54 protein-coding genes and 4 pseudogenes (2 of these 58 only partly in view) are annotated in these 57671 nt (G+C 46.9%); 10 read left to right on the forward strand and 48 right to left on the reverse strand.

Going from position 1 to position 57671, the window contains the following annotated elements:
• From M4D81_RS19795 to M4D81_RS19835, 9 genes and pseudogenes are all read right to left on the reverse strand, one after another.
• Positions 1-780 carry the 5' portion of an enolase C-terminal domain-like protein gene (locus M4D81_RS19795; RefSeq protein ID WP_260067782.1) on the reverse strand. It extends 369 nt beyond the left edge of the window, so the window shows 780 of its 1149 coding nt (coding positions 1-780); the start codon lies at positions 778-780; its stop codon lies off the left edge, out of view.
• Positions 781-946: 166 nt separating this feature from the next.
• Positions 947-1297: a DUF1048 domain-containing protein gene (locus M4D81_RS19800; protein ID WP_071218998.1), complete on the reverse strand. Its 351-nt coding sequence runs from the start codon at positions 1295-1297 to the stop codon at positions 947-949.
• 10 nt (positions 1298-1307) lie between these two features.
• A complete protein-coding gene (locus M4D81_RS19805; protein WP_260067783.1) occupies positions 1308-1655 on the reverse strand; it encodes a DUF1048 domain-containing protein in 348 nt (115 codons plus the stop codon).
• Positions 1656-1981: 326 nt separating this feature from the next.
• Complete coding sequence (locus tag M4D81_RS19810) at positions 1982-3679, reverse strand: NPCBM/NEW2 domain-containing protein (protein ID WP_260067784.1); 1698 nt, start codon at positions 3677-3679, stop codon at positions 1982-1984.
• Between the two features lie 22 nt (positions 3680-3701).
• A complete protein-coding gene (locus M4D81_RS19815) occupies positions 3702-4757 on the reverse strand; it encodes a LacI family DNA-binding transcriptional regulator (RefSeq protein WP_260067785.1) in 1056 nt (351 codons plus the stop codon).
• Positions 4758-5047: 290 nt separating this feature from the next.
• Positions 5048-5140 (reverse strand): annotated as a pseudogene (locus tag M4D81_RS19820) (acetyltransferase); the annotation flags it as partial.
• A gap of 108 nt (positions 5141-5248) precedes the next feature.
• The gene (locus tag M4D81_RS19825) at positions 5249-5473 is read right to left on the reverse strand and encodes a hypothetical protein (RefSeq protein WP_260067786.1); all 225 of its coding nucleotides are present in this window, start codon (positions 5471-5473) and stop codon (positions 5249-5251) included.
• Positions 5474-5649: 176 nt separating this feature from the next.
• Positions 5650-6135, reverse strand: a complete 486-nt coding sequence (locus tag M4D81_RS19830) for a DinB family protein (RefSeq protein WP_071218993.1) — start codon at positions 6133-6135, stop codon at positions 5650-5652.
• 121 nt (positions 6136-6256) lie between these two features.
• Positions 6257-6735: pseudogene (locus M4D81_RS19835) on the reverse strand (methyltransferase domain-containing protein); the annotation flags it as partial.
• Positions 6736-7041: 306 nt separating this feature from the next.
• On the opposite strand from M4D81_RS19835, the gene M4D81_RS19840 reads away from it, so the two are divergent.
• Positions 7042-7998: an ABC transporter ATP-binding protein gene (locus M4D81_RS19840; RefSeq protein ID WP_201259357.1), complete on the forward strand. Its 957-nt coding sequence runs from the start codon at positions 7042-7044 to the stop codon at positions 7996-7998.
• 2 nt (positions 7999-8000) lie between these two features.
• Entirely contained in the window at positions 8001-8834 is an 834-nt protein-coding gene (locus M4D81_RS19845) for an ABC transporter permease (RefSeq protein ID WP_071218990.1), read from the forward strand.
• Positions 8835-9227: 393 nt separating this feature from the next.
• Here the strand turns inward: M4D81_RS19845 and M4D81_RS19850 are convergent, their stop codons facing one another.
• The 6 genes and pseudogenes from M4D81_RS19850 to codB all read right to left on the reverse strand — a co-directional run bounded on the left by M4D81_RS19850 (position 9228) and on the right by codB (position 13758).
• A complete protein-coding gene (locus tag M4D81_RS19850) occupies positions 9228-9482 on the reverse strand; it encodes a hypothetical protein (protein ID WP_260067787.1) in 255 nt (84 codons plus the stop codon).
• Positions 9483-9801: 319 nt separating this feature from the next.
• A complete protein-coding gene (locus M4D81_RS19855) occupies positions 9802-10224 on the reverse strand; it encodes a DoxX family protein (RefSeq protein WP_260067788.1) in 423 nt (140 codons plus the stop codon).
• Positions 10217-10705, reverse strand: a complete 489-nt coding sequence (locus tag M4D81_RS19860; RefSeq protein ID WP_260067789.1) for a phage tail protein — start codon at positions 10703-10705, stop codon at positions 10217-10219. The genes M4D81_RS19855 and M4D81_RS19860 overlap by 8 nt, the downstream gene beginning before the upstream one ends.
• An 86-nt stretch (positions 10706-10791) precedes the next feature.
• Positions 10792-11038, reverse strand: a pseudogene (locus tag M4D81_RS19865) (effector binding domain-containing protein); the annotation flags it as partial.
• A gap of 205 nt (positions 11039-11243) precedes the next feature.
• Positions 11244-12512, reverse strand: a complete 1269-nt coding sequence (locus M4D81_RS19870) for a cytosine deaminase (RefSeq protein ID WP_260067790.1) — start codon at positions 12510-12512, stop codon at positions 11244-11246.
• On the reverse strand, positions 12481-13758 hold the full coding sequence (codB, locus tag M4D81_RS19875; RefSeq protein WP_260067791.1) for a cytosine permease: 1278 nt from the start codon (positions 13756-13758) through the stop codon (positions 12481-12483). Before codB ends, M4D81_RS19870 begins: the two co-directional genes overlap by 32 nt.
• Before the next feature lie 517 nt (positions 13759-14275).
• Between codB and M4D81_RS19880 the strand changes: the two genes are divergently transcribed.
• Positions 14276-14791: a hypothetical protein gene (locus M4D81_RS19880; protein ID WP_162487530.1), complete on the forward strand. Its 516-nt coding sequence runs from the start codon at positions 14276-14278 to the stop codon at positions 14789-14791.
• Positions 14792-15024: 233 nt separating this feature from the next.
• Here the strand turns inward: M4D81_RS19880 and M4D81_RS19885 are convergent, their stop codons facing one another.
• Positions 15025-15594: a YdeI/OmpD-associated family protein gene (locus tag M4D81_RS19885; RefSeq protein WP_260067792.1), complete on the reverse strand. Its 570-nt coding sequence runs from the start codon at positions 15592-15594 to the stop codon at positions 15025-15027.
• Positions 15595-15672: 78 nt separating this feature from the next.
• The gene (locus M4D81_RS19890) at positions 15673-16137 is read right to left on the reverse strand and encodes a VOC family protein (RefSeq protein ID WP_260067793.1); all 465 of its coding nucleotides are present in this window, start codon (positions 16135-16137) and stop codon (positions 15673-15675) included.
• Positions 16138-16235: 98 nt separating this feature from the next.
• Here M4D81_RS19890 and M4D81_RS19895 point away from each other — a divergent pair, with 98 nt between their 5' ends.
• Positions 16236-17156, forward strand: a complete 921-nt coding sequence (locus M4D81_RS19895; RefSeq protein WP_260067794.1) for a helix-turn-helix transcriptional regulator — start codon at positions 16236-16238, stop codon at positions 17154-17156.
• A gap of 19 nt (positions 17157-17175) precedes the next feature.
• Here M4D81_RS19895 and M4D81_RS19900 read toward each other — a convergent pair whose 3' ends face one another.
• From M4D81_RS19900 to M4D81_RS19980, 17 genes are all read right to left on the reverse strand, one after another.
• Positions 17176-17670, reverse strand: coding sequence for a DUF4358 domain-containing protein (locus M4D81_RS19900; RefSeq protein WP_260067795.1), 495 nt, complete (start codon positions 17668-17670; stop codon positions 17176-17178).
• 4 nt (positions 17671-17674) lie between these two features.
• Complete coding sequence (locus M4D81_RS19905; RefSeq protein ID WP_260067796.1) at positions 17675-18814, reverse strand: DHHW family protein; 1140 nt, start codon at positions 18812-18814, stop codon at positions 17675-17677.
• Positions 18815-18826: 12 nt separating this feature from the next.
• A complete protein-coding gene (locus tag M4D81_RS19910) occupies positions 18827-20233 on the reverse strand; it encodes an MBOAT family O-acyltransferase (RefSeq protein ID WP_260067797.1) in 1407 nt (468 codons plus the stop codon).
• 35 nt (positions 20234-20268) lie between these two features.
• On the reverse strand, positions 20269-20946 hold the full coding sequence (locus M4D81_RS19915; protein ID WP_397376740.1) for a GDSL-type esterase/lipase family protein: 678 nt from the start codon (positions 20944-20946) through the stop codon (positions 20269-20271).
• A 16-nt stretch (positions 20947-20962) separates the two neighbouring features.
• Positions 20963-21664 carry an N-acetylmuramoyl-L-alanine amidase family protein gene (locus tag M4D81_RS19920; protein WP_260067799.1) on the reverse strand — a complete coding sequence of 234 codons (702 nt, stop codon included), beginning with the start codon at positions 21662-21664 and terminating at the stop codon, positions 20963-20965.
• 181 nt (positions 21665-21845) lie between these two features.
• Entirely contained in the window at positions 21846-23666 is a 1821-nt protein-coding gene (locus M4D81_RS19925) for a sensor histidine kinase (protein WP_260067800.1), read from the reverse strand.
• Positions 23663-24340, reverse strand: coding sequence for a response regulator transcription factor (locus M4D81_RS19930; protein WP_260067801.1), 678 nt, complete (start codon positions 24338-24340; stop codon positions 23663-23665). Before M4D81_RS19930 ends, M4D81_RS19925 begins: the two co-directional genes overlap by 4 nt.
• Before the next feature lie 408 nt (positions 24341-24748).
• Positions 24749-26200, reverse strand: coding sequence for an extracellular solute-binding protein (locus M4D81_RS19935; protein WP_260067802.1), 1452 nt, complete (start codon positions 26198-26200; stop codon positions 24749-24751).
• Positions 26201-26292: 92 nt separating this feature from the next.
• Positions 26293-27321 (reverse strand): alpha/beta hydrolase family protein, encoded by a 1029-nt coding sequence (locus tag M4D81_RS19940; protein WP_260067803.1) that lies wholly within the window; start codon positions 27319-27321, stop codon positions 26293-26295.
• Positions 27308-29215 (reverse strand): NHL repeat-containing protein, encoded by a 1908-nt coding sequence (locus M4D81_RS19945; protein WP_260067804.1) that lies wholly within the window; start codon positions 29213-29215, stop codon positions 27308-27310. Before M4D81_RS19945 ends, M4D81_RS19940 begins: the two co-directional genes overlap by 14 nt.
• Positions 29196-30434, reverse strand: coding sequence for a DegT/DnrJ/EryC1/StrS family aminotransferase (locus M4D81_RS19950; protein WP_260067805.1), 1239 nt, complete (start codon positions 30432-30434; stop codon positions 29196-29198). Before M4D81_RS19950 ends, M4D81_RS19945 begins: the two co-directional genes overlap by 20 nt.
• A 23-nt stretch (positions 30435-30457) precedes the next feature.
• Complete coding sequence (locus M4D81_RS19955; protein WP_260067806.1) at positions 30458-32161, reverse strand: polysaccharide deacetylase family protein; 1704 nt, start codon at positions 32159-32161, stop codon at positions 30458-30460.
• Between the two features lie 125 nt (positions 32162-32286).
• Entirely contained in the window at positions 32287-33882 is a 1596-nt protein-coding gene (locus M4D81_RS19960; protein ID WP_260067807.1) for an extracellular solute-binding protein, read from the reverse strand.
• 88 nt (positions 33883-33970) lie between these two features.
• A complete protein-coding gene (locus M4D81_RS19965) occupies positions 33971-34846 on the reverse strand; it encodes a carbohydrate ABC transporter permease (protein ID WP_071218964.1) in 876 nt (291 codons plus the stop codon).
• A 33-nt stretch (positions 34847-34879) separates the two neighbouring features.
• Positions 34880-35842, reverse strand: a complete 963-nt coding sequence (locus M4D81_RS19970) for an ABC transporter permease (RefSeq protein WP_260067808.1) — start codon at positions 35840-35842, stop codon at positions 34880-34882.
• Positions 35830-38334, reverse strand: a complete 2505-nt coding sequence (locus M4D81_RS19975) for a heparinase II/III domain-containing protein (protein WP_260067809.1) — start codon at positions 38332-38334, stop codon at positions 35830-35832. Before M4D81_RS19975 ends, M4D81_RS19970 begins: the two co-directional genes overlap by 13 nt.
• Before the next feature lie 360 nt (positions 38335-38694).
• The gene (locus tag M4D81_RS19980) at positions 38695-39600 is read right to left on the reverse strand and encodes a LysR family transcriptional regulator (RefSeq protein ID WP_260067871.1); all 906 of its coding nucleotides are present in this window, start codon (positions 39598-39600) and stop codon (positions 38695-38697) included.
• A gap of 152 nt (positions 39601-39752) precedes the next feature.
• Between M4D81_RS19980 and M4D81_RS19985 the strand changes: the two genes are divergently transcribed.
• Positions 39753-40772, forward strand: coding sequence for an alpha/beta fold hydrolase (locus tag M4D81_RS19985; protein WP_071218961.1), 1020 nt, complete (start codon positions 39753-39755; stop codon positions 40770-40772).
• A 169-nt stretch (positions 40773-40941) separates the two neighbouring features.
• Here the strand turns inward: M4D81_RS19985 and M4D81_RS19990 are convergent, their stop codons facing one another.
• From M4D81_RS19990 to M4D81_RS20005, 4 genes are all read right to left on the reverse strand, one after another.
• Complete coding sequence (locus M4D81_RS19990; RefSeq protein ID WP_260067810.1) at positions 40942-41301, reverse strand: DUF6463 family protein; 360 nt, start codon at positions 41299-41301, stop codon at positions 40942-40944.
• A 527-nt stretch (positions 41302-41828) separates the two neighbouring features.
• Positions 41829-42224, reverse strand: coding sequence for a VOC family protein (locus M4D81_RS19995; protein WP_260067811.1), 396 nt, complete (start codon positions 42222-42224; stop codon positions 41829-41831).
• Between the two features lie 24 nt (positions 42225-42248).
• On the reverse strand, positions 42249-42758 hold the full coding sequence (locus tag M4D81_RS20000) for a DinB family protein (RefSeq protein WP_311200683.1): 510 nt from the start codon (positions 42756-42758) through the stop codon (positions 42249-42251).
• 154 nt (positions 42759-42912) lie between these two features.
• Positions 42913-43803, reverse strand: coding sequence for an RCC1 domain-containing protein (locus tag M4D81_RS20005; protein ID WP_260067813.1), 891 nt, complete (start codon positions 43801-43803; stop codon positions 42913-42915).
• 250 nt (positions 43804-44053) lie between these two features.
• Between M4D81_RS20005 and M4D81_RS20010 the strand changes: the two genes are divergently transcribed.
• Both M4D81_RS20010 and M4D81_RS20015 read left to right on the forward strand, forming a co-directional pair.
• Positions 44054-44470 (forward strand): MerR family transcriptional regulator, encoded by a 417-nt coding sequence (locus M4D81_RS20010; RefSeq protein ID WP_260067872.1) that lies wholly within the window; start codon positions 44054-44056, stop codon positions 44468-44470.
• Between the two features lie 153 nt (positions 44471-44623).
• Positions 44624-45370, forward strand: coding sequence for an SDR family oxidoreductase (locus tag M4D81_RS20015; RefSeq protein ID WP_071218955.1), 747 nt, complete (start codon positions 44624-44626; stop codon positions 45368-45370).
• A gap of 198 nt (positions 45371-45568) precedes the next feature.
• Here the strand turns inward: M4D81_RS20015 and M4D81_RS34710 are convergent, their stop codons facing one another.
• From M4D81_RS34710 to M4D81_RS20025, 3 genes are all read right to left on the reverse strand, one after another.
• The gene (locus tag M4D81_RS34710; protein WP_311200684.1) at positions 45569-45949 is read right to left on the reverse strand and encodes a hypothetical protein; all 381 of its coding nucleotides are present in this window, start codon (positions 45947-45949) and stop codon (positions 45569-45571) included.
• A gap of 104 nt (positions 45950-46053) precedes the next feature.
• The gene (locus M4D81_RS20020; RefSeq protein WP_311200685.1) at positions 46054-47304 is read right to left on the reverse strand and encodes a Rieske (2Fe-2S) protein; all 1251 of its coding nucleotides are present in this window, start codon (positions 47302-47304) and stop codon (positions 46054-46056) included.
• Positions 47305-47411: 107 nt separating this feature from the next.
• Positions 47412-48578, reverse strand: a complete 1167-nt coding sequence (locus M4D81_RS20025) for an MFS transporter (protein WP_260067814.1) — start codon at positions 48576-48578, stop codon at positions 47412-47414.
• Positions 48579-48859: 281 nt separating this feature from the next.
• On the opposite strand from M4D81_RS20025, the gene M4D81_RS20030 reads away from it, so the two are divergent.
• On the forward strand, positions 48860-49768 hold the full coding sequence (locus M4D81_RS20030; RefSeq protein ID WP_260067815.1) for a LysR family transcriptional regulator: 909 nt from the start codon (positions 48860-48862) through the stop codon (positions 49766-49768).
• A gap of 67 nt (positions 49769-49835) precedes the next feature.
• Here the strand turns inward: M4D81_RS20030 and M4D81_RS20035 are convergent, their stop codons facing one another.
• From M4D81_RS20035 to M4D81_RS20045, 3 genes are all read right to left on the reverse strand, one after another.
• Positions 49836-50219 carry a VOC family protein gene (locus M4D81_RS20035; RefSeq protein WP_260067816.1) on the reverse strand — a complete coding sequence of 128 codons (384 nt, stop codon included), beginning with the start codon at positions 50217-50219 and terminating at the stop codon, positions 49836-49838.
• A gap of 158 nt (positions 50220-50377) precedes the next feature.
• Positions 50378-51013 carry a hypothetical protein gene (locus M4D81_RS20040; RefSeq protein WP_260067817.1) on the reverse strand — a complete coding sequence of 212 codons (636 nt, stop codon included), beginning with the start codon at positions 51011-51013 and terminating at the stop codon, positions 50378-50380.
• A gap of 327 nt (positions 51014-51340) precedes the next feature.
• Entirely contained in the window at positions 51341-52273 is a 933-nt protein-coding gene (locus tag M4D81_RS20045; protein WP_260067873.1) for an ArsR/SmtB family transcription factor, read from the reverse strand.
• A 170-nt stretch (positions 52274-52443) separates the two neighbouring features.
• Between M4D81_RS20045 and M4D81_RS20050 the strand changes: the two genes are divergently transcribed.
• The gene (locus M4D81_RS20050; protein WP_260067818.1) at positions 52444-53934 is read left to right on the forward strand and encodes a glycoside hydrolase family 43 protein; all 1491 of its coding nucleotides are present in this window, start codon (positions 52444-52446) and stop codon (positions 53932-53934) included.
• Positions 53935-53984: 50 nt separating this feature from the next.
• On the opposite strand, the gene M4D81_RS20055 is transcribed toward M4D81_RS20050, so the two are convergent.
• The 4 genes and pseudogenes from M4D81_RS20055 to M4D81_RS20065 form a co-directional block, all read right to left on the reverse strand.
• Complete coding sequence (locus M4D81_RS20055; protein ID WP_260067819.1) at positions 53985-55079, reverse strand: alpha/beta fold hydrolase; 1095 nt, start codon at positions 55077-55079, stop codon at positions 53985-53987.
• An 80-nt stretch (positions 55080-55159) separates the two neighbouring features.
• Positions 55160-55267, reverse strand: a pseudogene (locus tag M4D81_RS34855) (IS1595 family transposase); the annotation flags it as partial.
• A gap of 179 nt (positions 55268-55446) precedes the next feature.
• Complete coding sequence (gene vat(I), locus M4D81_RS20060; protein ID WP_260067820.1) at positions 55447-56079, reverse strand: streptogramin A O-acetyltransferase Vat(I); 633 nt, start codon at positions 56077-56079, stop codon at positions 55447-55449.
• A gap of 127 nt (positions 56080-56206) precedes the next feature.
• Positions 56207-57061 carry a copper amine oxidase N-terminal domain-containing protein gene (locus M4D81_RS20065; protein ID WP_260067821.1) on the reverse strand — a complete coding sequence of 285 codons (855 nt, stop codon included), beginning with the start codon at positions 57059-57061 and terminating at the stop codon, positions 56207-56209.
• A gap of 491 nt (positions 57062-57552) precedes the next feature.
• Here M4D81_RS20065 and M4D81_RS20070 point away from each other — a divergent pair, with 491 nt between their 5' ends.
• Positions 57553-57671 carry the start of an NAD-dependent epimerase/dehydratase family protein gene (locus tag M4D81_RS20070; RefSeq protein ID WP_235612998.1) on the forward strand. The gene runs 790 nt beyond the window's last position, so 119 of the gene's 909 nt are visible here — the first part of the coding sequence; its start codon is at positions 57553-57555; its stop codon lies beyond the right edge, outside the window.

A 57671-nucleotide genomic window follows, 5' to 3' on the forward strand; every position in this document is an offset into this window, starting at 1 on the left:
CCCATCCGCGATAAGCACATTCTGCCCGCGTTGCCGGAGCCATTCCTTCAGGTCCTCGTACAAGGCATCATCCTCATGGAACGCTTCTTCCAGCCAATACAAATTTACATCCGCTAAAGCCGCCAAGACCTCTTTGGTTAAGTTCAAATTATATGCATTATTCGCATCGATCATGATCTTACCTGTGGGACCTGCTACCTCAGAGATCCCCCGAACGATCGCGATATCTCGTTTCGTCCCTTCCCAGAGTGGCATATGGCGTCCGCCACGGCCAACCTTAATCTTAAAATGACGTTGGCCCTTCGCATAACCTTGCATCGCTTCTTCCTGCATCAACGCGACTGCGGACCTCTCATCGGGCAAATGCAAATCGTCGAAGTACAGTGAGGTATCATAGCAGGGAACAACCAATGGGACTCCTCTTTCCATGTGGACACCGGACACCAAGTCATACACGGGTTTGTCTTGTCTTTTGCCTAACCAATCGAGCACTGGGTATTCCAATTGCAAACGATACGCTTCGAGCAGTCTGCCCCGGTCATCGAATAAGTCGAACAATCGGCGGCCTATGATGTCTTGTGCCCATTCCGGCGTCATGTGAATCGAGCTACCGTACCCTGTTTGTCCATCGATTGTTATTCTGGCGATATCCACGGTGCAGCTTTTGCCATGAATGCCGATCCTGCCATTGGCCCCCGCGCTTCTGGCTCGTTCTCCCGTTAACTTGGCGAATTCGATCTTTTCCACTTTCCAATCAGATTGTATACCCGTAATATTCATAGAATCCTCCTTCACCGACTCGACGGTTTCATGTCCCGATGTGATTCGTAAGCAGAACACCATATTATAGAATTATACTGTTAGAAGATAAGAACATTCTTCTTCCATTGGAAATCTGTAAATGACCTTTCACTTCAATTGCTGTTTCCAGCCCAATATCCCACTTTTACTTTGTTTTATCCGTATCCTTCTTTATGGCTTTGTTACCCTCTTGATCCAGAGATTCTTGATAGATGTCAGCGTACGTTTTTGAATCTTTGATTAGATCGTCGCAGAAAGCCGCTACGTCACTGCCCGTCACTTCGAGCACGCCTTTCCTTAAGGCCGCACCCTCTTCAAAAAGATCAATTATCCCCGAAAGCAAACCCGTCCCGTCCGTTAGTTCAACAGGACCGACCTTAAAGAGATATTTTTGAATCTCTTTATAAACAATCTGATAATCTTTCGGGAGCGCTTTGACACGCGCCACGTGCGCTCGCCACTCTTTTTTGCCTTCAATGATATCTTGGATTCTCATTTTCATCCTCCTATTTGCCTAATTTTTTAGCGATATTGTTGTTGAGTTGCTTGCGCCACTTGTCGCGAAAAGAATTTGCCTCATCGATGCCGGCCAGCGCTGAACAGAAACCTTTGATATCGTCACCCAAAACCTCTTCGATACTCTGTCCGTCTGCCGCCGTTTCTTCGAGCAGGCCAAGCACACCGTCAAGAATGGGCATGAGGTTGCGACCGGTGAAATCTGAGTGCGGCCAAAGATGCGCATTAATTTTTTCCCATGCCGTTTGATAATCAGGCGGTAACTTTTTGGCTCTCAATTCAAAAGCTTTCATTTCCTTAGTCATATCGCTGCCGGTGATTTTCTCCCAAAAATTCATTATTTTTTCTCCTTTAACTCGTTAATTTTTTCCCGTTGCTATTCTGTATCACTGGTATAAAGTAATACATATTACAGCTATAAAGTAACACGTAGTAGATGGATTGTCAATAGCGTTTGTTCTGATGTCGATTGTACATTTTCAACTATTCTGCCGTAGTCCTTGGGGACAAGAACTTGCACCCTTAAAGGAAAAAAGCCGCTAAAATAGCGACTTTCAGCGGGAGCATGTTTTGTATCCGGCAATTATAGTCAAATCCTTGTTATCCGTTGTTCAAATTCAAATATGTTTGCACTAAGCCTTTGTAACAGCGGATATTAGCCTTCCTAACGGTTTACATCGGATCTGGCAATATGGGCATTTGCCCAATCCGCATGGTCATAGCCCGTGCCGTCTCCGCCATCAGTGACGACCAGTTTCAGTACGTTGGCGCCGGAGATATCCGCATGAACTTTTTTGACGGAATCAGATCCGGTAACAAGCCCGCTGTCATATACTTTCTCGCCGTCTGCCCAAATTTGAAAGACCACCGACCCTCTATTTCCCACTTCATCATCGATTCCGATATCTGCGGTAAATGTCGAGAAGTTACCGCCTATATAATAAGCAGTCTCAGCATTCGCATGCACACCTAAGCCTTTCGTATATTTTTCGCCGCCAATCGTTATGGTTTTTCCGTCGTCTTTTGCTTTTTCACCGTTGCTTTGATCCCGTTCTACGGGACCCCAATGATTAGCGGAATGAATCCATTCCACGTCACTTACATAAGAATCGGCAGCTGGGAGCCGTTCTGGTATCCAGACTATGGAGTCGGCACTCCATGCTGTTTGCTTATTATTTTCCCCATATTCAAATGATACGGTTGCATTTAATTTTGCGAATCCAGGCTCAGCAGTATCTGGGGGCGTCACACGCCAATCCGTTTGAATCGAACTTCCAGGCGAAAGATGGGTGACCATAGGATCAGTTACTGCCTCTACGCTCCAACCATCAGGGGCCGTTAAGTCCAAATGAATGGCCTCGACTGTGTTTTGTCCATAATTTGTAAAGGTTGAGGTTAATAGGGTAGTTTCACCCGGAATAACATAGTTATTACGATAAGAAAATGTTGTTGCCGATTGAACATCAATCGTGTAATGCACTTCAGGAATCCATTGCTTACGGTAAAAGTCGCGTCCCTGGACTACGACCCTGTCATCGTAAATTTGCACATATAATCCTTGGCTTTCGTCCCAGTTTACTGTCGGTGCGAAGGTTGTATAATAGACAGAAGCTGTATTGATACTCGTAAATTTATTCTGTGTTAGGTTAATATTTGGAAGTCGCATATCCCGGTGAGTATGGCCAGTGAATAAAATAACTTGCGGATACTTCGAGAAGAGATCGGTTAGACGCTTTTCTACTGTTTCATGTACGGCGGAAAGAGGTTGATGAAGAAAAACAAACATAGGCTTCTCGCTATTACTACGCTTCTCCAACGTATCTTCCAGCCAATTCAACTGCTCGTCGCTCAGATAGGCATGGTCTTTGGCGGGCGAATCGACTGGCCCCCAGCTTTCAGAGCCAAGGAATATAAAAGGATATCCTTTTACGATTTTCTCGTAGTACACATGCTCCTCTTCGATAAAGTCTGCGAACCGACTGGTGTTCACTTCATTTCCTTCTCCATTAAAAAACTCATGATTCCCAATGGTCATATGCAAATTCTTCGGTTTAGCAGATTGATCAAGAAGTTCGCGAACCTTTGCATATTCTTCGGGAAAACCGTTATTCGTTATATCTCCGTTGATGACCATAGCATCTGCCAGCGGATCAGTGGCATGAAGGTCTTGAAGCGCTTTCAATAGTTTGTTATGCGAGAACGATGTATCCCTAATATGCAGGTCACTGATCACTTGAAAGGTTGCTTTTGGTTTTTTTACATTTGCATTTGTGTCCCCTTGGGTTGATTGTGCGTGCGCTGGAGCAATCAGGGGGATAAGCATACAAGCGGCTAAACCGAGACAAGCAATTACTTTTTTCATTATTATACCCTCCTCAAAACCTTCATATATTTTTCATTTCGCTTTTCTCGGTACAGCTACTGCGGACAATAAGTTTTGTCGGCAAATAGCTGATCAATGGCAATGGTATCCCCCCTTCCATGCGCTGAAGCAGTAATTTGACTGCGATTCTCCCCATTTCTTCCTTGTGTACCTGTACCGTTGTTAACGGAGGGTTAATGAATTCTGACATTTCGACATTATCAAAAGAAACAACAGATATATCATTTGGAATCGATAGCCCATATTCACCAATTGCCTTATACGCCCCGAATGCCATTTTGTCGCTAGCTGTAAATACGGCCGAAGGCGGACTCTGCGTGTTTAAAATTTTTTTCATGGCTTCATAGCTCTTGGTCAGATCAAAGCTGCCGTCTTGAACCCACTCCGGAACAATTTTAAGATGGTTCAACTCCATCGCTTTTTTATAACCATAAAAACGTTCTTCTTGGTCAATCGGCATTCCAACTTGAGAGCTTCCGCCAATATAAGCAATATTTCGATGACCGAGATCTACCAAATATTGAACTGCTTGCATTGCCGCATGACGAAAATCCACCGTAACATAATCCATTTCCAGCTTAGGTATTCCGCCCACCGATATAACAAATGGAACCCGCTTATTCAGCTCATTTATAAAATCATGCTTAAGCGGTCCAATACAAATAACTCCTAAGTCACTCTCGTTCATATCCCCAAATAAATTGAAATTAAAAATATCCTGCACTTCAAATGTAAAGTCCAATATACATTCTTGATCAAGCAATTCACTTTCGATTCCGTATATAATTTCTGAAAAATATGGATCCTGGTATTTAGCTTTTACATCATATAAAACAAGTCCCACTCTCTTTGGAATCTTTTTATTTTCTGAATATTTTTCGTTTTTTTGCAGTGAATTGTTAAACTTATGGTAACCCAGATCCTTCGCAACTTGAATAATTCGCAGGCGGGTTTGGTCGTTTACAAGTGCTGGCGAGTTTGCGTTGTTTAAAGCCCTCGAAACCGAAGAAATAGATACATTTGCATGATCAGCAATGTCTTTTAAAGTTATTTTCATATCGGCATAACACCTGTCTGTTATAGTTTTGGAAAGCGCTTACCTCTCCCTTTGTTGCAATCTTATACTGCGTTGGCAAATTATTCAATGTTTTTTTTGCGCAATTTTTCACTTTTTTGCTGCAAATAAAAATTGCGATTGCCCACTTGATCACTTGAGTAAGCCCTCTACTTCTGCCAGTTAGCCTCTGAACAAGAACTTATACCCTCAATGCAAAAAAAGCCGCTAATTTAGCGACTTTCAATGGGACAATGTACTTGTCCCTCGACCTTACTACTATCTTTTATCCTTCAATCTTTAATCACTTTCGCTGAATTACCACCAACAACCATAATGTTGTCCGGTACATCCTTAGTCAGCACGGCTCCTGATGCGATAATGACACGGATGAACCTTTCATTTTGATGAAGAACTGCAGTTCAGATCATACTCGGAAGATGTCTATTTGAAGAAGGAACCGCGGCGGCCCCTTGTTTATCATTGTTAAGCTCTTAATCCTGGGATGAATCCTCATCCATGCCAACGGCAGAATCAAAAACACTATCTTGCGGAACGCTCGTGAGATCCAGCTTTTGCTTCACCTGATCGTTGATATCCCCATACCAGGCCTCAAAGGAGTCATCCAACTGCTCTTCTCGATTACGATCCTCGTTCACATCCGAATCAACTTCGATTTTATTGCCTAATTCCCCATAGTCGTCTTTGGGATGGATCATACTCTATACTTCAGCTCCTTCGCATACGGATTGAATTAAATTTCCCTGTAAAAGTAATTCTATACATATCTGCTCTTCCATCTCCGGCGCACAAACATCGTTACCATAAAAAAAAGCCGCTAATTTAGCGACTTTGCATGGTACTTTATTCTAGTCCAGCGACATGTTTCTACATTCTACCGCGACTTATCGAATAACCCTCTACGAATCAAGTTTGCTGTAACCGGCGTCTTTCCGATTTCTCGAGACCATATTGACAATTGACCGATATGGTGAATTTCGTGGGCGATCACGTGCCGCATCACTTCACCGAATGTAAAGCTTTCCTGCTCTCCGTTTTGGTTTGTATCATACATGATACGGTCTTCCAAGCTATCATTCCAAGCGTAGATGAAGGGTGCAATTTCCGCATGGCTTCGTGCCGAATAATCTCTTAATCCCTGCACGCTGGCACAATCCTCGAACGAAGGGATTTCCAGCTCTTTCCCTTGCAAATCCCCGCACAACCAGGCATATTCAACTGTCACGATGTGATAGAGTGTGTAGAGAATGCTTCCTATGCCCCCGGTGCGTCTTTTCAACAGTTCTTCCTCACTCACCGTATCGCACCAGTCAAACCAATCTTTGCGAACTTGCCAGTTATACTCGAACAATTTCAACATGTCACAGCCTCCTGTAATACAACTTTGTTGCTTCTAACATGATTCGCCATATAATCCTGTTATCCTCCAATCTGTGAAGATCCCTGATCCCGCACATATGGATAACAAACATATCTCCTAGGATAATTGAATCCACCGTATGGTCAGCAACTGGAAGATGCTCAATTTCCCCTAAACGAAAATCTGTGTTCACGAAATTCCCCTTCGTTGCATTGTTACGAGCCCGGCTAACCATTTCAGGTGTCATGACCACACCGATCACTGACCCTGTCTCCCCCACCTGCCGGGATGCTAAAAAGCAGTCAAACCCACCAACGCTGCCTAAGTCCAGTACCACTTCACCAGGAATTAACGACACAATAGCTTGCGGATTGCCGCACTTAACCCCAGATTTGCACCATCAGATACCGATTCTACGTCTTCATTTGAATAACCTAATTTGCTTGAAATCGTATTAACGTCAGAAGATGTAGTGCAGCAGATGGTTGCTTGTATATTGGTATGGCAACACGATTCAGCATTAGCTTCTTAAACGGCCACTTGCTTATACCGGCTTCGTACATTCTGGCGGATTTCATCATTATTATTTGCAAAACGCAAATGTTATTTGTGTGATTATTTGCCTTCACTTTTTGTTATCAGATCTGATTTTCCGCCGATCGAAGCCCTGGCTGGATACAAGAGCTCAGCATGCTGTCTCCGTCCTGAGACGGAGACGAAAACCATTCTGCCGCCCGTCACTCCTTAGCAAGGTTTTGCGATATCTTTAGACTAACGCCTGTTAATTTACCGTTTAGTATACTTAGGCATCATCCAACAAAAGTAATTACCAGTCAAGGAATACATACTTTCTCTGTGTTCAGGCACACACCAGCAAAACCATAGTAGGAACAGAAAGGGGTAAGAATGATGAAGCTGATTTATCAATTAGAGCATGTGAATAAAACGTACAAAAAAGGAAAGGTTGTTGCCAATCGTGACATAAGCTTCGATGTGCAAGAAGGTGAAATTCTCGGTTTGCTCGGTCCGAATGGAGCAGGCAAATCCACGCTAATCAAGCAGATGGTAGGACACCTTGCTCCCACCTCAGGTACAGTACGCTATAAAGGAACCAGCGTGAAAACCCAAACCAAGCGAGTTGCCCAGGAGGTAGCCTACTACTCGCAAGAGCCTCACGCCCTGACCAGTTTAAAAACCTGGGAAGCTTTGTATTTTACGGGAAGATTGCGGGGGTTGACGAAAGAGTCCGCCGTAAAGCAAACAGAGGAATTGTTGGAACGCTTTGGAATGCAGGACCTCCGTCATAAGCTGCTGAAGAACGTTTCCGGTGGACAGAAGCGTTTAATCGGGATAGGAACTTGCTTGATCGGCTTTTCCCCCGTCATGATCCTGGATGAACCGACCAATGAGCTGGACCCGAAAAAGAGAAGACTCGTATGGGATCTGATTCAAGAACGGAATCGGCAAGGAGTAACCGTAATCTTGGTGACACACAACGTGCTGGAGGCCGAACAGGTCGTGGACAGAGTAGCTGTCGTAAATCACGGCAAGCTGCTCGCCATCGATCATGTCAGCGTATTAAAACAAAGGGTCGATCAGCGGATGAAGCTGGAAATTACGACCTCCTTTGGTGAAAGCGATCATGTATGCCGAAGCTTAATCGCGCTGGGACAGTGGACCAAAACGGGAGAAAACCGAATCCGGGCATTGATCGAGAAGCAGGACGCCAGCTACGCAATTGACTTCATAACAAAGCAGCATTTACCGATTGAAGAATATTCCTTAGTCCCGCCGAATCTTGAAGATGTCTATTTTCATATCGATGACGAACAGGATAAGCCTGACAAAGCGGAGGTGATCTAAACATGGAAAATACTCAACCATCTATGCAAAGCAAAGACTTGCAACTGCAAGAAGCGGTCTTTCTTCAAGAGCACGAGCAGCAGAGCGTAATCCAACGCAGAATAACAGAATGGCTGATCCTTGCCCGCATTCAATTCACGATCATCCGCGAGGCATGGGTTTGGATTTTCATCATGGCATGCATGTTTCCATTAACGACGCTGCTGTTTCTCAAATTCTTTACAGTCGACCCAACGCCGGCTGTCATGACCCGTATAATTACGGGGAATATGCTCTTCGGTTTAATCGTCATGGGACTCAATTCCATGGCGCAGGAGATATCTTATCAGAAGCACCAAGGGCACTTCACGTACTATTCGTCCCTGCCGATTGCGAAGGTAAACTTCATCTTTGCCAATCTGCTGCGCGGCTTGATCATGAGCGCCCCCTCTTTTATCATCTTGGCGATGATTGGTCAGCTGGCTTACGGCATTCAATTCCACTACAGCTGGGGACTTGTCCCTGTGTTGCTGCTCACCGTCTTTAGCGTGGTTGGCGCAGGTGTGTTGATCGGCTTCTGGTCGCCTAGCCACCAATTGACGAACATGCTGGTCCAGGCGCTGATGATGTTCATCTCGTTTTTGACGCCAGTCATGGTGGATATGGATCAGTTGCCTGCGATCCTGCAGTGGCTCTCTTATCTCTTCCCAACCACTTATGCCGCCGAGGCTATGCGGGAGGTGCTGATTTCTGGCTGGTCCGGGTCTGTCGCCTGGAACACGCTTGTACTCTTGCTCTTTTCGCTGATTTCCATCGTATTGATCTTAAAAAAGGTAGATTGGCGTGTTGAGAAGTAGGGATAAGTACTCCTGTCCTTCGATTAGTCGATGGAAGAGTGCTCTTTGCCTCCTTCTATGTTTAATAGTCGCTGTTCATTTTTACCGAAAAAAAACGATTCCTCGAAAAGCACCTATAGTAGACCGAATCATACCTACTTCACGGTTAAGTCAGGATAAGTCAATCACATTAGACAATCACCTAATCGGCTAACGATGGAAGTTCTTTTCCTAAACTCGGGATAAGAACTTCCATCGTATAAACAAAAAAAGCCGCGAGTTCTGCGACAACGGATGTATGTATGTTCTTTACTCTTAATCAAAGATATTGGACACTCCTTTAATTCTCTTGTTTCCTCTTCTTCTATTTGATTGAGCTATCGTTCGCTGTTAGTTGAGCGAATATTGAGTTCATTAAAAAGTCTCATCAATGTCGAACCCTTGATTTCTATAAACTTGTGCCTTTCTTCTGAATCTCATATATTCATCCAAGTTCATCGATAAGAAATACGTATCGATTATAATCCAGTTCTTGTTCAATCCGTTCTCTCCCTCACTTTCTTCTTCATAATGATTAATAATTTCATCGATCACCTTTTCCCCATCACACGCTTCCTGATAACAGCTTTCTAGCGTGATATAATACCCCGTTTCAATATTCTCCCACATGTTTAATCCTCCCATTGATCAAGCGGCTCGCGGTTTTTACCTGTAAGTCGGTGTTACGCATAAAACAATTATCAATTGTATTATACATTTTATTAATCTGATGCCATCCCTATAATGATGTCTATAAGCAATTATAAACGGGATGGTCCGCTTGAGTATCTCGCGCATGAAAAGGGCCATATTGCGAATTGGAGGATTTTTATATGTGGGAAGAAACGGAGTTAAAAAAAAGCTGTTGATTTTTTCGTTCGAGGTGAATATTACTTCCGTCATAGACTTTTCTACTTCCAGAATAATGACGCCGTCATTTTCTGTAATCTTATAAGCGGCTCTTCGATGGCCGTAGCGCCCACGAAAAGATGTTTAGTGCAGCGTATGAAAGCGGGAGGATCAGATTAAACCCGTAGTCACCATAATCGTTAGCAAATGCATGGGATAGTGCCGCACCCGTCATTAAAAAGAAGATACCAGCGTGAACCCATTCTTTAAGTCGAGGTAAACCTGGCACGACGAGAGCGATGGCTCCAAGCACTTTCCAAATCCCGAGAATGGTCAGGACGTATAATGGGTAGCCCAGATTCGTCACCAACTCGAGGTTTCCTCCAAATTGCATCAGTTGTCCGATACCACTTAACATAATAGCTGCTGCGAGCAGCGATGTGACTGTCCAATAAGTTACCATTTTTCCGACAGGACGGGCATTTACTTTCATAGTTGTTTCCACACTGGTCATTTTATTCATGGGTTCCCACCTCATCAGTATAATTTTTCTTAATTACAAAGAACGAGCCCCGAATGGTTCCGGCTAATTTTGACTTCTGCCTAGCAAACTTAAACTTCCCTTCTAATTCTTCTGGTACCTCCATCCCCTCCGAAAGCTTAAAACCAACGGCTCGCTTCTTAGGGTCATCAACCGTATACATGACATTGAGTCCAAGACCATTCTCATAAAATACATAGGCAAATTGGATGTTTTCCACTTGAAAACGCGACGTTTCTAAAGGTTTTGCCGCAAACTCAAGATGTCGTTCTTCTTTCAATATTCGATTCACATACTCAAGGGTCTCCTGGCTCTCGCTGGCGGGTACAACCGTAAATTCATGCTTATACTTGTTCATAAAGTAACGGGCTTCATTCGCTCGTAAACCAGCAAGCGCTTCTGCTACGGGTGAAGATTCTAAACCAACGGTAGATACATTTTTAAAATCAATGATATTGGACATTGTTTTCCCTCCTGAATGTTTTGTGAGCTTTAATTCTATGAAGCTACTTCGAGCCAAGCTCGCACCGAAAGCATCCACGAACCTCTTTATTTCCTGACAACGGGAATCCACATTTCACCAACTACTAGGCCGGTTTCGCTGACTCATCTCACCGTTGCGTTTGGCCCGCCAACGATACGCGAAATCTTTGGCTTCCGGCAAAACTTGACCAAAGGCAACACCAGCAAGCATATTACTCAACTCATCAGCCGTCTTCCCTTCCCCTTTTACTACGAGGTATTCCCCTTTAGGAAACTGAATAACTCGGGTTGCTTCGGGCACCGGTTTCTCTGTCGTCTTCTTTAAATTTTCTTTTTACTTGATGGGTTTATCATAGTCTTAAATCATGTCAAAAAGTGATACTGTTTAGGGAGCGATGAAAAAATCATAAATAGGCCGCCGATTTATTGCTGTCGGCAGCCTGCCCCAGATGATTATGGATCTATAGTTTCTAAAACAAAAAAATCCGCTAAATTCGCGGATTTTAATGCCTGATAGATTATTTATTGAAAGTGACCTTCTCCGAACCGCCCTCTAGGATGATCGACGTGTCCCGCGGCTTCGTTTCGGCGATTTTGCGGCCGCCTCTGAACGAATAAAGCACTGCGGCTTGTTTGCGAATGGCCTCATATTCGTTCTCTGCTTCAAGAACGATGAAGTTGGCAGGTTTGCCTTCTTCAATACCGTACACATCCTCGATATGCAGCGTTCTTGCACTGTTTTTCGTAATGAGATCAATCGAGTTCACGATCTGATCGTAGCCGAGCAACTGCGAAGCATGAATGCCCATGTGCAGCACTTGAAGCATGTTACCTGTGCCTAGCGGATACCATGGATCAAAGATGTCATCGTGACCGAAGCACACATTAAGACCGGCTTCCTGTAGCTCTTTGACGCGAGTCAGCCCTCTTCTTTTCGGATACGTGTCGAAGCGTCCCTGCAGGTGGATGTTGACCAGAGGGTTGGAGACGAAATTGAGGTCCGCCATCTTCAGCAATCTGAACAATTTGTACGTATATGCATCATTGTATGAACCCATCGCTGTCGTGTGGCTTGCCGTCGTGCGGGAGCCCAGCCCGCGTTCGTATGCTTCTTTGGCGACGACTTCCACGAAACGGGATTGCTCGTCGTCGATTTCATCGCAATGGATGTCGATGAGACGGTCGTATTTTTCGGCGAGGTCAAACGCAATCTTCATCGATTCGACGCCATATTCCCGCGTGAATTCGAAGTGCGGAATGCCGCCAACCACGTCGACACCCATTTTCAGCGACTCCTCCAGCAATTCCGCACCGTTCGGGTAGGAGTGAATGCCTTCCTGTGGAAATGCTACAAGCTGGATGTCAATGTACGGTGCCATTTCTTCCTTCACTTCCAGCATCGCTTTAACTGCGGTCAAGCTTGGATCGGTAACGTCCACATGCGTGCGTACATGCTGGATGCCCTGCGCCATCTGCCACTTCAGTGCTGTTTTAGAGCGCGTTTTGACGTCTTCATGCGTCAGGAACGCCTTGCGTTCGGACCAACGCTGGATGCCTTCGAACAACGTTCCGCTCAAATTCCACTCCGGCTCGCCCGCCGTTAATGTTGTGTCCAGGTGAATGTGAGGTTCAATGAACGGTGGCAGCACCAGCGAGCCGCCCACATCAATGACTTCCTCATTCGCAGTTGTTTCCAGAGACTGCGTGATTAGACCAAACTTCCCGTCTTTCACGACGATATTCCACAAACCTTCTTTACCCCGCAATTTTGCGTTCTGTATAATCATTTGATTTCCCCATTTCATTGGATTCTTTGGCAGGAACGATCAGCATTAACACGATGTAGGCCACCGCCGTACCGATCAGTGCGTTCAATGGCGTTATTCCCGGAGCCAACTGGGCAAAAGCAACGCCGATAGCCCAAGCCGCCATCGCTATCCAGTTTACCTTCTTGAAAGTCATGTCGGCAAACGGTTTATAGTTTCTGCGCTTTACAAAGAAGTAGTCCGCGATGATGATGGCTCCGATGGACGGGATCGCCGCACCCAGCACATTCAGGAAACCAACGAAATTGTTGTACATCCACATGGCCAATACGGTACCCACGATGCCGTTTACGATGACGAATAATTTCTTTGAAATTTTAGTAATGTTGGCAAAGCCCAGTCCTGAAGCATAAAGCGCATTATCATTGGTCGTCCAAATGTTCAGCCCGAGTACGATGATTGCGGGAATGATCAGCCCTTGCAGGAACATGACCTCCGAGATATCTGCCAGGTTATACGCCATTGCGCCGACTGCGCCGAACAGGAACATGAGCGAGTTTCCAAGGAAGAACGCAATGACCGTCGCGGTCACCGCCTGCCGGGACGACTGGGAGAACCGTGCAAAATCCGGCGTCAAGGTCCCGCCGCTAATGAATGAGCCGATACAAATAGTTAGTGCCGCTGCCGCAGTGAGGCTCTGTTCCGGCGTGTAATCGAGTAAGCCTTGAAGGCCGCCAAGAGAGTCTGCGCCTTCGAACATGGAATAACCGCCAAGAATGGTAATGGCCGGAACCGCAATATAACTCAGAATGACGAGCGACTTCATGCCGTAGATGGCTGATGCCGTCATGGCAAGACCAAACAAGAAGATTAACAGGTACACGTTCCAACCCATCGCTTTGGCGACCGGTATCGCGAACATGGCTACACCGACGCCGAACCATCCAACCTGCGTGAAGCCGAGAAGGAATGATGGCAGGTACGACCCTTTCTCACCGAAAGCATATTTTGCCAGCAAATGCGTAGAAAGGCCTGTTTTGGCAGCGATATGCGCCAGCGCTCCTGTATAGATGCCGAGTGCCAAATTGCCCGCGAGCACGATTCCAATGAACTCCATGAACGTTAAGCCGACTCCGAGCGTCCCCCCTGCCAGCATGCTTGCCGAAAAGAATGTGAACCCTAACATGACGGATAACGTCTTCCAAAAATGGTTTCTGTGCGTGTTCGGCACCGCTTGCCACGAAAACTCTTGATCTTGTTTGCTCATCAGAATACCTCCAGGTTAAAGTGTTCTGATACCAAAGAAGCAGAAAAAAGAGGCCACTCGTCAAGTCTTCACTGACAAGTAGCCTCTTTCTCATATCATAACCCGCACGAAGACGCAGAGTATCCCTGTCGGAATAAGCACTGATTCTCGCGTGATTATAAAAAATCCGCTGCCCTTGCCAGCCTCTCTGGACTGAATTAAAGGTACCAGTATTCAATTACATTCTATTATTTTGGAAAAACCTACAGTTGTCAATGTTATAATTATCCAATATGAACCAACTATCGATGTTTATGACTGTCCGGTTCGTTTTTTCGAACGATGTTTAGATCATTGATGTAGTCATGCCAACAATGTGCTGAGTCATCAGACCAGACTTAGTGACCAAAGTCATAGACATAAAGTTTCATTTTTATATAATTAAATCAAATTTAGCAAATTATGGTTGTTATTCCATTCTAGGTGTGTTACATTATCCCTGATTTCATACATCGAAATAATAAGGAGGACGATGGATGTGAAGCATCGGAAAGAAACAAGTGTCGGCTGGTTGCGTATTATGTTGACCACCCTGATACTTATATTCGCAGTTCCCTTTTCCACGATGTTTGCCGACGAACCCGAAATGGAATCCAGAGCTGTGGGAGAAACTGTTGACTCTGCCCCTAACGTCACGATAATTCGTGCCAATGGGGATGTCGCCACCCCTATGGGAGCAGGCGAATGGGATTACCTTGGGAGTCTCTCAACGGTTTCCTCACAAAACCCGAATAATTACGTTCACTCTGGCGGCGGTGATTTCAAGTTTCAAGTTGTGAGCGGTCCGGGCGGCGGGGCCTGGTATCAGCTTCGGGAATACGATCCGGGCAGCAATGCCGACGAACTTGTAACTGGCTATGAATACTTTCTATACCCTGGCGACACACTGATCTATCGGGGGATCAGCAACTATGTCGACGGGGACAACAAGAAGGCAGAATTTTATGTCTATGAAAGCTTCAGTGGATCCGGCTCTGTGAAGTTATGGGATTAAACTACCGTGATTGAATTAAAAAAATGAAAACAAAGTCATTGTGACTTGATGGTTGCACATTAAGCTATTATATGCATCTTATTATAAGACCAACTCTGATGTGAACTGCACCCCAATTGTTAAACACCATTTAACATTGGAGGTGCAGTTCAATGATAGGTTGGTCTTTTAATATGCTTTTTATTGAATTGTCACATTCATTTGTCACTGCAACATTACTGCCCCAGGAAATATCAATAATCTAACAGACGGCCATTATCGTTCCATTGACCGTACATTTTATTTTCTCTCGTGTTGGTTATGAATTTGTCTAATCTGCTCTTAAATAATTCCGGCTGATTCTTATAGCTTTGTATCGTATCGATTCGAACTCTTTTATAAAGATCCGGAAATGCCATGAAATTCTCATATACTTGCTTTTCCTCTTTTAGCCTTTGTTCTATGACCCCATCTATTCTGAAAGAACCGGGATCCATGTCAGGAAGAGCCCTTCTGCCTTCGTCACTCATGAACCCCAACTTTTCAAGGCGGCGGACACGTTCTTTATTTAATTCAGTCCATGAGCTTTTTTTACTTCTAGGGGACAGTCTCTGGGCCAGCTCGGTTTCGGACACTTTCTTTTTGACTCCATCAATCCATCCAAAGCATAAGGCTTCCTCAACGACGTCCAAATATAACAACATATCAGGGGTTGGCGTCATACTAACTAAAACCCAGCAAAACTTCTCGGTCTTGCCATGATTCTGCAGCCAAATTCTTAAATCCTCTCTCGTTTTTGCTGGAATCATATGTTCAATTTCCATAGATAAAACCTCTCCTCCTCCTTTCTAAAGGAAATATTAAAACATGGCCTTTCATTGGAAGGCCATGTTTTGAATGAGTTACTGTTTGTTGGAAATGACACTATTAAGAAACTTATCTGCGTCGCTATTAAATTTCCAGGCAACTCCGAACTGATCAACCAGCATGCCAAAGCACGAAGACCAAGGAGTATTGGATAACGGCATTACAACATGGCCGCCAACAGACAATTGATTAAAGTATTCTTCCAATGTTTGTTTGTCATCCATGACTAAACTAATAAGCACATTATTTCCTTTTACCAACTCGCCCGTTACCGCCTTCATGGAAGGCAAAATATCCGACATCATGAGTTTCCCGCCTGCAAATTCTATTGAAGACTCCATGATCATATTTAATTCGTTTTCTGGCAATGGATAATTTGGATCCTGCGGAAAATCCTTGAATTTCACTTTTTTTACCTCGTTCGCATTGAGAGCCTCCGAATAAAATTCAATCGCTTTTTCGGCGATTCCATCAAAATTCAAGTATGCTATAGCTGACATAAAGTTGTACCTCCTTCTTTTGATAAATGAAGTATAATTTATTAGTGGTGACAGACGCATGTCACCATTTAAAAATTTGTACCAAAAGAGGGGCAGCTATGGAGAAGGTTGAAAGATTAATATCGATTATCATGATATTGCTAAAAAAAGATATCGTTTCAACAAAAGAATTCGCACAATTATTTAACGTTTCCAAAAGAACGATTCTTCGCGATATGGAAACACTGAGTTTATCCAACATCCCCATCTATTCTGTTCATGGAATTCATGGCGGATACGGTATTTTGGATGAATACAAGGTGGATAAACGTCTTTTAAGCAGCTCCGACTTGGAGAATATATTGACTGCGCTCGGCGGATTGGAACAAATTCTAATTAGCGAAGAAGTTGAAGTGACTATTAAAAAAATAGAAGCCATGGTTAGCCCATTGTCACTGAAAGGTTCAGTCCGACTGTCATTTTATGATTGGGAGGGTCGGTCCGAGGTTCTTCAAACCTTGAAGACATGCCAGGAATCGATATCAGTGAAAAAAATAATGTCATTTGATTATATAGATAAAAATGGCATGATAACGAATCGAATCGTCGAACCGTATCAGCTTCATTACAGCGAGACGAGTTGGTATCTGAAGGGATTCTGTTTACATCGTCAGAGCTATAGAACATTTAAATTATCCAGGATCGATAATCTCAATATGAATGAAGAAACCTTTAACCCGAGAGATTATGCATTAGAACAAGGAACAACCCGTTATCAACCGCAACTTGTCGCTATAAAGGCATTGATTTCGCCAAGCATAAAAGATCAATTCATTGAAAGGTACGGTCGAAAGAGTATTGAAAGCTATAGTTCTGAATATTTCCTGGCTACCATCCATATTCCTCAGAACCCTATTGGATTTCAATTTTTAGCAGGTTTCGGCACCAATCTGGAAATCGTAGAACCTAAATCATACATCGAAGAGTTTCGAAATTATTTATATAAAATGGTGGAGAAATATTCTTATTTGGAAAATTAGGATTTGAGCTGGGCTTCTTTCAAAAAGCACTGTCAAACGTGCGTTCCATTGATTCGGCGTCTTTAGAAACCGCGAAGAAAATAAATCGCCCCTTCGCCTTTAACACGTGATTATCGACCAGAAAATATTCATCGGGGCGATAGTCCTTGAATTTCATTTTCTGCGCTTCGATTCGTTGCTCCATATTCTTTTTGACGCTTTCTGCCTGACTCTCATCCTTCAGCTTGATAACGGCCAATTCATCAGCTTTTACATTCGATGTAGACGTATAAAGAATAAAATCATCCATGCTGTCTGCATCCATCTTATACAATTTCTGCAGCTTATTCAGATCCTGCTTTTTCATGTCTTTTAGGCCCACTGCCTGTTCGATACTTTTTCCGATTTCGATGGCAGACAATCGTTCTGAAGTCTTGTCATCCGTGCCTGCGCAACCGGACAATACGCCAATCACGACGAATAATGCAAGCATAACGGGGTAAAAACTTCTTTTCCCGCTCCATTGTTTTCTCATTTCATCACTCCGTTACATTTTTGATGGATGGGTCCTCGAAAAACGTATTCGCATTATAAAGCAATAGCATGTCCTGAATCCCCTGTTCGTTCACGAAAGACGCTAAATCCTCATCATAATATCGAAGGTCAATCACATGTATTTCGCTAAAATGCTTTATTAAGAAAGGAATCAGGCTGTTAGCGTACGAATCTTTGACCACCAGCAGCTTTCTACCGCTCGGATTAGCCGTTTTAATATGGATTCGTGCATGGTTACCGTTAAGAAACACCGCATATTTATCCTTTCTGAGCAGCTGCTCCATCGCATACAATGAATCCGCAGTCTTCTCTTCATCGACATACGTTACGGTGTAATTCTCCTGGTCCTTTGGCAAGTAAAGCTCCAGTCGATCGGGCTTTACATGTCTGAACCCGCTTTTTGAATAAAGCGAACCGAAAAATTCATCTGTAACTTGCTGGATATTAAAGTCTTCATCATTCTGCGGTATCAGCCCCATTTGCCTGCAAAGCTCCAGATAGCCGACATAAGCGCCTTGAGTAGTCCAATGATGATCGGTTTTATAAAATATAGGTTGATCGCGCTCAGCATATAAACTTGGAAAAACATCGATGAAACGTATATTGGGATTCAGCCATTGCTTTACTTTTTTTAAGTATGCTTCTTGATCGCCGATGATCGCATATTTCGGGAGCTTGTCTTTATATAGAGCGGCTGCCGTTGGTACCAGCATCACATATTTATTCATTTCCGGCGTGGCCTGGTCAAACGAATGAATGGCTTCGATCTTCTCCCTCAAGTCCGCTTCCGCCGGGGTAATAACCTCCTGAATCAGATACCCGTCTGTTCCTAGGTAAACTCCGTTGCTCTCCTTTTTTCCCAAGAGCCGGTCCGCATCGGTTTTTGCCCCGATCCAAAAGTCTCTGAAAACAAATTGGTCGGACACATATTTTTCGAAATCCGCAGTGAAATCTCCTGACAGCAATGCTTTCAGCGAGAAGTGCGGCAGCTGCTTCAGCATCCGGTTTTCTGACTCCGAAAATGAACGATCCACCGCCAAAAGATGAAGAACTGCGATTACGCTAATAAATAGGAGCAGCAATAAGGCCAGCAATTTACTTTTGAAATTTTTGTAATATCCCATGGCTGTCCCCTTTTAAAATCGAAAATATAAAAACGGATTGTAGGTTTCATTGACCAAATAAACCGTCGACAGCATCATGAATAAAAAATAAATAAGCGGAACGGTAATCACGCCGGCGATTCTCCATTTTTCCCTCATGCAGGATAACATCTTTCCTGGAAGCGGAGTAACACAGATTGCCAACACGACAAACAATACACCATTCGTAGACAAATCATAGAGCGCCTGCTGATCCGCAAAAGCATGCCCGCCGAAACCGAACATCACGCCGATGAAACGCCAAGCGGAAACCAGTTGCTCCATTTCGAACAATACCCAGCCAATCACAAGGACCAGAAGCGTGTAGACATGGCCGACAAAAGCGGGTGAACGTCCAAGACTTTGCAAAAGAAATCGTTTCTCGATGATCACAAAGAATCCGAAATACAAGCCCCACACGATAAAGTTCCAGCTGGCCCCATGCCATAATCCGGTTAAAAACCATACGACCAGTAAATTCCGGAGCTGCTTCATAAAACCTGACCTATTACCGCCAAGCGGTATATAAACGTACTCCCGAAACCAGCTGCCGAGCGAAATATGCCATCTGCTCCAAAATTCGGTTACGCTTTTTGAGATGTAGGGATATCGGAAATTTTCCATGAAATCAAATCCGAACATTTTCCCTAGTCCCCGTGCCATGTCAGAGTAACCACTGAAATCAAAATAGATTTGCAGAGTAAATGCGGTAATGCCAAGCCAGGCGGAGAGTACGCTCAATTCCTCGATCGGCGTTGCTTTAACACTCGCCCACAATAACCCGATATTATTGGCCAACAGCACTTTTTTGGCAAGTCCCCTGATGAACAGCTCCGCCCCTTCGCCAAAACGGTCCAGCGACACCTTACGGGAAACGAGCTGTCCCGCAATATCGCCGTATTTGACGATGGGACCCGCTACAAGCTGCGGGAACATGGTCACATATGCCCCAAAAGAGATGAAGTTCTTCTGCACCGATACTTTATCCAAGTATACGTCAACGACATAAGACATCGTTTGAAAGGTATAGAAAGATATGCCCACAGGCAGCGGCAAATCGGTCGCTTGGATATTCATATGAAACAACTGATTGATGTTGTCCACGACAAAATCCGCATATTTGAAAAATCCGAGAATACCCAGACTGCCGACCATCGAGCCGATAAAAATCGATCTGGCCATCAGCTTCCGATGTCTATACTTATCGATCAGCAGCCCGTTGGTATAATCAAAGACCGTGGAGAAAATCATGATGAAAATGTATATGGGCTCTCCCCATGCATAAAAAATCAGGCTGACAACAAGGAGGACAGCATTTCGAAAATTCACCGGAGAAACGTAATAGATCAGAATGGTGACCGGCAGAAAGAGGAACAGGAATATTAGGCTGCTAAAGACCAATATTCACACCTCCATGTTGATTGATCCATTGCATGTTATTCCACTTGATCTTTTAGCAGGTCCAGCATTCTTGTGTAAAACTCGGGTTTAAAATGAATCCCGTCCGAGTCGTACAGATCATTCGAGCCGTTTGCAAATATCGGGGACAAATCAACATATCCAATGTTCTCTTTTTCGGCCAACTCTTTTAAGCCTTCGTTATAATCATTGATATTTTTGTATCTTGGTTCCAGTTCTTCCGCTTTCACCGTTACCGGGGTTACCGATAAAAGGGTTATTTTCGCTTGTGGAAGCTTTTCCTTGATCATACCGATCAGCTTCGCATAGTTTTTCAAAGAATAGGTTGTGGGGTTTTCCGTTGGCCATAAAATGTCATCCGATCCCAAGTGGATAAAGATATGTTCCGGATCCCGCTTAGTCAACTCAGCCATATCTTGAAGTGCAAACTCCGCCGTTTTTCCTGCGCCTGCCAGAACATTCTCCTCTTTAAGCACATCGTGAAAAGATAAACCCTCCGTAATGGAATCCCCCACAAAAACGCTGGTCTGGAAAAGAGCTTGATACTCGGTTTCTACGGAGCCTTTTGATTCCGTTGCCTGTCCTTGGTTTTGAGTGGTCGGTTGCTGCGGACTCGAGCTTGTGGATTCGTTTCCGCATGCTGCCAAGGCAAGTGCAATACTCCCAAGGAGTAGGGTTGCAACTATTTTTTTCATGTTCATGTTCCTCTCTTTAATTTAAATTTAGAGCTTCTTTAATTCCGTCCAGAATGGAGCTTGCCATCCGGTATTGGTAATCTTCCGTCAGCATCTCATTCTCTTCTTGCGGATTCGTTAAATAACCCATTTCGATTAGAGCCGCCGGCATGTTCGAATCTTTCAAGACAAAGAAATCCTCTTTTTTTACTCCCCGGTCCCGAAATCCGCTGGTCTGAACCATATGCTTTTGCATAATTTCCGCCAAGAACCGGGAATTTTCATGGTAATAGTAGGTTTCTGTACCCGAAACACTAGCGTCTTCGTACGTATTTCCGTGAATGGATATGAATAAATCCGCACCCAGTCGATTGGCGATTTCCGGCCGTTCCCGGTCAATCGAAGATATAAAGCGATCCTCTGATCGAGTGAGAACCACCTCAATCCCTGGCTCTTGTTTTGCCAGTTCTTCTACCTTTAGCGCTAACTGCAGCGTAAAATCCTTCTCAAAACTACCACTGGCTCCCGTTGCGCCGTTATCCTTACCGCCATGTCCTGAATCAATCACGACCTGATAAGGCGTTTCCGACTGGTATTCTAGCGTTCTTATCTTATCCGAGCGGACATCCATGCCGGCTTTGCGGTCGCTTGCTGTCCCTTCCCCGGAAGCAAGTGGATACAGCAGAACGATCACCAGCGCAGACATAAGAGTGATTATAATCGAGCTGCCTTTTCTCATACCTTCTCTCCTCCTCCTGATAAAAGTGTAGTAGCCAGAGATCAAGATAAGGTGCAGATGATATCAAACTTTCATAGAGTAATAGGCTTTGGCGGCGGCAAACCAAAAAGAGCTGTTCCTGACAGGTCCATAAGAGACCTTCAAGAACAACTCTTCAATTAAAAAAGCGCAGAATCGGGTTCTACGTTTTCTTATTCAAATGAAAATAGAATAGGACTCCATTAGGAGTGTTGGTTACACCATATGGGACACCATGCATTTCCAGAATCTTCTTGGAGATGGAAAGGCCCAGCCCGGTCCCTCCAGTCGACCGTTTTCGGGAAGGCTCGCCGCGATAAAACCGGTCCCAGATCTTCTCAAGCTGTTCGCCATGAATGTGGGCTCCTTTATTTTCGATGCATACTTTAACGGTGTCCCCATCTTCCAAGATACTGACGAGAATGGACTCCTGCTCCGGTGTATAGCGAATCGCATTGCTAAGGAAATTGACAACGACCTGCTCCATTCGCCGCTCATTTGCCAGAACTTCGACTGGCTTCAGTGACATATCAAGATGTAACTGCTTTGAATCGATGTCCGCAGCCAATTTTGTACATACCCGCTCGATAACGGTGTCGATATAAAAGGAATCCATGTCCATGGTATATGTTCCGGATTCATACTTGGCCAATTCCAGCATATCCACGATCAGAAGATCCATTCTTTTGACCTCGTCCTCCATCGCCTTAAAGTAATAATCCCTTTTATGGCTTGCCACCCCGTCCTTCATAATGGCCAGACAGCTTTGAATAACACTTAACGGAGTTTTCAGCTCATGGGACACGCCGGATATAAATTCTTTTCTCGTATTCTCCAGCTGCTTTTCTTTCTCGATGTCCTGCTCAAGCCGAAGAATATGAGAGTGCAGACGCTCGGAGAGCTCATTAATGTTGCGTGATAAGTCCCCGATTTCATCCTTCGTTGTAATGGGGATTTTCTCCGAAAAATCAAGGTCTGCCATTTGCCGTGTGGTACGATTGATGCGCAGCAGCGGCCGAGTGATCTGACGGGAATAATAGAACGATGCCAGCACCACGAGAAGCAGAGTGGTAATAATGATGTACACATAGTATTCTTTGATCATCCCTGCGGCTTCATTAACCGGCTGAAGTGACGCCATCGCGAACAGATATGCGGGATTTCCGTCGCGATCTTGGATGCGATTCACGAAAATAATGTAATTCACATCATTTTCTTTATAATCTACGATCTGATTGGGGTTCTTGCTATCCTTCCAGTCGCCGTATAAAAGATCCGCTTGGAAAGCCTTGATGCGGTCCAGCAACAAGTGATTGGTATAAAGCGAGACCCCTGCGCCTTCCGGTAACTGGACCTTCATAATGGTTCCCTCGACCAGAAATGTGGGATATTTCTCACGATATTGGAATGCGTTAGCATATCGATTGAGGACCTCGCCTTCTTTCCTCACCATCTGCCGATTTTCCAGCTGGCTTTCATCTCTTAGGTTAGAATTGCCCCTTCCCATACGCTGGATCACCGGCTGGCCATTCATAATCAAACCTTCCATGGCGATCTCTTCCCCTTCTTTAATCCAAGGCGTGAGGAACGGATTATCACTGCTGAAGTCCTCTACGTCGATCACACTATACAGAGGAATGGTCATCGTTTTATTGGAAAACATGGTTTCATCCGAATGTCTTAGCTTGACTTCCATGAAGAAATCATCAGTGTACTTTAAATTACCTTGGGTGTCCACAGTCGTAACCCAGATGTTATGCTTTTGATAAAAATCTTGCTCTAGCTTTGCCGTCTCCTGTGTGTCCGTTGTTTGATTCAGGTAGTCTTGTTCGTAAGCCTGAAGCGCCGCGCTCACGTCCTTCACTTTCTGATGAACATAATACTGTTTGAAAAATACGGTCTGCAAGGTAAAGATAATAGCTAGAATAAATAAGCATAATCCCGTCGTAAATAGAAACAGCTTAAGAACAATGCCTTGTTTCATAACTTGTCCTCGAACTTGTAACCTGATCGAACGATCGTAGCAATATGCTTGGCGTGCTCTCCCAGCTTGGAACGCAGATTGCGGATATGACTGTTGACCGTACGCTCATCACCGACAAAATCATAGCCCCAGATTTTTGTAATCAGCTGTTCTCTGGTTATAATAATTCCTTTGTTTTTCATCAGATAAACCAGAATTTCAAATTCGGTATGCGTCAAACTGCAGTTTTTCCCATCCACCGCCACCGTTCGGGATGGAAAGTGGATGGAAATACCGTTGCTTGATAGTGTATCGTCTTCTTGTTCCCGAGTCTGTCTGCTCTCCAAAAGCCGCTTCGCCCGTGCCAGCAGGATTGGAGGGCTGTACGGTTTGGTTACGTAGTCGTCGGCTCCCAGTTCAAAACCCATCAAGGTATCATCCTCATCCGAACGGGCCGTCAGCATGATAATCGGAACGTTAGATACTTTTCGGATGCGTTTGCATACGGACCATCCGTCCAATTCAGGGAGCATGATATCCAGAATGATCAGATCCAGCTCATGTTCCTGGAATAGCGCCAAAGCTTTTCTGCCATCATCCGCTTCGAGCACTTCATAACCTTCTTCAAGCAAATAATCTTTTATGATTTCTCGTAAAATATGCTCATCTTCTACAATCATTATTGTTTTAGACATGTGACAACCTCTCAAGTTTTATGAGCATGAGCATTAGCCCCTAATACTCACCAGTGTGTACTTCAGTTGGATCGTAACACTTTTTCAAATACTAGACAAACGTTGTCATCTAAGACACAACTCTAATCTATTTTGGGACTAATCATAGAATAGAGAAATCAAGATCGGGTGCAGACAAGATCAATATGGAGTGATTATGTAACAAGCTTCGTCTTAAACTCTTGTCGTTCAATTAGAAAAAAACTAATACTACAACTGAAAAAAGCCGCAATTTATGCGGCTTTCAAAATCCATATGTCATTGTCATCTGAATCATCTGACAATTTCGGCATCCTGCCATGAAGTTCCTTCATACATTTAATTACCGCTCAAGCTACCTGACGTAATGAGACGGAATAAGAGTTTCGTTCACTTCTCCATTCCCGTACCGGCGCCCGTCAGGCCGAGGCGGCTGTTGAACAGCTGCTCGATTCGGGTGCAGGTATCCGCCGGGGTTTCCATGCCGGCCCACAGCAGATTCAGTTCATCCAGCAGCGTCAATATTTCAGATTGGCTCAGGTTGAGGGTATGAAGCGGATAAGCGTGAGGCAGCACCTCCAGAAAACGGTTATAGTGCTGCGGATGAATGTCCGGATTCAGCAGACGGTCATCCTCGGCCACCGACCGCAAAGCCGGAATGGTGCAGCCGTGCTTCTTCAGCAGCGTCTGCGCCTCCTCACCTGTCATAAAATCCACGAGTTTCTCGGCGATACTCCGATGACTGCTCGCAGCATTGATCGACAGCCCCCCTCCAAGCAGCATCGTTGCGGGCTTGGTGCCGTTCGGCAGTGTCATTACATCCCAGTCGATGGAATGATCACGGAATTCATTCATGAAATAATAGGTGGACATGATCATGGCAACCCGTTCCTTCATAAAGAGGCTCTCTGCCAAATGGCTGCTACCATGGGAGAAGATCGGCGACACATGCTCCTTGTACATAAGCGATACGCAAAACTCCAAAGCTTCGATATTCCGCTGATCCGCCATCGTGCTCCGGCTGCGGTCTGCAGCCATGATGCTGCCGTCATTTTGAAGCAGGAAGACCGGCCAGCGGTTTGGAGACGAGGAGAAGCAGAAGCCGTAATGATCGGTCATTCCGTCTTCGTCCGGGGCCGATGTGCAGGCTTTGGCCGCCGCAAGCAGCTCCTTCCAGTCGCCAAGACTGATAGGGTAAGGCAGGCCGTGCTGACGGAAGATCGAACGGTTGTAGCAGATGACCACCGGAGAGAAGACGAACGGCGCCGCAAGCATGTCGCCTTCATGATTGAACAGCTCGAAGACCCGCGGATAGCTGACCCCTTCCTCCCTGAGACGAGGAGGAACATATCCTGTCAGCAGATTCGTTCGCCCGCTTTCGGTCCATTCCCGGAAATGCTGATCCGACATAATAAACAGATCGGGGCCCTGACTGTCATCAATGGACCGAATGATGGTTTCGGTGTAGAAGTCCTCGGCGTACAGCACCATTTCCACCTGAACGAACGGATGCTTCCGCTCAAATGCCTCGATCATTTTCTCGATAATCGGAATCTCATAGGAGGAAGAGAACCAGGCGAGTCTCAGTACGACAGGCGTTCTGTCCTCATCCGGCTCCTTCACACGGTTGCCCTTGCCCGCAATCTTCTCGATCAGTCCTTCGTTCACCAGCTCATCCAGCGCCTTCCGGATCGATACCCGGCTCATTTCATACTTCTGGCTAAGCGTATTTTCCGGCAAAATAAATTCACCCGGCTGCAGAACACCTGAGACGATTTCATTTCTCAATTCCTGGACAAAGCGTTCATAACGCTCATGAAATTCATTTCTTCTACGTAACAATATATACCGCTCCTATACATGTCTATAACAATCAGTATATCATGAGGAACATCAGGATTCCATGTACTCCGCTTAAAGAACGTGTATATATTTTACTCTGCAAGCTTCTTCTCAAGAAAAGCATAGGCACGCTGGCGGATATCCGGCGGGAAGTCATGCCCTTCATGACCGATCCAGCATTCGAAAGCAGATGAAGCGCCAAGAAAATCATACAAGCCATCCAGTTCCCCAAGACCCGATGCAATCTCACGCCAGTTCGGAAAAATCGGATCTCGCATCCCGCACCACATCAACATCGGCACCGGAGCCGCAAGCGCCGCGATTTCATGCCATTCGAATGGAAGATCGCCGTTACTCAGGCTGTCCGTTATGGAAGGGATATGGGAAAACCACTCCCGCTGCCCCCAGCGGTTCGGCTCCGGATCACCGCGGAACATCGTAAACCCGCAGCTCGAGACGACAGCCTTGATGCGTTTATCCATTCCGGCCAGAAACCAGCCATTATAGCCGCCCAGCGAATGACCGATGACGCCGATCCGGTGGGAGTTTACCTGCGGCAGCGAGGACAACACATCGACTGCCGTGATGTGGTCGGAGAGCATTTTACCAACCGCAGTCCACGCGGGGTGCTGCCGATAGAACGGTGCGGTTTGAAAAGGCTCTTCCACTGGGTAGACCCGGTCGCCGAATGTGATGGAGTCCGGTGCCAGCACGGCAAATCCGCGCTGAACCAGCTCCAGGCCATACCGCCGATTCTCCCGACCGGAAGGCAGACATACATCGTCTTTTCCGTTCTCGGTTGTCGGATGAAGAGCCAGAACAGCGGGATAACCTCCCTCAGCTGGCTTTCCATGTGGAAGCAGGAGATAAGCGTGGATCGGATCCCCTTCATGGGAATGGTAAACGATCTTAAGTCTTGTGTGATCTTCCTCGTCATGCTCTGATATCACCCGGAAGCCACCGCTGTCTGCGGCCGCTTTCGGCTTGTAATCAACCGGCCCCGGGGGCTCCCCCAACAGCTGCAGCCAGCGCTCTCTCAGTCTGGACTCCTTCTCCATCCAAGCATCAAGGGTATGTATACCCTCTAATAGCGGCATCATGTTCCCATTAAACCGATTCATAAAATGAATTACCCTCCTCTTCCAGCCGATACCGCCACAGCTCAGCAAAGGAACCGAAATACACGTCTCCGTTCAGGCAGGCGATCCCGCTGGTAGCTTCAGCCGGAAGCCGGTCCAGCAGCTCTGGCTCCATGTTTACAGGATTCACGGTGAACAAAGCCCTGCTCAGCAGACCCAAGAGGAATGGACGGCCCTCCCGCTCGGTCATGAGCAGCCCCTGCCGAACAATACGGCCCCATGTAGAAAGATCGCTCCAGTGAACCACTTGTTTCAGGTCAGCATCATAAACGAAAAATACCGATTCCGAGGTCAGTCCATACAGGATGCCCTTCACGCCGGGAGCCAGCTGAGCAATCTCTTTGGCTCCTTGGATCGGCACCCAGCGCCGAATCACTTTCCGGTCAGGCCAACTCAACTCATACATCGCCGCTTCCCCCGCCTTGCTTATCCCACCGCCAGGTGTTTCAATGCTGGTGCCCCCGAATACCCTGCCGTCCGGCAGTACCGCCAGCGAAATCGTGCTCTGCCCGCTGACAATTTCCTGGTGCTCTAGCATCTCCACCTGACCGGCCTGCACATCCACGATGCCGAGCCCGCCGCCTGTGGCACCATAACCGGGAAATCCGCCATACAGAACATGACGGCCGTCCGGATGCGCGGCCGCACATCTCGGCCTGTGGACAGCGGCATTTTCATAGATCAGCCTAGGATTCCGGCAGGGTCCTTCTTCCGTATTCCAATCTTTAGCCGTATCCAGCAGATGGACCATGCCGCCTGCATATGCCGCACCCAGGATGATGTTCCCTTGAGCCGCATAAGCGGCTATATTGCCGCCGCCTCCCCGCTTCACAATATCGCCGCCCCAATCGGTCAGACGTCCGGCTGTGGTATCATAAGTAAACAGATGAAGCGGGTGGTTCGAGGTGCCGTACAAAATGCCGTCCGGGCCTCCATACAGCGGGGAGAGGGGTGTTCCGCCTCCCTTGTAAGCAAGCGGTATCCGGCTCAAGCTCCCGTCCGCTTCCATGATGACGACCTGCCTGTCGGACAGCTGCCATTTCAGCAGCGTTCGACCGCCGTCAAGGTCCAGATGCAGCTTGTTGTAACCTGCTCCCTTATACAGGGATGGACCGACTTCCTCCGCCGGCACTGGCTCCACCCCGTGCTCGCCCAGCCGGTACCATCGTCCGTCTCCATTCTCTCCTGAAGGCAGCCAGCCGTAAACAGAGCCGTTGCAGCCCTGGAGAACGGCAGCGCTGCCGGGCATATCCGGGGGTTCCTCGAGCAATATCTCCAGCTCGCCGGTTTCTTCATGGAAGCAGGCGATGGCCGACGATGTCGTGCCTAGTCCCGCATAGATCTTCCCGCCGCTTCCGCATGCTAGCGTCATGGCATACTTCCTCTCGGAATCCAGCCTGCATAACGTGCGAGATGAATCCGACGAAGCGTCGAGCTCAACCAGATAGCTTCCCGGGTACGTTGTGGCGTAAACCCGTCCATCCCCCTTAACGGCAAACGCAAATCCCGCTTCCTCTTCCCCTTCAGGAACCCGGTGCTGTCCAACAAATGCTGGAGTGAACGGATCTACAATGTAAAAATAGCGGCCTGCTCCCGTATAGAACCATCCCCGTGGGTCACTGGCCGACGCGAACGGATACTGGCCCTCGCCCCCCGGAAAATAAAGCTGGCTGCAGCTTCCCGTCTCGGGATCCACAATCAGCACGTATCCCCGGGCTGCGATTACGATGCGTTCGGCTCCGTCGTCTCTACGACAGACCGCCGCTGACCGGCTCTCATCCACGTCCGCGGGAACGCCGATCCGCTCAAAAGCCCCCATCCTCGCCGGCATCTTACCGCCGCCCGTTTTATCCGTATTACTCATCTCTTTTGGCATAGCAAGCACCCACCTTGGCAACTGCGTGAATAATATCCTCAATATCCTCCAGCGAGTAGAATTCGTTCAGTGGAATCTGAACCGCCGTGACCAGAATCTCCTCCGCTACTGGACACAGGCCAGGTTTATAGGAAACGCTGCTGCCGTCAAACGGAAAATGGCTTCCCGGATAAGCCTGCCGCTTCTGGAACAGCGGCTGCAAATAGCATACCTGTGGGATATAGCCGGCACGGTTCGGGATGCCCTCCGCCTCCAGCGCTCTGCAAAACTCTTCGCGGCTGCAGGTCAATTGATCCAGGTCAAGCCGCAGCATGTAGAACCAGTATGTACAGTGATGCTCCGGGTCAACCTGCGGCGGAATGACACCCTGAATTCCCTGCAATCCTTCATTGAGCCGGTCCCCGTATTGCTTACGCCGCTCGCATATCCAGGGCAGCTTCTTCAGCTGAGCGATTCCGACGGCTCCCTGCAGCTCGGTCATCCGGTAATTCGGTGCAATATAACTCGTTCCCCGGTCAACCGTGGTGCCTAGACGGCGATAGTTTTTGTCCGCAAAGGCGTGAGCGGTTTCGTAATCCTCGCGCGCTCCCGAATTGATCAGCACCATGCCGCCGTCCCCAGTGGAAATATGCTTGAAATCATTCGTGCTGAAACAGCCGTAATCTCCGATGGTCCCGGTCAGCCTGCCCTTGTACCGGGTCATATAGGCCTGTGCGCAATCCTCAATGACCTTGATGCCATGCTTTCTCGCGATCTCCATGATCGGATCCATATCGCACGGATATCCAGCCAGATGGACGACGATAATGGCCTTGGTTCTCGGTGTGATGCGCGCCTCAACCGAAGCCGGATCCAAATTGTAAGTGTGCGGCTCCAGATCGGCAAACACCGGGATGGCATTCTGATACAGAATGCCGATCAGCGTTCCCTGGTCTGTAATCGGGCTTGTTATGACCTCATCCCCTACGGAGACGCCAGCCGCACCAAGCGCGACATGAAGGGCTGCGGTGCCGGAGGATGTCGCCACACTGTATTCCCGGCCGTACATCGCATTGAAATCGGCCAAAAACTGTTTAACCTTGGAGCCGAAATGATAAAATAGCGTGTTTTGCTCCAGCGCCTCAAGCAGCTGCGCGGCCTCCTCATCCCCGAATCGTTTACCTGTGCCAAAAGGACCGGTCTTGACGGGCGCTCCGCCATGAATCGCTAACGTTTCCACGATCTGATTCCTCCTCATCGTCGTTATTCAGCTGCTGTTTTCACGCTGCTCGCCGCTTCTGCACACGGGCGCCCAAAGCGAATTTCCGTCCGTGAAGCTGACGGGTCCGCCTCCGCATTCAAAGGCTGACGCAATACCGCTCCCTGCGGAAGATTCTCGGCGATCAGGATTCCGTCTGCGCCGACCCGCAGTACCGCAGATCTTCTGGCCTGCTCCCATCGAGTGATCTCCTCGCTCGTCCAGAACGCATAACCAAGACGCTTCGCGGTTTCGACGGCAAGCGAAAGCGCATGCCGGACCTGCTCCAGGTTATGGATATGCTGCTGGTGAAACAGAAAGTGAGCGACGCCGCGGACCTCCGCCACCTTTTCGAGAAACGGGGCAATCACCGACACATCCGAAAGTGTGGGATGCTCCAGATCCTGGGTCAGAAAGCCGATCTGCAGCACCCGGTAAAGCCGATTTCGCTCATGAGAACGAGCGATAGGATAATAGGGGTGGCAGGTACCGAACGGAAAGCCGACATTTCCTTTTTTGCTCGGCCCCCGGGTCTGATCCGCTTCAATGCCGTTCAACTCGCACCATTCATAGAGCTCTCCCCAGCCCTCAAACCGGGTATAGTGGTTCTTGTTCGATACGATTGGCGATCCGCTGGTGCTCCGGATCACGTTCAGTTGACGTGTGAATTCTTCGGCGCTCCATATGCCATTCTCCTGCTCCAAAGCATTGAAGTGAAAAGCCAGCTCATGCCCGGCTGCCTGAATTTCCTTGTACAACGAGGGAGAGTATCCCGGCTCGATCATGCACCAGGTCGATCGGACGCCGTTATTCTGAAGCACGCTCAAGGTCGTTCGGGCCGCCTCCTCAACGTTGAAGTCGCTGTCGTGCGAAATCATGGCCACCTGTTGGACGCCTTCCGGCCAATAATCCAGAAACGGAAGCGACAATCCAAGCGCATCCGCTTCCTCCATTAGCTGGCGGACAATCACCTCGCGCCACCAGTCTGCATACGGCGTATCAAAATAAGGCATCCCGGTCTCTGTCACCGAGCGGTCCTCATTCCAGTCCAGCTCACACCGGTCATCCGCCTTCAGAATGCCTTCGTCCACCGCTCCTGTTCCGTCCGGAGCAGGTATGCCGTCCTGCACGACCGGCCCTCCGCCCTGCTGCAGCATGACGATGTTCGCAGGAATGTCCACGTTCCAGCGGATCAGCCGTCCGCCGCCGAGCGGGAACTTGATGACGGCCGCGGACGCCTCGGCACCATCTTTCCGTAGCCGGCGCAGAACGCCGTCTGCTTCAACCGGCATGACAGATGTCTGCGATACCATCCACGGATCACTGATTACCGCCCTCAGAACCGGAATGCCTTGCGCATATTTTAACCCCGACAGATCGCCATACACCGCATCCCGGATGGCAAACCGGGTACAGCCCAGCCGGCCGGCCATACGATTCAATCCACCGTAGCTGATGAGCGTCGCACCCTGTCGGGCCCACTGCTCCAGTCGGTTCAGATCCTCTTCCTTCTCTCCAGCGTGCAGCACGACGATGATATCGGGATGATAGGACTCAAGGGTATCGGCATCATCAAACCTTGCATAAGGAATGCCGGCATGCCCAAGCACCTCCTCCACATAAAGCTGAAACTGGTCCTGGCCGTGTCTCCAGAGGTACTCCGCCGACCGCTTGTTAAACCATAGACCGATTTTGGCTGTCTTTCTCATGATACATCTCTCCCCCTTCCCCTGCTCGCATTCGCATAGGTGCCTGTCATCCAATGCAGAACAGGGGCAAAATGATTTGCCCCGCCGTTCTACAGATCATTTATAAAGCGTCACTTTAACCAATCTCACTTAAAAAGTGCTTTAGGATCCTTCTCTTTTATATTCGCGTTGTATTCCTGGACGATCTGGGCTCCGCCTTTGTCCATGTACTCCTGAACCAGTTTATCCCAATCGGACACGGGACGGGTGCCTGCAATCATTTTCACCTGCTCATCCATGACATACTTTTTCAGTTCTGCGCCTTTCTCGTTGTCCGTCGGCGACTCCAATCCATTGATCGGGTTGATATAAAGCTTCATATCCTTGTACATCGTTTCAATGGCGGCTACAAGATCCACCAGCTGTTTGGTCTGATACGTAATGGAATATACATTGTCCGAGTCCTGCGGTACCCAAGATGAATTATCAACATAATACGTTGATGGCCCCAGGCCGTCTCTGCCGAAGTTCTCGTTGAAGACAGGCACTCCGTCTTGCATAACGTAACCTGAACCGACTTTGCCTGACCACCAATCAAAATCGGCGTTCTTCTCATTCTTCTGATCCTGCGGATAGAATTTGCGGCCGAAATCGATCATTTCCAGCACTTTCTTCAGCTTTTCCGGCTCATCCTCAAGTTTAGCGCTCAGCACGGTAAGGCCATTATACCCTGCTCCAGCCGTCAGTCCCTTGTTTCCGTATGGGTCCTCGAACGGCTCCAGGTGTATAAACTCGGCTTCGGGATGTATCGCCAGCAGCCCGTTCATATAGTCCTGTGACATGCCGCGCGGCGTTCCGATGAAGATGCCTGCCTTGCCGGAATAGAATTCCTTGTTCGTGTCTCCCCAGTTCAGGATCGCGTAGTCCTTCGTCATGGCTCCCTGCTTGTAAAGCTCGGACAGCATCGTAATAAACTCCCGGCGGCCTTCACCGATTATGCCCGGGATGTAGTTGCCCTGCGCATCCTGATGGTACCAGGCATCCGGGTCCCAATAGGGTCCCTGGTTAAAGTTTGGATTAATATCCTGGCCGATGGCAATCCCGTACGTGTCCTTTTTGCTGTTGCCGTCCGGATCTCCGTTCGTAAACGCCAGCGCTACCTCCTTTAGCTCCTCATAATTGGTCGGTGGTTTCAGGCCAAGCTTATCAAGCCAATCCTTGCGGATCACCGGTACCACCTGATACTTCGGGGCATATTGTGGAATCGCATAAATTTTGCCGTTTACTCGCATGGAGTCCCATATGTAATCGGGCACGGCCTTCAAGGTCGGATAATCGTTGATGTACGGCTCGAGGTCCAAAAACGCACCCTGCTTCGCAAACTTGTTGTAGCGGTTTTTCAAGTCGGTCGACATTAAACCGATCATATCCGGAATCTGACCTGATGCGAATACAGCGTTGATCTTTTCATCAAAAGCGGTGTTCGGTACAAAAACAGGCTTGTAGTCCACATTGAATTTCTCGTTGATCATGTCAATGCCGGGACTTGAAGTCGGCGGCGGATCGCCATACCGGAAATCGATTGCGGTAATCGAAAACTTTGGATCCGCCTGCGCCGGGCTCTTATCTCCCGAAGCCGGGGCTTTCGGCTGCTCCTCCGCTTTCGGCTGGCCTCCGCATGCAGCCAGGCTGATAGAGAGCAAGGCCGCCATGACTGCGGTAAGTCTGCGTTTCTTTAACATGAGCTTTCCCCCATTCATATCAATGTCGGAGTGTGACCTCCATCTATGATTCATTCGACAGCCGCCATGGTCCGGCCGTGCGAAGTCATCAACCTTTGACGGCGCCCAGCATGACGCCCTTGGCGAAGTGCTTCTGCAAGAACGGATACACGATCAGGATCGGCAGCGTCGCCATCAGAATGGCGGCCATCTGAATCGTCTCGGGCGGAGGCGGATTTTCGAGGAACATATTATCCCCCCCGAGCGTGCCTGTCGTTTCCCCCACCACCACTATCTGTCTCAGCACCACCTGAATCGTCCATTTGGAGGGATCATTGATGTACAGAATCGGCGCAAAATAGTTGTTCCAGTGCGTAACTGCATAAAACAGGCTGAATGCCGCCAGTGCAGGCTTCGAGAGCGGCAGGATGATACGCCCGAAAATCTGCAGGTCATTCGCGCCATCCACAATACCTGCCTCGATCATGTCGCTTGGGATGTTCATGAAAAATTGGCGGATGACAATCAGGTTGAAGGGCGCAATGGCCACCGGCAGAATAAGCGACCAGATGGAATCAAGCAGCCCTGTTTCCTGCACGACCAGATAGGTCGGAATCATGCCGGCCGAGAACAGGAGCGCAAATACGACCATAAACATAACGGTGCGCTGACCGACGATCGGACGGGACAAGGCGTATGCCATCGTCGCCGTAAAAAACAGATTGACGATGGTGCCAAGCACGGTAACCACCGAGGTGTTCAGCAGCGCCTGCCGGAACGTTCTGGAGGCCCAAATATATTCATAGGCATCGGTCGTCCACTTGGACGGCCAAAGCAGCAGCTTGCTGCCCAGAAAATCCTCGAACGAGGAAAATGAAACCGAGAACAAATATACAAACGGAAATAGCATGACCGCGGATATGACAAGCAGCAGACTGATATTCACACCGTTAAACAAACGGTCCGCGATGGATTTTTGCTTCATGTGTCGATCTCCTCTCTGAAAGAATCGAATCGCTTAATATACGCCCTGCTCGCCAAAACGCTTGGACAGCCTGTTGGCGGCCATGACCAGCACGAGACCGACCAGTCCCTTGAATACGCCGACCGCGGTAGAGAAGCTGTAGTCCGACTGTTGAATACCCTTGTAATACACAAAGGTGTCGAGCGTATTGCCGATGTGCATGTTAAAGGCGTTCAGCTGAAGGAACACCTGCTCGAAGCCGATCTCCAGCACGTCACCGAGACGTATGATCAGCATGATAATGATCGTGCTGCGGATGGCGGGCAGCGTAATATGCCAGATTTGGCGGAAGCGTCCAGCGCCGTCCATGACAGCCGCCTCGTACAGAGCCGGGTTAACGCCTGCCAGCGCCGCCAGGAAAATAATCGTTCCCCAGCCGGCTTCCTTCCATATGACCTCCAGCACCAGAAAGGCACGGAAATAATCAGGTTCGGTCAGAAAAGGAATCGTCTGCTGCAGGCCGAACAGCTCGCGGAGCACATCGTTGACCAGACCTTCATTGCGGAAAAAGATCGTCACGATGCCGACCACCACGACCCAGGACAGAAAATGCGGCATGTAAACGATGGATTGCAGCCCTCTTTTCAAGAGCGGATTGGCCACCTCGTTCAGCATGATGGCCAGAAAGATCGGTGCCGGAAATGCGAACGCGATTTGCAGAAAGGAAATGGTCAGGGTATTCCAGATAACCTGGATCACCTCGGAGCTTTCGAAAATCCGGGCAAAGTTCGCGAATCCGACCCAAGGACTCTCAGCAAATCCCCGGAACGGACTGTATTCTTTAAAGGCAAGTGATATGCCCAGCATGGGCAGATACCGGTACACGATAAAATAGAGCAGGCCCGGCAGCAGCAAGAGGTACAAATAACGGTCCCTCCACATTCGAGTTCGGATTCGCTTCCATGTGCTCGTTTTGGCAGGAGCCGGTTTATTGATTTTTGAAGTCACGGTTTCCACATTGCTTCTCTCCCTTCCGCCTGAGCACCTCTGCCGATGTTCATAAGATCCCATTCATAATAGCCGGGTGGCGTGGTTTGTTCGACTTCTACGCCGGCAGTTATCAGCTTCAGCTTGAAGAGAACTTCTACCGGATGGGGATTATGCACGAAGCAGGTTGAATCGCGGGCATTGGTGTATATGCTTAGAGGCAGTTCCGCCTCGAAAGCGATGTCCCCACCGGACAGACGCTCCGCCTTCCACAAATGAAGCTTGCCGGCACCGGAGATGCGGGCGGTAACTCCCAGGAAGGTAATGCCCCGGTAGCGTGCTTCAGCCGCGTCAGCGCAGAACAGCCAGATATCCTCCGCCCTATTCTGCCTTACCACCGTCAAACCGTAGGTAAGGCTGCCGGCATTCTGTTCCTTTTGACGGATTTCCAGCCTTTCACCATATTGGAATCGCGGGTTGATCAGCGTGAGAAACCGCCGTCTTTTTCCCGTCGCGCCACCGACAGCAACATAAGGACCGTAGCTCTCCGCCCCGGGGTATTCACGGAGGGAAAGCATCTTCTCCTCGGGAAAGGGGAACATGAGCTGCAGAGCGGCCTTCTCCCCCTGGAATACAATAGAGTCACTTTCCAGGTTCTCGCCCGGGGCCTTGGGCTCATCACCGTCCAAGACCGCCGAGGTCGTATGAAACAGCAGTTCCGCCTCATCTGAATCCTGATGCAGTTCCACATCATCCACGACGACGTAATAAGCCGAATCGATATGTATGACAGATCGCTGGTAGCCTTTCAGCAGCCCCCCATAACTTTCGGTAGCGTCCCCGACAACCGCCTCGAATGACGGTAGCAGCAGTTCCTCCCGAAGATCGCCTCCTCCCAGGTGAAGCTGTCCCTGACCCTTGACGAGCAGCGAATTGTGTCCTACCGTGCCGGTAGTGTAATCCGCCTTCGGACCGGGTACATAATCCTGATAGCCAGGATTGGTCAGCAGCCATTCTCCGCCGACATTGATCACCAGATTGTTCTGGTCTCTGTGATTATGGTCCTTCGCCGAGCTGCTTGAGGTGAAGCACAGCAGATGATCCTCATCCCCCCATCCTGACCGCAGGGCGGCCCAGCCTACGCTCCGGAAGACCGCTGAAGCACATGCGCCGTACAGCTCTGACGGGCTCTTCGGGGACGTCTCTTTCCGCAAATAAAGAAGCGAATTGTGATATGCCGCAGCATGCTTCTGCAAGTACCACACCGCTGCCGGATGGCCGTAATGGGTAGCTGTCATGGCCATGAGGTATGTGATATCGAGCTTGGAAAATGAATCTGACAGATTCGGGAACGAGCTCTCCTCCCCCGGCGCCATCAGCCGAAAAAAACGCTCGGGAAGCTCTTCCCGTAAATACGGGTCCTGAACCAGGCTGTCATCGCCGCTGATTCTCCGGTAAAGATCCGCCGCCATCCAGGCATGGCGTGCTGCCACATTGTCGTACAGCAGCCCCTCTGTTTCGCCGGACACCCGTTTTCGTTCCAGATAGCTCTGAAGATAAGTAAGTCCGGCGTTTAAATATTTGGCGGCAAACGCGACCTCATCCATGATCGCCGCCGCACCGTACACCATCGCCACCTGCTTGGCTGCGACAATATTGTGCATATCACTGCTTCCGATATCGATGGCCAGCGGCTGCAGTCCTTTTTCCAGAATGGCTTGGCGAATGGATCGCCGCTCATCCTCCGTTAGAAGACGGTGAATAGCATCATAGGCACTCGAAACGCCAAGCAGCAGGTGGGCGTTGCTCAGATTTCCTTCTGCACCCCGCTCGTCAAACTCATACCATTTACCGAAGGAAGTCAGGGACATCAGATGCTCCTTCACTCGCTCCGCATATTTTCTTTCATTCGTCACCAGGAAGGCCGTGGACATGACGACCAGCCGATCCTCAATCGCTCTGGCATACATCGTCCAGAAGGGGAAGAAGGTATGGCCTTGCGGTTCGGGCGCCCGCTTCGGCTCTGTCAGAGGCAGCTCAACCTTCCACTGCTCCGATATGGACGGATACAGCACTTCGAAGCTTTCTTCCTCCACATAGGCGTCCGCTTTTGCCAAATATTCCTCCCATAGCCGAGATGCATCGATGATCCTCAAAAAACGGCCGTCGCCCGGCTTAATCCGTTCCCGAAATGTCTTGAGTTCTTCTTCCGAAAACAATATTCTCGGATGGTCATGCAGCTTCATGCCTGAAGCCATACCTGCCGGCTGTACCCGCACCTTCCAGCTGCACGCTGATGGGCTATCGCCCTGGAAGTATACCGATACCTCCGTCTCGCCCGGCTTTAGCCCGGTTATCAGACTTCCGTTCACCCCAAGTGTCTCCGGATCGCTGCAAGTAATTCTATACGCTGAATCCGATTGGGGTTCTAGTCTCCCGCAGGGCGCCACCAGCATGAAGCTCAGCCAGTGCTCCTCCCCCGTCTCCAGCAGCGAGGGCTTTATAAATTCCATCCGCAGCATCAATCTCAGCTCCTCCGTTAATTAGTGAGTTTCTTCCTGTACAATCGACCAAGAAAACGCTGTCATAATTTTATGGCAAACAATACCCAATGGAGATCAGTCTCCGTTCATACCCTTCTCGGCAACTTGCTTACTTACGGATCCTCATTAATATACATGTATATTACTTGTATTTTAAATGATCTGTCAATTCAAATTTTTACACAAGATTCGCTGCTTTTCCTCATTCCAATATGGTTATTCTCTTTCTATTCACCTCGTTTTCAGGATAAGGACTTGGTTTCAAAAACAAAAAGCCGCTAATTTAGCGACTTTCGAATGGTATTTGGTTCGTTCTTGTCTCTCGACAGCTATATTAGGCTATACGGTTTTCTCCTCCTCTACAGCAATAACCTCCCTTGCTGCTTCTATGAAAGATAATATGATAGGTGAAAGCCACTTGTCTTTATGCCATGACATTTGTGTATACACATGCAAGTCCGGAATTTGCCATGGAAGGGCAACAAGTTCGCCCCGCTCAACTTCGGCTTCCGCGACGATTTCAGGAAGAAAGGCAATGCCGATTCCCGTGATTGCGCATTGTTTAATGGCTTCGGCACTTTGAAACTCTAAATAAGTAATACTATCAATGCCCTCTTTCTCAAAGGACCGGTCAAACATGGTTCGATAGGGACAACCCTTTTCATTCGTCAGAAACACTTCTCCGTGAAAATCTTCCAGCTGCAGCACAGTTCGTTTTGCAAGCGGGTGGTTCGGAGCGGCGAATAATCGGAAAGTTTCTTCCACCAACGGCTCCACCGCAAGTCCACTTGAGCGAATAGGTTCGTCCAACATAAAGACGACATCCGCGATCCCTTCAAAGAGCGTTTGCTTGAGTTCCTGATTGGGAACGGAGCGGAAGATGAGGCGCACGCCCGGATGGCGCGAACGAAAACGTTGAAAGACAACGGGAAGCCGATAGGCGCAAAGAACTTCGTTAGCGCTAATCGTTAGAGTGCCGCTTAAGTTATCATTGTCATGTACGACGCTGCGTGCTTCGTCCAATTTGTTTAGCACCCCTTCGACTTGAGTCAAAAAACGCTTACCCGCAGTCGTCAGAACGAGCTGCTTGCCCAAGCGGTCAAAGAGACGAACACCAAGCTCATCCTCCAATGCTTTCATTTGCATCGTGACATTGGAGGGGACATAGTTCAGCACCTCCGCAGCCCGACTAAAATTTAAAGTTGTGGCAACCGTGCGGAACGTGTTCAGTTGGCGCAATTCCATCATACGATCCCCCTTTTACCTTTTCACCTTCAAAATTATTGAATATAGCTTTGAAATCCATTCACTTTTATTGAGAGTATCATGGAACTATACTAACAACAAGAACTACATTTTAAATATATGGTTTCATTTTGAAGGGAGTAAACAATACGATGGATTATGAGATTTTTAATTTGGGTGACGTTACCTTGCAATCCGGAGTGACGTTACCGAACGCTTTTCTTGCTTATAAGACATATGGACAATTGAATGAGAAGAAAGATAATGTCATCGTCTATCCCACAGCTTTTGGCGACCACCATGTTCAGAATGAGTGGTTGATTGGAAACGATATGGCGCTAGATCCGAGAGAATACTTCATTATCGTTCCAAATCTGCTGGGCAACGGATTATCTTCGTCACCCAGCAACACGCCTCCCCCATTCGACCGGGCTAATTTTCCGCAGGTAACCATCTATGACAACGTTAAGTTCCAGCATCGGCTGGTCACCGAAAAATTCGGGATTCATAAGATTGCACTCGTCGTTGGATGGTCCATGGGAGGCATTCAAGCATTCCAGTGGGGAGCAAGTTATCCAGACATGGTGGAACGAATTGCCCCCTTCGCCGGTGTTGCAAAGACTTGGCCTCAAACGTATGTCGTCTTGGAAGGGATGAAAGCTGCACTCATAGCTGCAGTCGGCTCCAATACAAGTAAACTAGACCAGTTGACTTCTGCAGACATGCGTGCCGTTGGCCGTGTCTATGCGGGATGGGGAGTATCTCAAGCGTTTTACAGAAAGGAAATTTATCGTGAGCTGGGATTTGACGCATTGGCGGATTTTGTGGCTGGTTTTTGGGAGGAAAGCTTTATGCAGATGGATCCGCACAATGTTCTGGCCATGTTATGGACAGGGCAGCATGCAGATATTAGTGCAAACCCCTCTTATAACGGAGATTTCGATCAGGCGCTCAGAAGCATCAAAGCACTTGCGTGTGTGATGCCAGGGAGCACGGATCTTTTCTGCACGGCGGACGATAACGAATACGAGGCTAAGCTTATTCCTCATGCTGTGTTTAATCCGATCGAGTCGATCTGGGGACATTTTGCTGGTCGCGGTATCAACCAAGCCGATAATAAATGTATTGATGACAACCTTAAACGCTTGTTGGCGCTTAAGGCAAAAGGATAAATCATCACTCGATGCTACAAAATATCAATTCATTTCTCAAACTTTATTTTCTAAGTATGGTTGAAACATGGCTCTCGTCTGTCATAACTCTCATGAAGTAACGACCCTGCCCGATCGTAATATGAGGTCACCAGAACTTGCTGGTTGACCTCTTTTTTGTAGTGCCCTTTCACATTCGTAATAAAAGCCATGCCTGAGGCAGGCCAATCCAAAAACCCGAAGCTGGCATTACGATAGCGCCGATCAAGCAGACACATAGCAGCATCCAACCGAGAACTGCGGGAGGAACGATCCCTTTCTTTTTAATCAGCCAATCCACCATATAGCCAAGCAACATTAGCAGAAATCCAAACATCGTGAACCAGAACGCGGTTCCACGTTCCCACTGATCATCTGCCACTGTACCCCACAAGCCTTCAGTGATGAGGGGTTGTAATTGACTTGCGTAAGCAAAAAGTCCATAAATCACATGCAGTAACCCGGTTAACATAAGCATCAGGCCAACATGGCGCTTAGCCCCACTTACCATATTGCTCCCTCCTTTTCTTCATAGCGATCAAGGCGCTGCCGCCGAGGATCCAGTTGATGTGCTGAACTGTATGAGTCCTGGCACGATTCATCTGATTACTGCTTCGGCGAATAGTGACCTCCGACTTCGCAAACGGCCTGACCATCTTCCGTTGGGTCAGAATGCCATGAATCAACGGCACTCCGATTCCGATGATCCGCGCCACTATTAATGCTATGTCATGCCAATTCAACTCAATACGTATCAGCAGCCGCAACGGTCATTGCAATATTTAGTACGATTTCGTAATAAATAAGAAAAATAAAGTGCCAGACTGGAATCAGTCACTCCTAGATTTGGACTTTACCGGATGATAGGTCGCGATACCGGTCCTCGAACGTAGGAGCGCCCCCATTCCGGCGACTTCTTTTTAGTACGAACTCGTAGTAAGTGGCTGCACCTAATTTAATACGTTTTCGTAGCAATGTCAAGATGCAAATGCCGTAGTTATTTTGTAAATAAACTCTTTGTGACCATTTCATTCGTCTCTAGGTAAATTGCTGCGCTATCTCCCAGACATGTCCTGCCGGATCCATGAAGGCAGCAGTGCGTACTCCCCAAGGCCGGTCCATTGGACCGTTAAGTAGAGTTACGCCATGTGGTTTCAATTCATCACACACTGCATCTACATCATCCACCCGGATGGTAAACTGGAAACGAGATCCGGAATCTCGGTTTGCGACTGTTCCAGGATGGATCAGACCATATGCTTCAGAAATATCCAGGAGATTTATGCTCATATTTCCGAAGTTGAATACCGCTGAAACAGCGTCTTCATATACGGCGGATAATCCGAATACTTCTTGATAGAACGCCCTCACCCTTTGCAAATCCTCTACAAACAAAGTTATCACATCAACATTCAAGGACCCTAAAGTTTTCATACATATCCCCCTTCACATATATAATTAAAACTCGAGTTTTTGTTCCAGTTCGGCCTTCTGGCGTAAGTGATGGCGGAAATGCATACCAACCAAATCAAACCACTCCCGTGCGTTGAGCCACCCAAATCCCTCATGTCTGACTTTATAATTTGGGTTTATTGCATGTAAGTTCTCCTCCCATTCATACATTCTCTGAAGCACCGTATCAAGTCCGCGAATGAGATCATCCACGGTTTCCGAATTACTTGGGGTATTCTCAGGCCCATCCGGTAATCTGATTTTTATCGGAGGAAATGAACCGGCGCAAAACAACTGGTCGCCAGCCTCTGTCTTTCCTTGCAGCTGCACTTCACTCATGGACGCACATCTTTGCACTTGGTCAAGGTAATCGAGAGCAGTGAGGATCATATGGTCATACATTTGGCCGAGCGACCATACGCCTCGTTCAGATACATGTCTTAATTGGTCGATGGAATACTGCTGCAGATTGATCTTGTATACATCGATTAGTTCCGAAGAATTCAATTGCCTCACCTTTCCATAACATCAAATCAACTCATCTTCATCCTATTACAGTAGCGTATTTAATATTTCTTTTTATTTGCTATTTTGTCTTGCTTTTCAGAGTCAAGCAATTTCACAAATCAGGCATGGTTCCAATAGTATATGTATCCTGTAATATTGGAAATTAATTACTGGGCAGTTGGATGCCCTGCCAACCGATTACATCACATTGGCTATATTCATTATCGCCTACAGCCACCACCGTGCCATCTGATTTTACGCCGACAGTATGAACGCAACCCGCAGCAATTGCCACAATATCGCGCCAGCCGCTTACATTGCATTGGCCATGCTCATTCCAACCCACAGCCGTAACCGTACCGTCCGATTTTATGCCGATGGTGTGATGACTACCCGCCGCTATCGCCACAATATCGCGCCAGCCGCTTACATCGCATTGGCCATGCTTATTTAAACCCGCAGCCACCACCGTGCCGTCCGACTTAAGCCCGACAGTATGAAGGTACCCCGCCTCTGCAGCCACAATGTCGCTCCAGCCGCTTACATTACATTGGCCATAACGATTGTTACCCACAGTTGTCACCATTCCATTCGATTTAAGCCCGACGGTATGCCAGTCACCAGCCGCAACCGCCACCATATCACGCCAGCCGCTTACATTGCATTGGCCTTCATGATCTCGACCCACAGCCACCACCGTGCCATCCGATTTAAGCCCGACGGTACGACGCCAACCCGCCGCAACCGCCACGATGTCACGCCAGCCGTTTACATTGCATTGGTCATGCTTGTTCCAACCCACAGCTGCCACGGTGCCGTCCGATCTAAGCCCGACGGTATGAGCATTACCTGTGTTCGTCGCCATATGAACATTCCCCGCCGCTACCGCCACCATATCTCGCCAGCCGCTTACATCACATTGGCCATATTTATTATCCCCTACAGCCGTTACCGTCCCGTCCGATTTAAGTCCTACGGTATGACGACAATCCGCTGCTATGATACCTTTCGGAATTGTCCATACCATGCTAAACCCAAGTTCATCCTTTTCCATTAAGCTCTCCTCCTCGTTTGTTCTTGCTAACTTCGATCATACAACATTCATGCAAGTTCTCGTTTGATATGCCCATAATCCTTGTGGGGATGGCTGTAAATCTCATAATGTTGTCATCATACTTCAGAGTTTGACTTTAAGGAAGGTGTAGCCAATGGTAGCAAATTGACATCCATACAAACCTTATGATACTATCCTTCCTATTCATAGAGTTAACTCGAAGTCTATAGTAGTTATAAGGAGAGATATGATGAAGACATATTCGATCAGTGAAGCAGCAAAGGAATTAAATGTCACAGCTTATACGCTACGTTACTATGACAAGGAAGGGCTTATGCCTTTTGTTGAACGCACGGCAAGTGGACAACGTTTGTTTAAAGAATCCGATATTGCCGCTTTAAAGGTAATTGAATGTTTGAAATCCACTGGTATGCAAATTAAGGAAATAAAGACCTTCATAGATTGGGTGACAGATGGAGATACCACGTTGCAGCAAAGATTTGACATGTTTATGGAACGAAAAGCTATAGTGGAAAAACAGATGGAAGAACTAAAACAAACAATGGTACTGGTCGAGCATAAATGCTTATACTACAAAACGGCATTAGAAGCCGGAACTGAAGATATTCATAAAAACAATAAAATAGAAATCCCTATTTCTAACTAATAGATGAGCCTCCTGTAATTTAGATGATAAATACGGGTGGCTCTTTCTTTTGTTTCTTATACATTAGCCGATCTCTAAATTGTTAAAATCCTCTCTTGCTTTAGAGTTAACTCTATGGTTTACACTCAATTTATACTCAAAGGAGGAATCGAGATGACGATTGAAAACAAAGTAGTTATAATCACTGGAGCTTCTTCCGGAATTGGAGAAGCTACTGCAAAATTATTGGCAAGTAAGGGTGCCAGAATTGTTATGGGCGCACGCCGCGAAGACAAATTAAAAGCCTTGGCTGAGGAAATTCAAAAAGCTGGTGGACATGCTGCTTATCGTGTAACAGATGTTGTTAATCCAGATGATAGTCATAAACTTGTTCAGCTAGCTAAAGACACTTTTGGCGGTGTCGATGTAATCTTCTTGAACGCTGGACTAATGCCTAATTCCCCCCTGTCCGAATTAAAAACAGACGAGTGGCACCAGATGGTTGACGTTAATATTAAAGGTGTATTGAATGGTATCGCCGCAGTATTGCCAACATTCACATCGCAAAAGTCTGGACATATCATCACTACTTCATCCGTGGCCGGGCTCAAAGCTTACCCAGGCGGTGCGGTTTATGGCGCAACAAAGTGGGCTGTGCGGGATTTGATGGAAGTGTTGCGCATGGAATCAGCCCAAGAAGGTACGAACATCCGCACAGCAACGATATATCCCGCAGCAATTAACACGGAATTGTTGGATACGATTACGGATAAGAATATTTCTGAAGGAATGACTGCGTTGTACGAACAATATGGTATTACACCCGACCGGGTTGCCAATGTTGTCGCATTCGCGATTGATCAGCCAGAAGATACGAACGTTAATGAATTTACAATTGGACCGACAAAGCAACCTTGGTAATACTCACAAGATAAAGCGAAGAGCTATTCAGCTTCTTAAGATCAGGCTGTCGAGAAGACCTCGACAGCCTTGTTATATGTATCATAATAAAAAGACCCTCAAAGAGAGCCTTTTTTAGGTCAATGCTATGAATATTGATTAAGGACGATTCTGCTAACACCTCTACTCTGCAGTCGTTGTAGCGGGATTCTCACTATATTATTCTTCGAACAACTTCTCGCCGCGATGGAGCCGCCATGCAATTTTAGCCGTATGCGGCGTCTCACGGGAAGTTGGAGCATGCGACGCCAAATAACGGGTAACCGCAAGGATCAGCGTTTCGCGGGCCTTCTCTGCGAACGGTCCAGACTCGGAAGCCCAGCGGTCATATTCCGCCACGGCCGCCTCGTACATCTGGAAGGTGTGGAATTCTGCATCCTCTCGAAGGAGCGCATGACCCAATACGTTGAATAAAGGTTCTGGCTTTCCGCCGCTGCGCAGATAACGGATCACCCATTCCGCCGCCGGCGCCACTTGCTGTTGCTTGTTGAGAATCTCAAGCAGCTCAGCGGGCTGCGGGACTTCCTCTGTTGCACCCATTGCATCTGGTCTCGCTGCAGCTGGGACGTTCAAAAACCGGTCGAGGTAAATCGTAGCCGCAGTATGGAAAATACCGCGAACTAGCCATAAATCGGCGGAGCGGATCAACCTTCGTGAACGGCGTGAGCATGCGTAAAGGTGTGCAGCACCGAGATCCAGTCCCCGAAATCGTTATGCATATGGAAGCGGACGATCCGTTCTGCCGCAGCCAATGCGGCAATTTGCGAGATCCGCACTGGAGAGGCGCCCCCGAGTAAAGCATCCTTCAACATGTGTACTGTCCGAAGCGGATCATCGCCAAGCAGCGCTTGAAGCAGTGCCTCGTCATCGATGCCGTTACCCCCGCTTCCTGTTGAAACGCCTTTTCGGGACAGCTCCTCAAACGCTTCCTTTATCGGTTGAACCAAATTGACCGGGGACTGCCAGCTATGAAGCTCTTCGCTCCGCGATGCGTTCCCAAACATCGGAACGAGTGAAGCGAGTACATATTGGTGTTGCTCGTGCCCGACGTACTTCAAGCTCTCAAATGCCTTATTATGGAAGTCTAGCGTATGGCCTCCATTAATATAGAAATGATCCGTTGCGGCCATGCTCATCATAGAGAATAATCGCTTCTTACCGGTCCCCGCCGCTTGCACGGCAGTCAGCAGTACCCGTTCCGCACCGCGCGTATCCCGAACCTCAATGCAATCGCGGTACCATCCCGTCAACCGTTCTTCGGATACGCCTGCATCCGGAAGTGGATCGAGTAAGAATCGCGTGCCGCTACCGGCTGATTCGCGCGCCGTGTGCAGGAGTCCTTGAAACAACGCAAGGATCCGGCCTTGTTTATCAAGCTTTGGCAGGACGTTCGCCATCGCGGTCAGAATCGTTAATCCAGAGCCCCACCCTTGCCTGCGCTGTTTGACCCCAAATTCGATCCCAATCGCGGCAATTTCCGTATCTGGAACGCCCGCCTCCATTAATCCGACTATGGCCTTGGCTATGACAAGACCGATATTTTGCTCAAGGCCGCTCAGAAGTCGGTCTTTATACAGCTGTACTTGATTGCTGTTCCTGGATTTTGGGTTGACCCATATCAATCCGTCTTGAACGGTTATATCGTGTACAGGTACATCGTCCGCCCAAGGGTCGAGTGTTCCGCCGCTGCATACGTCGAACCGGGCATGATGCCAATGGCATGTCAAAATTCCGTTGCATAAACTTCCCATGTGGAGCGGAAAACCGAGGTGAGGGCACCGGTTGTCAAGCGCGTGCACTTCATCCTCGTGATAAAATACTACGATGCCCCCCTTAATCAGCTTCGGTCCTTCTCGAAGATCATCCACCGTACCCGCCTGAATCCAACCATTCATGAAAACGCCTCCATTTTTAAATATCATGCGAATTCCTTGCATATAGAATATCTTATTTCCAAAACTTTTGAAACATGTATGTTTAAAAAGTGAATAAAAATCGATTACTAGGAATGTTTTGTAGGATTATACATGGAGTTCCTCAGAAATATGGATACAGAGCTTAAAACCAAAAACAGAATTCCCCCAAAGACAACGTATTGGATTCCTAATCTTGATATAAATAGTCCACACACTGTGGCTCCAATGGTTGTTCCTAAATTTGTCGATGTCAAGAATATACCATTAGCAAACTCGGGAGCCTCGGGAGCTGTGGACGTAATCCAGTATTGATTGATGTTAGCTCCTATTCCGGCCAAAATTCCCCAGAGCAAAATGATTAGGTACATTGGTACACTAAAGCGTCCCAAGAGGAACAAGATGACATATATCGCTCCTAAAGCAAAAGGAAAAATGACCACGGATGTAATGGCATTTTTAGTAAGCAACTTCCCAGCTAGAATGTTTCCTACAATATTAGCCCCTCCGTATATCAGTAACATTAGGCTAATCGTGTTCCAAGTCATCATCGTAATATTCTCAAGATACTCCGAAAGGTAACTGTAAACACCGAATACGGCTCCATTCATGAAAATGACAGCGGCAATGGAATGCCAGGTAATTGATCTTTTTAGTACACTTAATTGTGTTCCGTATGAAGTTTTTTCACCAACAGGCATAGACGGTACAAAAAGGAGTGTTGCAATAAAAACCACCGCATTTACTATCGCAAAAAATAACATCGCCATTCCTAACGAAGTAGAGTTCGCTATTACGCTTGTAACAGGAACTCCAAGTACCATTCCTGCGGATACTCCAATAAATACCTTGGATACAGCTTTTGGCCCATCTTCCTTGCTAACCGATGCAGCAGCAACTGTAAAAGCCAATGAAACATAAATAGGATGAAAGAATGCTGGAACCACACGAGCAATTAATAATATTGTAAAGTTTGATGTGATTGCGGAGACAACGTTACCCAGAAAAAAAATACCGAGTACAAGCAGCATGACCTTCTTACGATTCATGCCAGAAAACAATAAAGGCAAGGTTGGACCAGATATTGCAACCGCAAGTGCAAAGAGACTCACGATCAGCCCTGCTTTGGTTATACTGACATTAAAGTCATCCGCAATTAACGGCATGATCCCAATAACGCCCATTTCGGTATTTAAAATACCGAAAACCCCAAAAGTCAAAATGAATATAAGCAAATTTGTTCGTTGGGATTTCATATATGTCTCCTATCTTCATTTGTCCAAAAACCGGGTCAAGGAATAATTCCCCGACCCGGTTTTAGACGTCGAGATGTCTATGTTGTGGTTTATCTGATCTTGGAGGCCGACAATCTTGTGCTCTGCAATACTAACGGCATCAGAGCCGGCGATAAAGCCGTTTCCTTTGTTATTTATTTTAACGTGCTTTGTGCGCATAGCAAATACTTATATCTTATATATAGATATGCTTGATAAGCATTTCTCTAACGTTTATTGTTAAGACTAAAGGAGGAGTATGAATGGATGTTAGAGTTTTGCGTTATTTTCTTACGGTTGCAAGTGAAGGAAGTATTACGGGTGCCGCTAATTTTTTGCATCTTACACAGCCAACCTTGTCTAGGCAATTAAAAGATCTTGAACAAGAGTTAGGAAAGAAACTATTTATTCGGAGTAGTCACAATATCATTCTCACAGATGAAGGGATGCTGTTAAGAAAGAGAGCCGAGGAAATCGTTGATATGGTCGATAGATTAGCGGCAGAATTTAGATCCATGGAAGAAACAATAAGTGGTGATGTTTATATAGGCGGTGGGGAAACAGACGCCATGAAGCAGATTGCACGGGTAGTAAGAGACTTGCAGTCAAGCTATCCAAATATACGGTATCACCTCTACAGCGGAAACGAAGATGATGTAACTGAGCGGCTTGACAAGGGACTGCTTGAATTTGGTGTTTTGATTCAACCAGCTGATTTATCAAAATACAACTATATCAATATTCCCGCCAAGGATGTTTGGGGCATTGTTATGAGGAAAGACAGTCCTCTTGCTTTCAAAGATACCATTCGGCCAGCAGATTTATTACATGTTCCACTAATCTGTTCAAGACAGGCCATGAAGCAGACATTTTCTAAAAATGAATTTGCGGATTGGTTTGGTGATGGTTTTGATAAATTAAACATCGTAACTACATATAACCTTGCATATAATGCTGCCATTATGGTTGAAGAAGGCATTGGTTATGCAATAGCGCTTGATAAAATAGTGAATACGTCTAGTGATAGCAGCCTTTGCTTTAGACCGCTAGAGCCAAGACTTGAATCAGGCTTAAATATGGTTTGGAAAAAACATCAGGTCTTTTCGTCAGCTGCCGATTTGTTTTTAAAAGAAATTCAAGCGAAATTCAGAAATTTATTATCAGATGCGTAGAATGACCTTTCTCGGGAAGGCAGATTACTGCCCTCCCTTCACATTACTTGAGAATTCGTCGTAAAAGTTACTTCTCCACAATCTGAATTAGGTTACCGCACGTATCGTCGAAGACAGCTATTGTAAGCTCGCCCATTTTTGTCGGCTCCATAGTAAACTTTACGCCTTGTTCCAATAATCGTTTATACTCTTTATTAATATCTGCAACGCCAAACATGGTTGCTGGGATGCCATCGGCATATATCTTCTTTTGATACTCCTTGGCGGCAGGATGGTTATTCGGTTCGAGTAAAAGCTCGGTACCGTCCTGCTTATCGGGCGAAACAAGCGTTATCCACCTAAATTCTCCGACGGGAACGTCCTCCTTTTTTACAAAACCCAGCTTTTCTGAATAAAACTCCAGTGCATTGTCTTGATCTTCCACAAATAAACTGGTAACCATTATTTTCATGCTGTTATTGCCTCCTTTGATATTTGCAACGTTGGTGCTCTGTTAACAATCTGACTCTAAACAGAAAAAACCATACATTCGTCAGAAGAAAGAGGCTGTTCTTGAGACAGCCTCTTTCTTGCAGCTTATATGGAGCGATTTTCATGCATCGCCTCGTATTAGGAATCGCTTTTAACCGTAGATAATGAAACGAGGACCGGACCAGCAAAATCCGAAGCTTCCTCGCCCTTTGGATTGTGAAGACGGAACAGGAAAGCGTCGCCTGTTTCAGACTTCCACACCATATAATCGTTTATCCCTTCACTACCCGATGCTTGAAGATAAAGTTCTGCGGAACCCAGCGGATGCTCAACGAGCTCTCCGCTAAAATCGGATACTTCGCCACGCTCTTCCAATTCCTTGTTTCCTTCAGTTTTAAGCTTCGTTAGGTCATAATTTGCAGGCAGCGCTTCGATGGTGACCTCGTATTCCGGATTGCCGCTAAGAAACAGACGTCCTTTGTCAGCGTCGAAAGCAAACTTTTCGAATACGTATAAGGAAAAGCCTTTACCTTGATGCAAGGTGGCTGGAAGTGACTGGTTACCCTCACCCGTCATCAACTCAAAATTCTCGTTCTGGGGACGCGTCACTTCGGGTGCTTGCTCGTTATCAGTTTCAGGGGCCGTGGCCTCTTCATTGGCCGGTGTCGATATTTCAGGACTGGCGGGTGGCTCAGCCGTTCCTGAACATGCCGTGAGCGATAGAACCATGACGAACATCGAAATTTTTATGAATGCAGAGAGTCTTGGATTCACATGAGTTCACGCCTTTCTGTATTTCGTTCATACGCTTCGTGACTGCAATGGATGATCACTCAGCCACTGATTTCACGATATTGGCAATCGGTTTGAGTCATTGATTAATGTGATCCGTTATGAGTCATTACCCAAGGAAGGGTGTCGAAACGCAAAAAACGTGGTCGAATTCTCCAAAATATCGAGCAATGCATTCAAATAGTCGGCTCTCCCCCCTTTTCTTAGATAGACGTGACTACTGCATGTAAAGTTACAGATCTGTCTGCAATGAGGCGGATCTCAATTTCATTAAGTCTCCACGAGATTACCCAGCAATAACTCCCATCTTTATCCTTCTGATGCCGAATAATGCTCGTCGCTAAGGTATGCGCGAATGACAATGTCTTGGTCGTGATTGCCGAATCCGGCTCCATAAAGCGTCAATCCCCCTGCGTTAACCGCATGCTCATCAACCGCGAAACGAATCGTCCAGAACGGTTCCCACAGCTTGATATCCCCGAGGGTCACCTCTGACATCCGTTCATTATCCATGTACGTACCCGATGCATCAATCCGGATCGTTTTCAATAACCCGTATTGATTCACATTTCGATGCCACCAATCAGGTGTAAATCTCCCTCGAGCCGCTCTTCCGAAATCAGCCGGACTTGTCCATGTCCCAAGAGGGATCCCGTTGAATGTGAAATCAATATCCGATGGCCAATGGTCTCTTAAACCTGGAGCTTCTGAAGCAATTTCCATGGAGATTTCAATGTATTCGGCGGATTGATCGGCTAGTAAAAAGTTAGGCATTTTATACTCAACATAGCCCCACCCAAACCACAGAATGGCGGCGTGTACCCGCTCGGGATCGAGAAAGTAGCGCGGGTCGTCCCAAATTCCGATTTCTTTCTCACGCGTACCAAGCCCGCAAGTCGGATGGACCTCAAAAGCGGTGTAATGACCGACTGAAATACGCTGCTCTCTGATCTTCGGGGGTTGGCTGGCAAAAGGCAGCTCAATCTCGATGGTTTTTTGTTTGAGGAAACACATTTTGTGCGTTCCCCCGCCCTGCCGTACCCTACGACTTCCGATGAGTCCGGCTTGTTCGAGTTTTCGGATGTGCATGGTGACGATCGATGGACTAAGTTCCAATCGATTGGCAATATCCTTCACATTCATCTCGTCATCGGCAATGAGACTCATGATGTTCCATCTGACCTCGCTGGCTAATGCTTCATATAACGGCATGAATTTCGATTCCCCGTTTGCTTTGATAATCATCATAATCTCCTCGTATTTGTTGAAATCACATATATATTAATTTAATAGAATTAACATGAATCTTCAAACCAAATACATTGCAAGACTTTAACCCATGGTGTTTAATTTCCTTAGTTGCTAATCACTTTAAATTTATATACATGTTAATTTATGAAAGAGGTGGACTTATGAAATACCATAACCCGGTCATCAAAGGATTTTATCCTGACCCCAGTGTATGCAAAGTAAAAGATACTTATTATTTAGTATGCAGTTCCTTTCAGTACTTCCCTGGTGTTCCGATTTTTGAGAGCAAAGACCTGATTAACTGGAAGCAAATCGGTCATTGCCTAACCAGAGACAGTCAGATTCAGCTCGGAAAGGTAAGCAGTTCCGGCGGGGTTTTCGCCCCCACGATACGGCACCACAACGGGAGATTCTACATGACCACGACCAACGACACCACGCGTCAAAATTTCTATGTATGGACGGACGATATTTACGGTGAATGGTCCGAACCGATTGATGTGGATCAAGGGGGGATCGATCCCGATTTGTATTTTGAAGACGGAAAAGTCTTCTTTATGAGCAACGGAAAAGACGATAACGGGATTGGCGGCATTGTTCAGTGTGAAATTGACATTGAAACGGGCGACAAGCTGTCGCCAAGTCGTTCCATATGGCAAGGAACGGGCGGACGATATTTGGAAAGCCCTCATATGTATAAAATCAATGGCCGGTACTACCTTATGGCGGCAGAAGGCGGTACGGAATTTGGACATATGGTCACTTATGCACGGGGGGATTCGATCTCCGGCCCGTTCGAAGCCTATCCGAACAATCCCGTTTTGACCAATCGCAATCTGGGCGGGTATGAGCTGCAGGGCGTTGGCCATGGCGATCTGATCCAAGATAACGGCGGCAATTGGTGGATGCTCCATCTGGGATTCCGTCAAATTGGCCAATGGCTTACCTACCATCATCTTGGTCGCGAAGTTTTCCTTACACCGGTAACTTTTAGCGAGGATGGCTGGTTTACGGCAGGACATAACGGCACCGTCCTCACGAGTTTTGAGACCGATCGGATCTCAAATCATGTCGTCCAGCAGGAGAAAAAAACCTTTACGTTCGAGAACACGGACTGGAATCTGGACTGGTGCTTCCTCCGCCATCCTGCTGCAGAGAACTATCGGTTAGAAATCGATAAGGTTCAGCTTAAAGGGACCGGGGTGAGCTTGGATATGCCGGTGTCCCCCACATTTATCGGCATTCGCCAAAGAGACTTCAACGCGGAAATCTCATGCGATGTACAGCTTACGAGCGGAGAAGCCGGCATCACGCTTTATTTGGATGAACATCATCATTACGATTTAGCCGTACGTAAAGAGGAGACCGGGTATAAAGTGATCGAGCGCCTGAATATCGGTGACATTAAATCCATCGAATCTAAAGTAGAACTGGGGAATGTCAATCATGCGACCTTAAAGATACGGGCAAGTCATGAGCGCTACAGCTTCTTCATTCACGCTAACGGCAAGGACATTCTCTTGGGAACGGCGCAAACCAGATACCTTTCCTCTGAGGTTGCGGGAGGATTTACAGGCGTACTCATCGGTTTATATGCCTTTGGAGAAGGCTCCATGGCTGAGTTTTCAAAATTTACGTGCGATTATTTTTAAAAAATTTCCTGAACGGGTTATCAAAAAAATAAAAAGCCGGTTACTCAGGATTATCCTGGGTACCGGCTTTCATTGTAACCATGTTTTTTTATTTTCTTCAAAAAATCAACCATGATCCTAATAAATTCATCCGGCTTCTCAAAATGAATATCATGCCCGGATTTAATCGTGATCATCTCATTTCCTTTTAAAAGGCTGTGTACCTTTTCAGCATCCTCATCACGGTTTGCCGCATAAAGCACTCCATCTTCGCCAAATTGCGTGGCTGCCTTAATATATACAGAAGGAGCGTTTATTTTGGACAAGGTTTCCTCCTGATTAAATCCTTTGAACCAATCACCAGTATAAAAAGTCTCAGCAAAATCAAGGTCAAACTGATCTAAATAAAGTGTGCCATGTATCCATTTATAGGGGACGTACCATAACCTCAACGGCTCACCAGGATGTGCTATCCGGTACCCTCTTGTACTCCTTGCAGTAAGTTTTCTTAAATCACCAAACTTTCCCCATAAATAACTGTTTTCCATGTAGTACACGACATAATCATCTTCAATGGTTTGATTCTTAAAGTTATGGATGAGTTCAAAACTATCAAGCCAGACAAATGTTTTCTGCATTTCATGCGGCTCCACACTAAAAAACGGCGGGTCCTCCAAAACAATGCCTTGCACGACTTCGGGTGCATTAGCTGCAATCCATGCTGCTAAAATACCGCCGGAAGAATGACCTGATACCACGGCTGGTTCACCTATGACATTATCAATAAACCAAACAAAATCCTTTCCCATAGCAACAGCCGTATACTTTGAAGCATCATGACTGGACTCTCCATGCCCGTGACAATCAACTGCATATACATGATAATATTGAGCGAGCTCCGGAAGTACTCTAGCATAATCTTCCCACTGCATGGACTGCCCGTGTATTAACAGAAGTGCCGGTCCATGATCCGGTCCTTCAGCGTAATTTAATATCGTTCCATCATCAAGAGTCACCTGTTTTTCTATATAGCCGGCACGATATGTTTGCTTTAATGGTTTTTTATCATAATTCATATTTAGATAAGCATAAATGACTAGGGTAATTGCAACAATTAAACCAATGATTGCAAGTACCAGTAAAATTATTCCTTCACTATGTATCACTCTCTCTACTCCTCCTCCTATTTCGCATTATACTATTCTCATTCGGATTATCTACCAATCATCGGTAACATGAGTTGTTATTTTGAGTTAACATTCCTAGATAAACAACCATAAATAGAACCCTTTTCAGGGGCTGCGAGAACACAAACCTGTTCGTGGCTTTTTCCCCGATGTTTGAGCTTTCCGCCATTCACGTTCTGTAACCGTTGCCTTTATCTCATCCTAAACGAAAAAAATGACCGGCGGTTCAACCGGTCATTTACCTCTAAACTCCTAGGACAACATAGGTCTCTACATTCGTTTAAGAACCTTTTTTCGCCCATGACGTTCATCATATCAAATGGCCATATTTCAATAAAAAAGGGCGCTAATTTTGTCTCATTTTTCTAAGCAAGTCCATATCTCCGCTTACAATTGCGCCAATATATTGATTGATGACTTCGATATCGCAATCCCACCATTTAATATCCAATAACTCTTGAATGACTTCGGTGGAATATCGCTTGCGGATCTCCTTCGCTGGATTGCCTCCAACGATCGTATAAGGCTCCACATCCTTTACAACGACAGCTTCAGCGGCAATGATAGCTCCGTCGCCAATCCTTACACCCGACATGATCGTTGCACGCCTTCCGATCCACACATCATTTCCAATGATCGTATCTCCCTTGATCGGCAATTGATCCAAAGATGGAGTGAATTTCTCCCAGCCGTTTCCAAAGATATTAAATGGAAAGGTAGAACCGTCCATCCGATGGTTCCCTCCATCCATCATAAATCTGACCTCGGAAGCAATGGAACAAAACTTGCCGATCATTAATTTAGTTCCAATGAATTCATAATGATACAATACTTGATCCTCAAATGATTCTCCGTTTAAGGCATAGTAGTATGAATAATCCCCTGCGATAATATTAGGTTTTGTAATCGTGTTCTTGATAAACTGAAGATTGTTATCTCCGGGTATAGGATATCTCTCATTTGGATTCGGTCCTGTCATTGTTACATCATCCCTCTCTTCGCGTTTTATCTGGCTGAGACGATAAGATCGTTCACACAACTATCGGCCACACAAAAAAACCTCCTTTCCGTTCAACGCCACATAGGGAATCAACCGATTGTGTGTTTTACCGAGGAATCACGCTAAGTACTTCGCCGCTTCCATCATCAATAATACGGATACTTCTATCATCAATGAGTTGAATGGTACCGTCCGACTTCAAGGTTTCATGCTGCTCCGTTAACCCGTGAGCAATGGATTTGCGAATCAGCCCTTGATTCTTGAATACCAACGTATATAGATCATATTCTTCAGTCATTCGATTCGAATATTCAATAAATGCAATAAGTAGATTCTTGGAAGTCCACTTGAAGTTTAAGGTGAGATCATGACTATTCACATTAATGTCCTTCATACCTAGCACAATCGTATTTTTCTGCCCGGTATAAGCATTCGTAATTTCAAGATCCCCTTTTGCTGCGCGTATGGTATAGCTGTATCCCATCATGCTGCCATAAAAAGTATCTGTGTAATTATTGAGTCCTTTTACGGTTACCTTCCCTGTCTTTGTATCCCGGTTGGCCACTTCCCCATCCAAAGCAGCTGCAAGGAATCTAATCGGCACATAAAGGTGACTGATATACCACACAGGTTCCCTGCCCATATCCACTTTAACCCCATCTACATCGGCAATGCTGCTTCCCAAGTGTACAACAATGCGCTTCTGATCCCTCTTCAGAACCGCCGTATTGTCATTCTCCATCCCCCAATGGAGACCTGCCATGCTGCCTAGAGAGAAAAAACTCCCATAAGTCACTCCGTCCTTATGAAGCGTCTCAATATGACTGTTACGACCGTCTTCCCATTGCATTTCCAGCTCGACGTACTTGGAAGCTGCATGAGATTCTTGAGCTCCCAGCGGTAAAAGCACGGACATGATAAATAAAACGGCAACCGCATATTTCCAATGTTTTATTTTCAAAGAATTCTCACCTACTTATTGTAATTTTTTGAAGCTACAATAGAGACGCGAATATCTTTAGAAAAGTTACTCTCACAATAAAAGTTGTCATGCAGAATGTGGATTTCTGGATTTAGCTCTTTCGTTTTCACTTAGGTTAATCTGGTAACTTCTTGCCATTGAGTTGGACACAACAAACGGAGGCTGTTTTATAATTGGGACGATTATTCAAAATCACTTCTTAACTGAGGTTGAGTGCTTAAATACCACCCAATTGACGTTGCCTTGCTTCGCATGATTATAAGTGGAATTCGCCGAATTTATTATCATAACAGCCAGTGAGGTCCCAACTTTGTCCTCGATTCAGGGCAAGACGGGGTTATTAAAAACATGAAGTTCGAAAAATATCGTATGCTCTGTAACTGCAGAGTAATAAAACCATAAAGTAACGGGAAGTCTAACAGCGATTTAAGGTCAACTTGCTGTGTCGGAAATATGATAAGGGGTGGGAAATGATGAAAGTAGTGGTGACAGGAGCAGCCGGAAAAATCGGCCGCTGGGCGGTAAGAACCATATTGGAAGCTGGCCATGATGTAGTAGCCACCGATCGATTACTACGGGAAGAATCAGC

Origin of the sequence: Paenibacillus sp. p3-SID867 (assembly GCF_025142895.1) — a bacterium.
In the GTDB taxonomy this organism is placed as follows: Bacteria; Bacillota; Bacilli; order Paenibacillales; family Paenibacillaceae; genus Paenibacillus_AQ.

Excerpts from the sequence above, each read along its gene's own strand:
- M4D81_RS19940 (WP_260067803.1), bottom strand. The coding sequence starts at position 27,321 with ATGAATCGGTTTAATGGGAACATGATGCCGCTATTAGAGGGTATACAT.
- codB (WP_260067791.1), bottom strand. The coding sequence starts at position 13,758 with ATGAGCAAACAAGATCAAGAGTTTTCGTGGCAAGCGGTGCCGAACACG.
- M4D81_RS20020 (WP_311200685.1), bottom strand. The coding sequence starts at position 47,304 with ATGAATGGTTGGATTCAGGCGGGTACGGTGGATGATCTTCGAGAAGGA.
- M4D81_RS19995 (WP_260067811.1), bottom strand. The coding sequence starts at position 42,224 with ATGAAAACTTTAGGGTCCTTGAATGTTGATGTGATAACTTTGTTTGTA.
- M4D81_RS19825 (WP_260067786.1), bottom strand. The coding sequence starts at position 5,473 with ATGATCCATCCCAAAGACGACTATGGGGAATTAGGCAATAAAATCGAA.
- M4D81_RS19930 (WP_260067801.1), bottom strand. The coding sequence starts at position 24,340 with ATGTCTAAAACAATAATGATTGTAGAAGATGAGCATATTTTACGAGAA.
- M4D81_RS19815 (WP_260067785.1), bottom strand. The coding sequence starts at position 4,757 with ATGAAAATAACTTTAAAAGACATTGCTGATCATGCAAATGTATCTATT.
- M4D81_RS34710 (WP_311200684.1), bottom strand. The coding sequence starts at position 45,949 with ATGGGTGCAACAGAGGAAGTCCCGCAGCCCGCTGAGCTGCTTGAGATT.
- M4D81_RS19870 (WP_260067790.1), bottom strand. The coding sequence starts at position 12,512 with ATGATTATACAGAACGCAAAATTGCGGGGTAAAGAAGGTTTGTGGAAT.
- M4D81_RS19960 (WP_260067807.1), bottom strand. The coding sequence starts at position 33,882 with ATGTTAAAGAAACGCAGACTTACCGCAGTCATGGCGGCCTTGCTCTCT.
- M4D81_RS20035 (WP_260067816.1), bottom strand. The coding sequence starts at position 50,219 with ATGAAAATAATGGTTACCAGTTTATTTGTGGAAGATCAAGACAATGCA.
- M4D81_RS19915 (WP_397376740.1), bottom strand. The coding sequence starts at position 20,946 with ATGAAAAAAATAGTTGCAACCCTACTCCTTGGGAGTATTGCACTTGCC.
- M4D81_RS19810 (WP_260067784.1), bottom strand. The coding sequence starts at position 3,679 with ATGAAAAAAGTAATTGCTTGTCTCGGTTTAGCCGCTTGTATGCTTATC.
- M4D81_RS19900 (WP_260067795.1), bottom strand. The coding sequence starts at position 17,670 with ATGAGAAAACAATGGAGCGGGAAAAGAAGTTTTTACCCCGTTATGCTT.
- M4D81_RS19830 (WP_071218993.1), bottom strand. The coding sequence starts at position 6,135 with ATGTTGAAATTGTTCGAGTATAACTGGCAAGTTCGCAAAGATTGGTTT.
- M4D81_RS19980 (WP_260067871.1), bottom strand. The coding sequence starts at position 39,600 with ATGGAATTGCGCCAACTGAACACGTTCCGCACGGTTGCCACAACTTTA.
- M4D81_RS19805 (WP_260067783.1), bottom strand. The coding sequence starts at position 1,655 with ATGAATTTTTGGGAGAAAATCACCGGCAGCGATATGACTAAGGAAATG.
- M4D81_RS19920 (WP_260067799.1), bottom strand. The coding sequence starts at position 21,664 with ATGAGAAAAGGCAGCTCGATTATAATCACTCTTATGTCTGCGCTGGTG.
- M4D81_RS19890 (WP_260067793.1), bottom strand. The coding sequence starts at position 16,137 with ATGTCAGCTATAGCATACTTGAATTTTGATGGAATCGCCGAAAAAGCG.
- M4D81_RS20010 (WP_260067872.1), top strand. The coding sequence starts at position 44,054 with ATGAAGACATATTCGATCAGTGAAGCAGCAAAGGAATTAAATGTCACA.
- M4D81_RS20025 (WP_260067814.1), bottom strand. The coding sequence starts at position 48,578 with ATGAAATCCCAACGAACAAATTTGCTTATATTCATTTTGACTTTTGGG.
- M4D81_RS19895 (WP_260067794.1), top strand. The coding sequence starts at position 16,236 with ATGGAGAAGGTTGAAAGATTAATATCGATTATCATGATATTGCTAAAA.
- M4D81_RS19840 (WP_201259357.1), top strand. The coding sequence starts at position 7,042 with ATGATGAAGCTGATTTATCAATTAGAGCATGTGAATAAAACGTACAAA.
- M4D81_RS19905 (WP_260067796.1), bottom strand. The coding sequence starts at position 18,814 with ATGGGATATTACAAAAATTTCAAAAGTAAATTGCTGGCCTTATTGCTG.
- M4D81_RS19800 (WP_071218998.1), bottom strand. The coding sequence starts at position 1,297 with ATGAGAATCCAAGATATCATTGAAGGCAAAAAAGAGTGGCGAGCGCAC.
- M4D81_RS19855 (WP_260067788.1), bottom strand. The coding sequence starts at position 10,224 with ATGAATAAAATGACCAGTGTGGAAACAACTATGAAAGTAAATGCCCGT.
- M4D81_RS19955 (WP_260067806.1), bottom strand. The coding sequence starts at position 32,161 with ATGAGAAAGACAGCCAAAATCGGTCTATGGTTTAACAAGCGGTCGGCG.
- M4D81_RS19925 (WP_260067800.1), bottom strand. The coding sequence starts at position 23,666 with ATGAAACAAGGCATTGTTCTTAAGCTGTTTCTATTTACGACGGGATTA.
- M4D81_RS19850 (WP_260067787.1), bottom strand. The coding sequence starts at position 9,482 with ATGTGGGAGAATATTGAAACGGGGTATTATATCACGCTAGAAAGCTGT.
- M4D81_RS19885 (WP_260067792.1), bottom strand. The coding sequence starts at position 15,594 with ATGGAAATTGAACATATGATTCCAGCAAAAACGAGAGAGGATTTAAGA.
- M4D81_RS20005 (WP_260067813.1), bottom strand. The coding sequence starts at position 43,803 with ATGGAAAAGGATGAACTTGGGTTTAGCATGGTATGGACAATTCCGAAA.
- M4D81_RS19945 (WP_260067804.1), bottom strand. The coding sequence starts at position 29,215 with ATGCCAAAAGAGATGAGTAATACGGATAAAACGGGCGGCGGTAAGATG.
- M4D81_RS20015 (WP_071218955.1), top strand. The coding sequence starts at position 44,624 with ATGACGATTGAAAACAAAGTAGTTATAATCACTGGAGCTTCTTCCGGA.
- M4D81_RS19845 (WP_071218990.1), top strand. The coding sequence starts at position 8,001 with ATGGAAAATACTCAACCATCTATGCAAAGCAAAGACTTGCAACTGCAA.
- M4D81_RS19860 (WP_260067789.1), bottom strand. The coding sequence starts at position 10,705 with ATGTCCAATATCATTGATTTTAAAAATGTATCTACCGTTGGTTTAGAA.
- M4D81_RS19985 (WP_071218961.1), top strand. The coding sequence starts at position 39,753 with ATGGATTATGAGATTTTTAATTTGGGTGACGTTACCTTGCAATCCGGA.
- M4D81_RS19990 (WP_260067810.1), bottom strand. The coding sequence starts at position 41,301 with ATGGTAAGTGGGGCTAAGCGCCATGTTGGCCTGATGCTTATGTTAACC.
- M4D81_RS19965 (WP_071218964.1), bottom strand. The coding sequence starts at position 34,846 with ATGAAGCAAAAATCCATCGCGGACCGTTTGTTTAACGGTGTGAATATC.
- M4D81_RS19975 (WP_260067809.1), bottom strand. The coding sequence starts at position 38,334 with ATGCTGCGGATGGAATTTATAAAGCCCTCGCTGCTGGAGACGGGGGAG.
- M4D81_RS20050 (WP_260067818.1), top strand. The coding sequence starts at position 52,444 with ATGAAATACCATAACCCGGTCATCAAAGGATTTTATCCTGACCCCAGT.
- M4D81_RS20030 (WP_260067815.1), top strand. The coding sequence starts at position 48,860 with ATGGATGTTAGAGTTTTGCGTTATTTTCTTACGGTTGCAAGTGAAGGA.